This is a genomic window from Nonomuraea sp. NPDC049637 (assembly GCF_040675235.1).
Taxonomy (GTDB): Bacteria; Actinomycetota; Actinomycetes; order Streptosporangiales; family Streptosporangiaceae; genus Nonomuraea.
Genome location: NZ_JBFAOM010000029.1, coordinates 1 through 57,671 on the forward strand (window position 1 = coordinate 1; position 57,671 = coordinate 57,671).

Annotated in this window: 48 protein-coding genes; 18 read left to right on the top strand and 30 right to left on the bottom strand. The window is 69.9% G+C overall.

The window, feature by feature from the left end:
- Positions 1-285 precede the first annotated feature (285 nt).
- Together AB0J71_RS32490 and AB0J71_RS32495 are read left to right on the top strand one after the other, a co-directional pair.
- The gene (locus tag AB0J71_RS32490; RefSeq protein ID WP_364389386.1) at positions 286-840 is read left to right on the top strand and encodes a hypothetical protein; all 555 of its coding nucleotides are present in this window, start codon (positions 286-288) and stop codon (positions 838-840) included.
- A gap of 206 nt (positions 841-1,046) precedes the next feature.
- Complete coding sequence (locus AB0J71_RS32495; RefSeq protein WP_364417610.1) at positions 1,047-4,436, top strand: alpha-L-arabinofuranosidase C-terminal domain-containing protein; 3,390 nt, start codon at positions 1,047-1,049, stop codon at positions 4,434-4,436.
- 152 nt (positions 4,437-4,588) lie between these two features.
- On the opposite strand, the gene AB0J71_RS32500 is transcribed toward AB0J71_RS32495, so the two are convergent.
- A complete protein-coding gene (locus tag AB0J71_RS32500) occupies positions 4,589-5,491 on the bottom strand; it encodes a helix-turn-helix transcriptional regulator (RefSeq protein ID WP_364417612.1) in 903 nt (300 codons plus the stop codon).
- Positions 5,492-5,591: 100 nt separating this feature from the next.
- Here AB0J71_RS32500 and AB0J71_RS32505 point away from each other — a divergent pair, with 100 nt between their 5' ends.
- The 10 genes from AB0J71_RS32505 to AB0J71_RS32550 all read left to right on the top strand — a co-directional run bounded on the left by AB0J71_RS32505 (position 5,592) and on the right by AB0J71_RS32550 (position 17,123).
- Complete coding sequence (locus tag AB0J71_RS32505) at positions 5,592-6,854, top strand: multidrug effflux MFS transporter (RefSeq protein ID WP_364417615.1); 1,263 nt, start codon at positions 5,592-5,594, stop codon at positions 6,852-6,854.
- A 237-nt stretch (positions 6,855-7,091) separates the two neighbouring features.
- Entirely contained in the window at positions 7,092-8,114 is a 1,023-nt protein-coding gene (locus AB0J71_RS32510; RefSeq protein WP_352321215.1) for a zinc-dependent alcohol dehydrogenase family protein, read from the top strand.
- A gap of 49 nt (positions 8,115-8,163) precedes the next feature.
- Positions 8,164-8,571, top strand: a complete 408-nt coding sequence (locus AB0J71_RS32515; protein WP_352321216.1) for a cupin domain-containing protein — start codon at positions 8,164-8,166, stop codon at positions 8,569-8,571.
- Between the two features lie 11 nt (positions 8,572-8,582).
- A complete protein-coding gene (locus tag AB0J71_RS32520; protein WP_352321217.1) occupies positions 8,583-8,903 on the top strand; it encodes an aldo/keto reductase in 321 nt (106 codons plus the stop codon).
- A 307-nt stretch (positions 8,904-9,210) separates the two neighbouring features.
- Complete coding sequence (locus tag AB0J71_RS32525) at positions 9,211-10,239, top strand: LacI family DNA-binding transcriptional regulator (RefSeq protein ID WP_352321218.1); 1,029 nt, start codon at positions 9,211-9,213, stop codon at positions 10,237-10,239.
- 67 nt (positions 10,240-10,306) lie between these two features.
- Positions 10,307-11,566, top strand: a complete 1,260-nt coding sequence (locus tag AB0J71_RS32530) for an extracellular solute-binding protein (RefSeq protein ID WP_364417617.1) — start codon at positions 10,307-10,309, stop codon at positions 11,564-11,566.
- Between the two features lie 12 nt (positions 11,567-11,578).
- Positions 11,579-12,541: a sugar ABC transporter permease gene (locus tag AB0J71_RS32535; protein ID WP_364417619.1), complete on the top strand. Its 963-nt coding sequence runs from the start codon at positions 11,579-11,581 to the stop codon at positions 12,539-12,541.
- Positions 12,538-13,344, top strand: coding sequence for a carbohydrate ABC transporter permease (locus tag AB0J71_RS32540; protein WP_352321223.1), 807 nt, complete (start codon positions 12,538-12,540; stop codon positions 13,342-13,344). The genes AB0J71_RS32535 and AB0J71_RS32540 overlap by 4 nt, the downstream gene beginning before the upstream one ends.
- A 26-nt stretch (positions 13,345-13,370) precedes the next feature.
- A complete protein-coding gene (locus AB0J71_RS32545; RefSeq protein ID WP_364417621.1) occupies positions 13,371-15,320 on the top strand; it encodes a beta-L-arabinofuranosidase domain-containing protein in 1,950 nt (649 codons plus the stop codon).
- A 105-nt stretch (positions 15,321-15,425) separates the two neighbouring features.
- Complete coding sequence (locus AB0J71_RS32550) at positions 15,426-17,123, top strand: CBM35 domain-containing protein (RefSeq protein ID WP_364417623.1); 1,698 nt, start codon at positions 15,426-15,428, stop codon at positions 17,121-17,123.
- On the opposite strand, the gene AB0J71_RS32555 is transcribed toward AB0J71_RS32550, so the two are convergent.
- From AB0J71_RS32555 to AB0J71_RS32600, 10 genes are all read right to left on the bottom strand, one after another.
- The gene (locus tag AB0J71_RS32555) at positions 17,116-17,550 is read right to left on the bottom strand and encodes a hypothetical protein (RefSeq protein WP_364417626.1); all 435 of its coding nucleotides are present in this window, start codon (positions 17,548-17,550) and stop codon (positions 17,116-17,118) included. The genes AB0J71_RS32550 and AB0J71_RS32555 overlap by 8 nt on opposite strands.
- Positions 17,544-17,888, bottom strand: a complete 345-nt coding sequence (locus AB0J71_RS32560; protein ID WP_364417628.1) for a hypothetical protein — start codon at positions 17,886-17,888, stop codon at positions 17,544-17,546. Before AB0J71_RS32560 ends, AB0J71_RS32555 begins: the two co-directional genes overlap by 7 nt.
- 96 nt (positions 17,889-17,984) lie before the next feature.
- Positions 17,985-18,191, bottom strand: a complete 207-nt coding sequence (locus tag AB0J71_RS32565; RefSeq protein WP_352321229.1) for a hypothetical protein — start codon at positions 18,189-18,191, stop codon at positions 17,985-17,987.
- Between the two features lie 628 nt (positions 18,192-18,819).
- The gene (locus AB0J71_RS32570) at positions 18,820-20,385 is read right to left on the bottom strand and encodes a pectate lyase (protein WP_352321231.1); all 1,566 of its coding nucleotides are present in this window, start codon (positions 20,383-20,385) and stop codon (positions 18,820-18,822) included.
- 706 nt (positions 20,386-21,091) lie between these two features.
- Complete coding sequence (locus AB0J71_RS32575; RefSeq protein WP_364417630.1) at positions 21,092-22,552, bottom strand: cellulose binding domain-containing protein; 1,461 nt, start codon at positions 22,550-22,552, stop codon at positions 21,092-21,094.
- 561 nt (positions 22,553-23,113) lie between these two features.
- Positions 23,114-23,884, bottom strand: coding sequence for an ROK family protein (locus AB0J71_RS32580; protein WP_364417632.1), 771 nt, complete (start codon positions 23,882-23,884; stop codon positions 23,114-23,116).
- Positions 23,881-26,199, bottom strand: a complete 2,319-nt coding sequence (locus tag AB0J71_RS32585) for a glycoside hydrolase family 2 protein (protein ID WP_352321237.1) — start codon at positions 26,197-26,199, stop codon at positions 23,881-23,883. Before AB0J71_RS32585 ends, AB0J71_RS32580 begins: the two co-directional genes overlap by 4 nt.
- A 24-nt stretch (positions 26,200-26,223) precedes the next feature.
- Positions 26,224-27,132 carry a carbohydrate ABC transporter permease gene (locus tag AB0J71_RS32590; RefSeq protein WP_352321238.1) on the bottom strand — a complete coding sequence of 303 codons (909 nt, stop codon included), beginning with the start codon at positions 27,130-27,132 and terminating at the stop codon, positions 26,224-26,226.
- Positions 27,129-28,019: a sugar ABC transporter permease gene (locus AB0J71_RS32595; protein WP_364417634.1), complete on the bottom strand. Its 891-nt coding sequence runs from the start codon at positions 28,017-28,019 to the stop codon at positions 27,129-27,131. Before AB0J71_RS32595 ends, AB0J71_RS32590 begins: the two co-directional genes overlap by 4 nt.
- Before the next feature lie 63 nt (positions 28,020-28,082).
- The gene (locus AB0J71_RS32600; protein WP_352321240.1) at positions 28,083-29,342 is read right to left on the bottom strand and encodes an extracellular solute-binding protein; all 1,260 of its coding nucleotides are present in this window, start codon (positions 29,340-29,342) and stop codon (positions 28,083-28,085) included.
- Positions 29,343-29,494: 152 nt separating this feature from the next.
- Here AB0J71_RS32600 and AB0J71_RS32605 point away from each other — a divergent pair, with 152 nt between their 5' ends.
- The gene (locus AB0J71_RS32605) at positions 29,495-30,538 is read left to right on the top strand and encodes a LacI family DNA-binding transcriptional regulator (protein WP_352321242.1); all 1,044 of its coding nucleotides are present in this window, start codon (positions 29,495-29,497) and stop codon (positions 30,536-30,538) included.
- A 220-nt stretch (positions 30,539-30,758) separates the two neighbouring features.
- On the opposite strand, the gene AB0J71_RS32610 is transcribed toward AB0J71_RS32605, so the two are convergent.
- Genes AB0J71_RS32610 through AB0J71_RS32625 form a run of 4 tightly spaced genes read right to left on the bottom strand, consistent with a single transcriptional unit; the run spans position 30,759 to position 35,509 of the window.
- Positions 30,759-32,456: a hypothetical protein gene (locus tag AB0J71_RS32610; protein ID WP_364417636.1), complete on the bottom strand. Its 1,698-nt coding sequence runs from the start codon at positions 32,454-32,456 to the stop codon at positions 30,759-30,761.
- A 17-nt stretch (positions 32,457-32,473) separates the two neighbouring features.
- The gene (locus AB0J71_RS32615) at positions 32,474-33,280 is read right to left on the bottom strand and encodes a carbohydrate ABC transporter permease (protein ID WP_364417638.1); all 807 of its coding nucleotides are present in this window, start codon (positions 33,278-33,280) and stop codon (positions 32,474-32,476) included.
- Positions 33,277-34,212 carry a sugar ABC transporter permease gene (locus AB0J71_RS32620; RefSeq protein ID WP_364417641.1) on the bottom strand — a complete coding sequence of 312 codons (936 nt, stop codon included), beginning with the start codon at positions 34,210-34,212 and terminating at the stop codon, positions 33,277-33,279. Before AB0J71_RS32620 ends, AB0J71_RS32615 begins: the two co-directional genes overlap by 4 nt.
- Before the next feature lie 4 nt (positions 34,213-34,216).
- On the bottom strand, positions 34,217-35,509 hold the full coding sequence (locus AB0J71_RS32625; protein WP_364417643.1) for an extracellular solute-binding protein: 1,293 nt from the start codon (positions 35,507-35,509) through the stop codon (positions 34,217-34,219).
- A gap of 224 nt (positions 35,510-35,733) precedes the next feature.
- On the opposite strand from AB0J71_RS32625, the gene AB0J71_RS32630 reads away from it, so the two are divergent.
- Positions 35,734-36,771, top strand: a complete 1,038-nt coding sequence (locus AB0J71_RS32630; RefSeq protein ID WP_364417645.1) for a LacI family DNA-binding transcriptional regulator — start codon at positions 35,734-35,736, stop codon at positions 36,769-36,771.
- A 279-nt stretch (positions 36,772-37,050) separates the two neighbouring features.
- Here AB0J71_RS32630 and AB0J71_RS32635 read toward each other — a convergent pair whose 3' ends face one another.
- The 3 genes from AB0J71_RS32635 to AB0J71_RS32645 form a co-directional block, all read right to left on the bottom strand.
- Positions 37,051-37,215: a hypothetical protein gene (locus AB0J71_RS32635; protein ID WP_364417647.1), complete on the bottom strand. Its 165-nt coding sequence runs from the start codon at positions 37,213-37,215 to the stop codon at positions 37,051-37,053.
- Complete coding sequence (locus tag AB0J71_RS32640) at positions 37,205-37,447, bottom strand: hypothetical protein (protein ID WP_364417649.1); 243 nt, start codon at positions 37,445-37,447, stop codon at positions 37,205-37,207. The genes AB0J71_RS32635 and AB0J71_RS32640 overlap by 11 nt, the downstream gene beginning before the upstream one ends.
- Positions 37,448-37,779: 332 nt before the next feature.
- Positions 37,780-38,007, bottom strand: a complete 228-nt coding sequence (locus AB0J71_RS32645) for a hypothetical protein (RefSeq protein WP_364417651.1) — start codon at positions 38,005-38,007, stop codon at positions 37,780-37,782.
- A gap of 85 nt (positions 38,008-38,092) precedes the next feature.
- Here AB0J71_RS32645 and AB0J71_RS32650 point away from each other — a divergent pair, with 85 nt between their 5' ends.
- Positions 38,093-38,380, top strand: a complete 288-nt coding sequence (locus tag AB0J71_RS32650; RefSeq protein WP_364417787.1) for a tyrosine-type recombinase/integrase — start codon at positions 38,093-38,095, stop codon at positions 38,378-38,380.
- 608 nt (positions 38,381-38,988) lie between these two features.
- Here AB0J71_RS32650 and AB0J71_RS32655 read toward each other — a convergent pair.
- From AB0J71_RS32655 to AB0J71_RS32670, 4 genes are all read right to left on the bottom strand, one after another.
- Positions 38,989-42,474 carry a hypothetical protein gene (locus AB0J71_RS32655; RefSeq protein ID WP_364417653.1) on the bottom strand — a complete coding sequence of 1,162 codons (3,486 nt, stop codon included), beginning with the start codon at positions 42,472-42,474 and terminating at the stop codon, positions 38,989-38,991.
- A gap of 154 nt (positions 42,475-42,628) precedes the next feature.
- Complete coding sequence (locus AB0J71_RS32660; RefSeq protein WP_364417656.1) at positions 42,629-42,973, bottom strand: hypothetical protein; 345 nt, start codon at positions 42,971-42,973, stop codon at positions 42,629-42,631.
- Between the two features lie 486 nt (positions 42,974-43,459).
- Complete coding sequence (locus AB0J71_RS32665; protein WP_364417658.1) at positions 43,460-46,000, bottom strand: hypothetical protein; 2,541 nt, start codon at positions 45,998-46,000, stop codon at positions 43,460-43,462.
- A gap of 50 nt (positions 46,001-46,050) precedes the next feature.
- Positions 46,051-46,335, bottom strand: coding sequence for a hypothetical protein (locus AB0J71_RS32670; RefSeq protein WP_364417660.1), 285 nt, complete (start codon positions 46,333-46,335; stop codon positions 46,051-46,053).
- 119 nt (positions 46,336-46,454) lie between these two features.
- Here AB0J71_RS32670 and AB0J71_RS32675 point away from each other — a divergent pair, with 119 nt between their 5' ends.
- Both AB0J71_RS32675 and AB0J71_RS32680 read left to right on the top strand, forming a co-directional pair.
- Positions 46,455-47,003, top strand: coding sequence for a helix-turn-helix domain-containing protein (locus AB0J71_RS32675; protein WP_352321246.1), 549 nt, complete (start codon positions 46,455-46,457; stop codon positions 47,001-47,003).
- Positions 47,004-47,025: 22 nt separating this feature from the next.
- Positions 47,026-49,188, top strand: coding sequence for an MMPL family transporter (locus tag AB0J71_RS32680; protein WP_364417662.1), 2,163 nt, complete (start codon positions 47,026-47,028; stop codon positions 49,186-49,188).
- Between the two features lie 60 nt (positions 49,189-49,248).
- Here AB0J71_RS32680 and AB0J71_RS32685 read toward each other — a convergent pair whose 3' ends face one another.
- The 6 genes from AB0J71_RS32685 to AB0J71_RS32710 all read right to left on the bottom strand — a co-directional run bounded on the left by AB0J71_RS32685 (position 49,249) and on the right by AB0J71_RS32710 (position 55,658).
- On the bottom strand, positions 49,249-49,863 hold the full coding sequence (locus AB0J71_RS32685) for a TetR/AcrR family transcriptional regulator (protein ID WP_352321249.1): 615 nt from the start codon (positions 49,861-49,863) through the stop codon (positions 49,249-49,251).
- A 127-nt stretch (positions 49,864-49,990) separates the two neighbouring features.
- On the bottom strand, positions 49,991-51,310 hold the full coding sequence (locus AB0J71_RS32690) for an MFS transporter (protein WP_364417664.1): 1,320 nt from the start codon (positions 51,308-51,310) through the stop codon (positions 49,991-49,993).
- A gap of 10 nt (positions 51,311-51,320) precedes the next feature.
- Positions 51,321-52,154, bottom strand: a complete 834-nt coding sequence (locus tag AB0J71_RS32695; protein ID WP_364417666.1) for an SDR family NAD(P)-dependent oxidoreductase — start codon at positions 52,152-52,154, stop codon at positions 51,321-51,323.
- A gap of 279 nt (positions 52,155-52,433) precedes the next feature.
- A complete protein-coding gene (locus AB0J71_RS32700) occupies positions 52,434-52,643 on the bottom strand; it encodes a hypothetical protein (protein WP_364417668.1) in 210 nt (69 codons plus the stop codon).
- 779 nt (positions 52,644-53,422) lie between these two features.
- Positions 53,423-54,049 carry a DsbA family oxidoreductase gene (locus AB0J71_RS32705; protein ID WP_364417670.1) on the bottom strand — a complete coding sequence of 209 codons (627 nt, stop codon included), beginning with the start codon at positions 54,047-54,049 and terminating at the stop codon, positions 53,423-53,425.
- The gene (locus AB0J71_RS32710) at positions 54,042-55,658 is read right to left on the bottom strand and encodes an MDR family MFS transporter (RefSeq protein WP_352321257.1); all 1,617 of its coding nucleotides are present in this window, start codon (positions 55,656-55,658) and stop codon (positions 54,042-54,044) included. Before AB0J71_RS32710 ends, AB0J71_RS32705 begins: the two co-directional genes overlap by 8 nt.
- Before the next feature lie 94 nt (positions 55,659-55,752).
- Between AB0J71_RS32710 and AB0J71_RS32715 the strand changes: the two genes are divergently transcribed.
- Positions 55,753-56,193, top strand: a complete 441-nt coding sequence (locus AB0J71_RS32715; RefSeq protein ID WP_352321259.1) for a MarR family transcriptional regulator — start codon at positions 55,753-55,755, stop codon at positions 56,191-56,193.
- Here AB0J71_RS32715 and AB0J71_RS32720 read toward each other — a convergent pair.
- Positions 56,156-56,533 carry a hypothetical protein gene (locus AB0J71_RS32720; RefSeq protein WP_364417672.1) on the bottom strand — a complete coding sequence of 126 codons (378 nt, stop codon included), beginning with the start codon at positions 56,531-56,533 and terminating at the stop codon, positions 56,156-56,158. The genes AB0J71_RS32715 and AB0J71_RS32720 overlap by 38 nt on opposite strands.
- A gap of 509 nt (positions 56,534-57,042) precedes the next feature.
- Positions 57,043-57,567, bottom strand: coding sequence for a hypothetical protein (locus tag AB0J71_RS32725; protein ID WP_364417674.1), 525 nt, complete (start codon positions 57,565-57,567; stop codon positions 57,043-57,045).
- Positions 57,568-57,671: the final 104 nt, after the last annotated feature.

The window sequence follows — 57,671 nt, forward strand, 5'->3', positions numbered from 1 at the left end:
GCAGGTCCGGGCCGTCCTCCTCCGGGACGCCGACGCCCTGATCGTCCGGCACGGCGGCACGCCGGCCTGACGGCGAGCGAGACCGGCGTTCCGGACGCCGCCATAAAGCGCCGCTCCGGCACGTCGCCGACAGACGGTGAGCGCCCTCGCCAGGCGAGGGCACTCACCCCCTCCCGCTCCACGACGCGGTCTTCATCCCGGCCGGCCGGGACCGCCTTCATCGGACGCCGGCACGTGCTCGCGCCGGAATCGTCCGGCGACGACCCCCGAAGGGAACCACACCCCGTGAACAACGCACTGCGATACGCCGTGACCGTCCTGCTGGCCGGGCTCGCCCTCCTGCTCACCGCACCCGCGGCATCCGCCCATCGCGGACCGATAAAACTGGAGGTGACCGGGGACGGCGGCCACAACGTCAACGTGCTGGTCACCTGGAAGGAGGACGGGCATCCCGTCACTGACGTCGTCGAGGCGACACTGACGGCGACCTCCTCCGGCGGCCGCTCCTTCGGCCCCGTCCAGCTCCGGTCCTCCTCCGAGGGCCAGAACCTCTACACCTCCCCCGAGCCGCTGCCGAGCGGCACCTGGAAGGTCACGGTGACCGCGACCAAGCCGGCCAAGGCGCGCGCGACGACGAAGGTGAAGGCGGCGGACCTGGCCGCCACCCCCGTGGCGGCGACTTCGCCCGCGCCGCGCGCGACGGGCGCCGGGGCTCTGGCCGACCGCGAGGACGCGGACGGCACTCCGTTCACGATCGGAATCATCGCCGTCGCGGTGGTGATCGCTTCCGGGATCTGGATCGCCTTCGCCCGTCGCGGGCGGCTGTACAGCCGTCGCTGAAGGCACCTCGGCCGGTACGCCACGTGGGCGTCGCGGCGCTGGTGCGCGCACCTCTGGTTGTCGACGCCCCGGAGACCACGCTCTTCGTCGAAGGATGCATCCGGTTCCCGCACGGCCCTCGACCAGGAAGCTCCCCTTCCTACCGCACGACACAGCCATTCACGGATCCGGTTTGTTAGCGCTAACATTCCTTAGGAGCCTTCACCATGAAACGCATCGCGTTATCGGTCACGCTCGTCGCCACCCTCCTCGCGGCACCACCGCCCGCGTCCGCCTCAGCGGATCCCATCCCTCAAGGAGCAGCCGTCGACCAGTTCGACGGCGACAGACTGGGGCAGGAGTGGAGCGTCCTGTCTCCCGACGACTCCCGCTGGTCGCTGTCAGGGGGCGCGCTCCATCTGGACACCTCCCCCGGTGACACGTACGGGGGCGGCAACAGCGCCAAGAACGTCTTCCTCGTCGACGTTCCGGCCGGCGACTTCGAGGTGATCACCAAGCTCAGCGCGCCCGTCGCGCTGGACTACCAGAACGCGGGCCTGGTCGCCTGGCAGGACTGGGACAACTACGTACGAACCGGGCTGGCCCACGTCAGCTTCTCCGGCGGCACCGTGATCGAGACGGGGACGGAGGTCGGCGCGAGCTACACCGCCGGCTTCAAGCCCCGTCCGGGATCCACCGGCGAGATCCTCAGGCTGTCCAGGACCGGCGACGAGTTCGTCGCCTCCTACTGGGACGGCTCGGCGTGGATCGAAGCAAGCAGGTCCACCGCGAAGATGGACATCAAGCAGGTCGGCCTCTACGGCCTGTCCGCCCAGAACGGGACGCCCATCCGCGCGGACTTCGACTACTTCGCCGTCAAGGCCGCCGAGGGACGGCCGGTGAGCCCGCAGGGGCAGTTCACGCTGAAGGCGGTCGACGCGCCCTACCTGTCGGTCAGCAAGTCGGGCGTGGTGCGGGCCTCGGACAGGGCGCCGATGACCGGCCTTGTCATGACCGCCGAGCCGCGCGACGGCGGACTGGCGCTCAAGGACGTCGCGTCCGGGAAATACCTGGAGGCCGGCGACAAGGTGCGGCTGGGCGCGAACCCCTCGGTCTTCCAGCTCAAGGACGCCGGTGGCGGCAAGGTCAAGCTCTCCTCCAGCGGCAAGAGCGTCTCCGTCAGCGACGGCGCTCTCGTCACCGGCCCGGCGATCACGAAATTCACGATCGAGGGCTACACGTCCGGCGCGCTCACCGTGGACACCAAGGCCAAGGGCACCAAGGTCAGTCCCAACCTGTACGGGGTCTTCTACGAGGACATCAACCACGCCGCCGACGGGGGCCTGTACGCCGAGCTGGTCCAGAACCGCTCGTTCGAGTTCAACGACCAGGACAACGCCTCCTACACGGGCCTGACCGCGTGGAGCAAGGCGGAACGCGGCGCGAGCGCCACCCTCGCGGTCACCGGCGACCAGCCGCTGAACGCCAACAACCGCAACTACCTGCGTCTCGACGTCACGGGAGACGGCACGGCCGGGGTGAGCAACGCCGGGTTCAACCGCGGCCTGGCCTTGAAGAGGGGCGCCCGCTACGACCTGTCGTTCTGGGCCAGGCGCACCGAGGCGGGGACGCTGACGGTGACCGTCGAGGACGGCACCGCGGTCCTCGGCACGGCGGCCCTGCAGGTCAAGGCGGGTGGCTGGGCCAAGTACGAAGCGTGGTTCACCGCGGCGGCGACGACCGACGCCGGTCGCCTGATCGTCCAGGCGCCGAGCGGGCGCACCGATCTGGACATGGTCTCGCTGTTCCCGCATGACACCTTCAAGGGGCACGGCATGCGCGCCGACCTGGCCAAGGCCATCGCGGAGTTGAAGCCGGGCTTCCTGCGTTTCCCCGGCGGCTGCGTGACCAACGTCGGCACCTACGCCCCCTACTCCGACAAGCAGGACCGGCGGCGCATCTACCAGTGGAAGGAGACGATCGGCCCGGTCGAGGAGCGGCCGACGAACTTCAACTTCTGGGGCTACAACCAGTCGTACGGCATCGGCTACTACGAGTACTTCCAGTTCGCCGAGGACATCGGCGCCGAGCCGCTGCCCGTGCTGTCGGTGGGCGTCAACGGCTGCAACGTGAACCAGCCGCTGACCGACGAGGCCAAGCTGGCCCGGTGGGTCCAGGACACGCTCGACCTGATCGAGTTCGCCAACGGCCCGGTCACCTCCGAGTGGGGCGCCAAGCGGGCCGCGCTCGGGCACCCGAAGCCGTTCGGCCTGGACTACATCGGCCTCGGGAACGAGGAGATCTACTCCGAGTTCTTCACGAACTATCCCAAGTTCGCCGACGCGGTCAGGGCCAAGTACCCCGCCATTAAGATCATCAGCAACTCGGGGCAAGCCCCACAGGGCGCCTGGTTCGACAAAATGTGGCAATTCGCCCGCGACCAGAAGGCCGACCTGGTCGACGAGCACTACTACAGCAGCCCCGGCTGGTTCCTGACCAACAACCACCGCTACGACTCCTACGACCGCAACGGGCCGAAGGTGTTCGCCGGCGAGTACGCCTCGCAGGGCAACACGTTCGGCAACGCCCTGGCGGAGGCGTCGTACATGACCGGGTTGGAGCGCAACTCCGACGTGGTGGAGCTGGCGTCGTACGCGCCGCTGCTGGCCAACGTGGACTACGTGAACTGGTTCCCCGACCTCATCTGGTACGACAACGACCAGGTCTTCGGATCGGCGAACTACTACGTGCAGAAGTTGTTCTCCACGAACCTCGGCGACCGGATCCAGCCCAGCACGTTCGAGAGCGCGACCAGGCCCCCGGCCGACATCACGGGCGGCATCGGGCTCGGCTCGTGGAGCACCCAGGTCCGCTACGACGACGTCAAGGTCACCGCCGCCGACGGCACGACACTGTTCTCGGACGACTTCTCCGGCGAGGGCGAGAAGTGGACTCCAGGCCAGGGAGCATGGGCCGTGCAGGACGGCGCCTACGTCCAGACCGCCGACGTCACCGACGCCCGATCCACCGCCGGCTCACCTGACTGGTCGAACTACACGATGGAGGTCAAGGCCCGCAAGACCGGCGGCGCCGAGGGATTCCTGGTCATGTTCGGCGTGGGCGACACCTATTACTGGTGGAACCTCGGCGGCTGGAACAACACTCGGTCCGCCGTCGAGAAGGGCATCGGCGGCGGCAGGTCGGAGATCGCCTCCTCCCCGACCACCATCGAGACCGGCCGCGACTACCAGATCAAGATCCAGGTGAACGGACGCAGGATCACCACCTGGCTCGACGGCCAGAAGATCAACGCGTTCACCGACAATGCCGTCGTGGAGCCGCTCTACCAAGTCGTCTCGCGAGACGGCGACAACGTCACGCTCAAGGTCGTCAACGCTCAGGCGACCGGCGTGCGCAGCACCGTCACCCTGAAGGGTCCCCGCCTTCGCCCGTCCGCCACGGTGACCTCGATGGCCGGCGCTCCGGGCGATGCCAACTCCCTCACCGAACCGACCAAGATCAAACCGGTTGAACGCCACCTGAACGGCTTCTCCAACGCCTTCACCTACGACTTCCCCGCCAACTCCGTCACCTTCATCCGCCTCACCGAACGCTGACCCGCCGACCAGGGGCGGGCCGCCCGCCGGCTCGCCCCTGGTCGGCCTGCCACCCCGGCCCCATTCGAAGAACCGCCCAAGGAGGAGGGCGGCCGAACGTCAGGGCAGGGCGCACGGTGGAACATCGAGGAGATCGTCAGGCGGGCGGGGGTTCAGCGCGATCCCGGATGGGCGCCGGCGACGTCGTCGCCGGCGTTCGTCGGCTGCTCGGCGGCCAGGGATGCGAGCAGGCGCAGGCGTTCGGCGGAGGGGGAGCCGGGTTCGGCGGTGTAGATGATGAGCACGAGTCCGGGTTCGGCGGTGATGGCGAGTTCCTCGTAGGCGAGGACGAGTTCGCCCACCTCGGGGTGGTTGAACCGCTTCGTGCCCGTTCCGTGGGTGCGGACGTCGTGTGCGGCCCAGAGCGTGCGGAACGTGTCGCTGCGAGTGGAAAGCTCGCCGACCAGGTCCTGCAGGGCGCGGTCGTGCGGGTCGCGGCCGGCTTCCGCCCGCATGATCGCGACGCACATCTCGGCGAACAGGTCCCAGTCGGGGTAGAAGTCGCGGGAGGACGAGTCGAGGAACTGGAAGCGGGCCAGGTTGGGAGTGCGTCCGCCGTCGCCGATGACGGGCGCGTAGAAGCGGCGGCCGAGCGCGTTGGCGGCCAGCAGGTCCTGGCGGGGGTTGCGGACGAACGCGATGCCGTCGGTGATGGCCTCCAGCGCCCAGTGCAGGCTGGGGCGGGAGGCGCTCTGGCGGGTGGCGCGGCGGCGCGGGCGGCCGGAGGCGGGGATGCCGTCGGCGGCGCGGGCCAGGTCGAACAGGTGGGCGCGCTCGGTGTCGTCCAGGTGCAGCGCCCGGGCGATCGCCTCCAGGACGGACGCTGACGCGCCGGCGATCTGGCCGCGTTCGAGCTTGGCGTAATACTCGACGCTGACCCCGGCGAGAATGGCGACCTCGGTGCGGCGCAAGCCGGGCACCCGCCGGTTGGCGCCGCCCGGGATGCCGGCCTGCTCTGGCGTGACCTTGGCCCGGCGCGAGGTGAGAAACTCGCGGACTTCGCGGCGGTTATCCATAATCCCAGCGTAGAGGCGGTCTGGAAGGTCTGGGATGCCCTGTCGGTACACCCCTTGACAGAGACTCCCGCCCTGCCGCCGGGGCCCTTTGACTGGAGTAGTGCTCAATCAATCTCCATCCACGTCGCAGCCGGTCTCCCGGCTGTTGCCCACGCTGTTGCTCCTGTTGACCGTGTTCGGTCCCATCTCGATGGATCTGTACCTGCCGGTTCTGCCCGCGTTGACGGACGAGCTGAACGCGGCGACGTCGATGGCGCAACTGACCGTCACCGCTTGCCTCATCGGGCTGGCGTTGGGGCAGCTCGTCGCAGGGCCGCTGTCGGACCGGTTCGGCCGCGCCCGGCCTCTGTACGTCGGCGTGGCCGCCTACGTCGCGACCTCGCTGCTGTGCGCGCTCAGCCCGAGCATCGAGACGCTCGTCGCCGCCCGGCTGGTCCAGGGGCTCGCCGGGGGCGCGGGCATCGTGATCGCGCAGGCGGCGGGACGTGACCTCTACTCCGGAGGGAAGCTCATCCGCTACTACGGCCGCATGACCGTGCTCGGCGGCCTGGCCGCCATCGTGGGACCGCTGGTGGGCGGCCAGCTGGCCCGGGTCACCGACTGGCGCGGACTGTTCACGTTCCTGGCGGTGATCGGCGCGCTCATCCTGGTGCTCATCGCCTTCGGCTACCGCGAGACGCTGCCCCAGACGAGCCGTACGACGGGTGGGTTCGCCCGAACCGGCCGCGACTTCCGCACCCTGCTGGCCGACCGCGTCTTCACCGGCGCGGTGCTGCTGCAGGGGTTCGTCAACGCCGCCCTGTTCGCCTACCTGGCCGGGGCCACCTACGTCCTGCAGGGCGTCTACGGCCTGTCGCCGCAGCAGTACGCGCTCGCCTTCGGGCTGAACTCGGCCGGGTTCATGGTCTTCGGTTACCTGGCCGGGCGTAGCAGCGAGCGGTGGAGCGTGCGCGGCACCTTGGCCGTGGGCCTGGCCATGTGCGCGCTCGGCACGCTCGGCCTGCTGGCCGCCGGGCTGTGGACGCTGCCGCTGGCCGTGGTGATCGTCTCGCTGCTGATCATGGTCAGCGGCGTGGCCGCCACCACCCCGCCCGCCACCACGCTGGCCCTGGCCGGATACCCGCATATGGCGGGCACCGCCTCCTCGCTCCTTGGCATGGCCCGCTTCGCCTTCGGCGGTGTCGCCGCTCCCTTCGTCGGCCTGGCCGGGGCGGACGGCATGCTGCCGCTCGGGATCGTCACCGTCGTCTCGATCGCGCTCGCGCTGGCGGCCTGCGCCGCTCTCAGCCCCCGGCATCGCGCCCGGACGGCGCGGCCGTCCCCGGCCGCCGAACCCGAGCTCGCCGCCGCGCCGACGCGGTGAGCACGTCGTGCGGACGCCGGGCTAAATGCCGGGAAAGAGTTCCTCTCGCCTGTTCATGCCTCACCTATCGGGGGAAATGCCTCCTCTGCTGGGGAACCGTGCGGGACGCTGCCGGCGCCGGTTCGGCCGCGACATCTGGCCACCGGCCGGCGAAGCACCTTGGGCGTCGGGCCTTCGACGCTCGACGGAGTCCGCTGATCCGCCGCCGTCACCCAACACTCGAAGGAGACACCACTCATGCGTGGAGCAGTTCTGCACGGACCGCGCGACGTGCGCGTCGAGGACCGTCCCGACCCGCGGATCGTCCAGCCCACCGACGCGGTCATCCGCATCACCGCGACGTGCGTCTGCGGCTCTGACCTGTGGCCCTACCGGGGCGTGGACAAGTCAGACGAGCCGGTGCCGATGGGACACGAGTACGTCGGCGTCGTCGAGCAGACCGGCGACCAGGTCGAAACGATCAAGGTCGGGGACTTCGTGGTCGGGTCGTTCTTCGCCTCCGACAACACCTGCGAGATCTGCCGGGCCGGCTACCAGTCCCGCTGCGTGCACGCCGAACCGATCGGCGCGATCGGCACCCAGGCCCAGTACGCCCGCATCCCGCTGGCCGACGGCACCCTGGTCGCCACCCCCGCCATGCCGGACGCCGACCTCGTCCCGAGCCTGCTGGCCGCCTCCGACGTGCTGGGCACCGGCTGGTTCGCCGCGGTCGCCGCCGAGGCCGGCCCTGGCAAGACGGTCGCCGTCGTGGGCGACGGCGCGGTGGGGCTGCTCGGCGTCCTGGCCGCCGGGCGGCTCGGCGCCGAGCGCATCGTCGTCTTCAGCCGCCACGCCGACCGGCAGAAGCTCGCCGTCGAGTACGGCGCCACCGACATCGTCACCGAACGCGGCGACCAGGGCGTCACCCGGCTCAAGGAGCTGACCGGCGGGCTCGGCGCGCACTCGGTCATCGAGGCCGTCGGCACCCAGGAGTCGATGATGCAGGCCATCCGCTCCACCCGGCCCGGCGGCCACGTCGGCTACGTCGGCGTCTCCCACGACGTCGAGCTGCCAGGCGAGGAGCTGTTCTTCTCCGGCGTGCACCTGCACGGCGGCCCGGCCCCGGTACGCCGCTTCCTGCCCGAGCTCATCGGCCTGATCTGGAACCGCGCGATCGACCCCGGCAAGGTCTTCGACCTCGAACTCCCGCTGGAGGACGCCGCCGACGGCTACCGGGCGATGGATGAACGCCGCGCCGTCAAGACCCTGCTGCGCCCCTGACGGCCCCCATCCCTTCGCAAGAGATCACCGACCACGAGAAGGAACGACCATGGAACTGCTGAAGCAGCCACCGACCACCAAGGGACCAGCCGAATGGTTCACCGGGGACGTCTGGTTCGACGTCATCCACCGCGGTGAGGACCCGTCCCGATCCCGCGCGAACATGGTCAGGTTCGCGCCCGGCGCCCGAACCGCCTGGCACTCCCACGGCCTCGGCCAGACGCTGTTCATCGTCGAAGGCGTCGCGCTGATCCAGTCCCGCGGCGGCCGGCTGATCGAGGCCCATCCGGGCGACGTCATCTGGACCCCGCCGGGCGAGGAGCACTGGCACGGCGCCGCCCCCGGCCACTTCATGACCCACCTGGCCCTGTGGGAAGGCGACGACACCGCCTGGCTGGAGCACGTCACCGACGCCGACTACACCGCGACGCCGGCCGCCACCCGCCAAGCACCCTGAAGAGGATCGACATGGACTACGAGCACCTGGGCCGCAGCGGGCTGCGCGTCAGCCGGCTCGCCCTGGGCACGATGAACTTCGGCGACGCGACCGACGAACCCACCGCCTTCCAGATCATGGACGCCGCGGTGGAGGCGGGCATCAACTTCTTCGACACCGCCGACGTCTACGGCGGCCCCCAGAGGCCGGACATGGACCAGGGGTACGGCCTCTCCGAGGAGATCATCGGCCGCTGGCTCTCCCAGGGCGGCCGCCGGGACCGGATCGTCCTGGCGACCAAGGTCTACCAGCCGATGGGGCTCGGACGGAACGACAAATACCTGTCGGCCTAGCGGGCTGGTCCGCCTCACAGCCGATCGTGGTTACGATCCGGTATCGCCCGGATGGCGAGCACTTGACGGCGGGCGAGCGGTGAGCCAAAGTCGTGCCACATCGTTGAACCGGTTCGCCGAATGCGGCGGTACGAGCGGATTACCGCCACGGTCGCCTGCTTCTCCACCACCACTTTCACCTCGGTACGGACGGCGAGACAGCGAGACGAAGAGAGGGAGCCGCCACCTCATCGTCGAACCGGTTCGACAAGCGAGTGGTCGGCCCGACGAGACCGGAGCCGGTTCGGCAAAGGCGAGAGGACGCAGCATGGCGACGATCGGCGACGTGGCCCGGGAGGCCGGGGTGAGCCGCAGCACGGCGTCCTACGCCCTGTCCGGCAAGCGGCCCATCTCCGACGAGGTCCGGCAGCGCGTCCTCGCGGCGGCCGAGGCTCTCGCCTACACACCGAACGCCGGCGCCCGCGCCCTGGCCACCTCCCAGACCAAGGTGCTCGGCCTGCTCGCGCAGTTCCACGAGGACGAGTTCGCGCCGGCCATGATGCAGTACATCCTGGGCGTCACCGACACCGCCCGCGACCAGGGCTACGACACCCTCCTCGTCACCGAGGCCGACGGTGCGCGGGCGCTGCGCAGGATCACCGACTCGCGCATGGTCGACGGCGTCGTCCTGATGAACATCGCGCAGGAGGACGCGCGCCTGCCCATCCTGCGGGCCGCCCCCCAGCCGGGTGCGCTCGTCGGCCTGCCCGGCGACTGCTCCGGCCTCGACGTGTTCGACCTCGACTTCGAGGAGGCAGGCCGGGTCATGGTGGACCACCTCCACCGGCTCGGCCACCGCGAGCTCATCCTGGTATCGCAGCCGGAGCACGTGGTCGAGCGCGGAGGCGCGTACGTTTGGCGGCTGCGCGACGCAGCGCTCGAACGGGCCCGCCTGCTCGGCGTCACCCTGCACGCCGTCTATGGCGAGTCCCGGCAGCCGGCTGTCGGACGGCTGCTCAACAACCTGCTCGACGCCCACCCGGCGGCGACCGGCCTGCTGATCAACAACGAGGCGGTGGCAGCGGCGCTGCCGTCGGTCACCCACCAGCGCGGCCTGCGGGTGCCGGAGGACCTGTCCGTCATCGGGCGCTACTCCGCCGAGTTCGCCGCGACCTTCTCCCTGCCCTACTCCTTCATCGAGAGCGCGCCCGACCGCCTCGGCTCGATGGCGGTGCGCCAGCTCGTCCGCCGGGTGGAGTCCTCCGCGGCCCGGCGCGAGCCGTTCGTCGTGCGCTTCATCTCGCCCGAACTGGTCTCGCTCGCGAGCACCGCACCCCCGCGCCCGGCCGCTCCCTGAGGCCGTGCCCCAGCCCAGCACCCGTTCGACGCCGCTCGATGTGAGCGCTAACAATGGAGATCTCGGAATGACCCGTTCATCGCTTCCCACGCGGGCGGTGTTCCTCGGAACCGCCGTTCTGACCCTGTCCGCCCTCGCCGCCTGCGCCTCCACGCCGCCCGGCGGCGGCACGACCGCCGCCGGCGGCGCGTACACCTGGTGGGACCCCTACCCCCAGCACGACGCCGCCTCCGCCTGGGCTAAGCGCGTGGACGCCTGCGCCAAAGAGGCCGGCGTCATCGTCAAGCGCACCGCCTACGACACCACCGCTCTGACCAACCAGGCCCTGCTGGCCGGGCAGGAGGGCAACGCGCCCGACGTCATCCTGCTGGACAACCCCGCCGTCTCGACCCTCGCCGACGCCGGCATCCTGACCACGATGGCCGACTTCGGCCTCCATGTGAACCGGTTCGACAAGAACCTCATCGCCGCTGGCGAGCTCGACGGCAAGACGTACGGCGTCCCCATCGGCGCCAACACCCTCGCGCTCTACTACAACAAGGACATCCTGGACAAGGCTGGGGTCGACCCCGCCTCGATCAAGGACTGGGCCTCGCTGAACGCGGCACTGAAGAAGGTCAAGGCCGCAGGCAAGAAGCCGATCACGTTCGCCGCCATCGGCACCGAGGAGGGATCGTTCCAGTTCCTGCCCTGGTTCTGGGGCGCGGGCGGGCAGCTCACCCGGCTCGACTCGGCGCAGGCCGTGCAGGCGCTGGAGCTGTGGAACTCCTGGGTCAAGGACGGCATCGCGCCCAACTCGGTGCTCAGCAACTCCCAGAACACCACCTGGGAGGAGTTCCTGACCGGCGAGTTCGGCTTCGCCGAGAACGGCACCTGGCAGGTGAACAGCGCCGCGAAGGCGGGCTTCCCGACGGGCGTCGTGCAGATCCCGGCCAAGGACGGCGGCGCCGCCCCGACACCGACCGGCGGCGAGTTCATCACGGTCCCCGTCCAGAAGGACACCAAGCGGTACGCGGCCACCAAGAAGATCCTCGAATGCATGACCACCCCCGAGGGCCTGGTCGAAACGGGTACGACCTTCGCGTACTACATCCCCTCCACAGCCGAGGGCCAGCAGGCGATCCTGGCCAAGGAGCCGGCCCTGAAGCCGTGGGTCGAGGCCGTCCGGTCGGCCAAGGGACGCACCAGCGACAACCTCGGCACCGCGTACCCGAAGATCTCCGAGGCCATGTGGACCGGGGTGCAGAAGGCGCTGAGCGGCTCCGCCTCGCCCGCCGACGCGCTGAAGGAAGCGCAGGCCAAGGCCGAGCAGGCCGTCCGCGGCTGAACCGGACCGCTCATGAGCTCACCTCGTAACGGCGCGGTCGTCACGGCCCGCCGCCCGGTGGCGGCCCGCTCCGCCGCCGGGCGCCGGCGCTCCCGCCCGAGCCCGGCCCGGCGCTGGACGGCCCTCGCCTTCCTTACGCCCCTGCTCGTCTACCTGGCCCTCTTCTACGCCTACCCACTCTACCGCAACGTCGAGCTCAGCGTGCACGACTACACGCCGCGCGCGTTCGTGCGGGGCGACGCGGAGTTCACCGGGCTCAAGAACTACCTGGACATCGTCTCCGACGACGCCTTCCTGACGGCCCTCGGCTCCACCGCGCTGTTCACGCTGGTGTCCATCGCCTTCCAGTACGCGATCGGCCTCGCGCTCGCGGTCTTCTTCCACCGGAGCTTCCGGCTGAGCGCGGTGCTGCGGGCGATGTTCCTCGTGCCGTGGCTGCTGCCGCTGATCGTGTCGGCCTCCACCTGGTCGTGGATGCTGAACAGCGACAACGGCATCGTCAACGCCTTCCTCGGCGCGTTCGGGATCGGCCAGATCAACTGGCTGACCTCGCCCGACACCGCGCTGCTCGCGGTCACGGTCGCCAACATCTGGCTGGGCGTCCCGTTCAACCTGGTCATCCTGTATGCCGGCCTGCAGAACATCCCGCCCGAGCTGTACGAGGCCGCCGGCCTGGACGGCGCCAACGCCTGGCAGCGCTTCCGCCGCATCACGTTCCCGCTGCTGCGGCCGGTGTCGGCGATCACGCTGCTGCTCGGCCTGATCTACACGCTGAAGGTCGTCGACATCATCTGGATCATGACGAGGGGCGGGCCGGCCGACGCCTCCACGACGCTCGCCATCTGGTCCTACCGGGAGGCGTTCGGCACCGGGCAGCCCGACTTCTCCCCTGCGGCGGCGGTCGGCAACCTGCTCATCCTCATCGCGTTCGCCGCCGGGCTGCTGCACGTGCGCCTGCGGAAGGAGACCGCATGAGAGCGTGGAAGACCGTCGTCGGCGTCGTCCTGGCGGGCGTGATGCTCTTCCCGGTCTACTGGATGGTCAACGTCTCGCTCACCAGGACCGGCGACATGCGCGCCGACCCGCCCCACTGGTTCCCCTGGGACCCGACGTTCGAGGGGTACGCCGCTGCGTTCGGCCAGCAGCTGCCCGCGCTCGCGACCAGCCTGTTCATCGGCCTCGCAACCGTCGCGCTCACCCTGGTCGTGGCGTTGCCCGCCGGGTACGCGCTGGCCAAGCTGCGCCCGCTCGGCGCCCGCGCCATCGACTTCCTGCTGCTGGTCGCCCAGATGATCCCCGCGGTCGTGATGGCCATGGGCTTCTACGCGATCTACATCAGGCTCGGCCTGCTCAACACCGTCGCGGGGCTGGTCGTCGCGGACTCGACGCTGGCCGTGCCGTTCGCGGTGCTGCTGTTCCGCGCGTTCATGGCGGGCATTCCCAAGGAGCTCATGTCGGCGGCCGAGATCGACGGGGCCGGCACCTGGCGCACGTTCCGCTCCATCATCCTGCCGCTCAGCAGGAACTCCGTGATCACCGTGTCGCTCTTCTCGTTCCTGTGGGCGTGGTCGGACTTCATCTTCGCCTCCACCCTCAACCGCAACAGCGACACGATCCCGATCACGCTCGGCATCTTCCGCTACATCGGCAACAACACCACCCAATGGAACTCGATCATGGCGACCGCCGTGATCGCGTCCGTCCCCGCCGCGTTCCTCCTGGTCCTCGCGCAGCGCTACATCGCCGCCGGGGTCACCGCGGGCGCGGTGAAGGACTGAGCGTCATCTTGCGAAAGGCACACGACATGACACCTGGCCCGACGGCCGCCCACCCCGTGCCCGTGCTCCCGTCCCGGGGGCCGGTACGCCCCCTCGGGCTCGCGCAGGTCTCCGTCACGGGCGGGTTCTGGGGCGGACGCCAGGCCGTGAACGCCGCGGCGACCCTGGCCCACTGCGAGACCTGGATGGAACGCCTTGGCTGGCTGGCAAACTTCGACCGCGTCGCCGACGGCACGACCGCCCCCGACCGGCCCGGCTGGCCGTTCTCCGACTCCGAGGTCTACAAGCTCATGGAGGCCCTGGCCTGGGAGAGCTTCCGCACGGGCGACGAGGGGGCCGAGAGCGCGCTCAAGCGGCTCACCGCGCGCATCGGCCGCGCCCAGGACCCGGACGGCTACCTCAACACCTGCTTCGGCCACGGCGACCAGCCGCCGCGCTACAGCGACCTCGAACACGGCCACGAGCTCTACAACACCGGCCACCTGCTCCAGGCCGCCGTCGCCCGCCTGCGCACGCGCGGCGAGGACGAGCTCGTACGCCTGGCCCGCCGCGCCGCCGACCACGTCTGCCGCGCGTTCGGCCCCGGCGGCAGGGACGGCCTGTGCGGTCACCCGGAGATCGAGGTCGGCCTCGCCGAGTTCGGCCGCGCGCTCGGCGAGGAACGCTACGTCGAGCAGGCCCGCCTGTTCCTCGACCGGCGCGGTCACGGCAGGCTCGGCGACATCCCGCTCGGCCGCGCCTACTTCCAGGACGACGTCCCGATCCGGAAGGCCGACGTGTGGCGCGGCCACGCCGTACGGGTGCTCTACCTCAGCGCCGCGGCCGTGGACGTCGCGGTCGAGCACGGCGACGACGAGCTGCTGGACGCGGTGCGGCGGCAGTGGGACCGCTCGGTCGCGCGCCGCACGTACATCACCGGCGGTATGGGCTCGCGCCACCAGGACGAGGGCTTCGGCGAGGACTGGGAGCTGCCGCCGGACCGGGCCTACTGCGAGACCTGCGCCGGGGTCGCCTCGATCATGGTGTCCTGGCGGCTGCACCTTGCCACCGGCGACGTGCGGTACACGGACCTGATCGAGCGCACGCTCTACAACGTCGTCGCCGCGTCCCCGGCCGACGACGGCCGGGCGTTCTTCTACGCCAACCCCCTCCACCAGCGCACCCCCGGCCGCCCCGCCGACGACGGCGAGGTCAGCCCGCGCGCCGAGTCGGGCGTGCGCGCCGCCTGGTTCGACGTCTCCTGCTGCCCGACGAACGTCGCGCGGACCCTCGCCGCCCTGGACGGCTACCTCGCCACGACCGACGACGACGGACTCCAGATCCACCAGTACGCCCCCTGCGTCATCGCCGCGGACCTGCCGGACGGCAGGCGGGTGGCCGCCGAGGTCGAGACCCGGTACCCGGCCGACGGCACGATCCGCGTCCGTATCACCGAGGACGCCGCCGCGCCCTGGACGCTGTCGCTGCGTGTCCCCGCCTGGGCCGAGGGCGCCACGCTCACCGACGACGGCCGCGCCCGCCCGGCCGCCCCGGGCACGGCGAGCGTGCGGCGGGCGTTCCGCGCCGGGGACGTCGTCACGCTCGACCTGCCCATGCGTCCCCGGTTCACCTGGCCCGACCCGCGGGTCGACGCCGTACGCGGGTGCGTCGCGGTCGAGCGCGGTCCCGAGGTGCTGTGCGTCGAGTCCCACGACCTCCCCGACCCCGCCCTGCTCGACGCCCTGGTGATCGACACGCGCGGCGGCCCGCTGCCCGACCCGCGCGGCGGCCGCGTCACCGGCCGCTCCCCGGCGAGGCCCGACGCCGGCTGGCCCTACACCGCCACCCGCCCGCACGCCGCGTGGCTCATCCCCGACGCCGAAACCGGCCCGGACGGCTCGGGCGGCGAGGGGTTCGACGTGCCGCTGCGGCCGTACCACTCGTGGGCGCGGCGCGGCCCGTCCGGCATGCGCGTCTGGCTGCCCGCGTCCTCATGACTCGGCCGGCGTCCCGCCCCGGGACGCCGGGCACGGCAAGGGCCGAACGGCATCGGGGGCCGGTCCTGCCCACCTCTCGCATCACCAGCACAAGGAGGCAGAACGATGCACAGAACCAGGGCTGTCGCCCTCGCCGTCGCGGTGGCCGCCGCGACCCTGGCGGCCGTCTCACCCCCGGCCGCCGCGGCCGGCGCGACGCTCACCGTCGACGTCGGCCGCCCGTTCCGGCCGGTCACCCACGTCGCCGCCGGCGGCCTGTACGGGCTTGCCGAGAACTCCCGCCCGGCCGACTCCACCCTGTTACCGCTCAGGGTGAACTCGCTGACCCAGCCCGCCCCCGGCGTCGGCCAGAAGCCGAACGGCCAGCCGCCCGGCGGCGACGCGCTCCTGGTCGCCCCGCAGGCCACGCGCGCCGGAGCGGGCGAGTTCATCCGCATGCCCGACATCTACCCCGACTTCCCCTACAGGTGGGTGAGCTGGGACGACTGGCTGGCCAAGGTCACCACCATGGTCAACGCCCGCCTGTCGGCCACGACGGTCACCAACGTGATCGGCTGGGAGCTCTGGAACGAGCCTGACTGGACCTGGAACACCGCCGCCGCGGGCTCCTTCAACGACGGATGGACCCGAACGTACCGGGCGGTCCGGTCCCTCGACGCACAGACGCCGATCGTCGGCCCGAGCACCGCCGTCTACAGCCGCTCCTGGATGCAGTCGTTCCTGACCCACGCCAGGGACACCGGGACGCTGCCCGACATCATCTGCTGGCACGAGCTGAGCGGCCCTTCCAGGATCGCCGCCGACATCGCCGACTACCGCAACCTGGAGTCCTCGCTCGGCATCAGCCCGCGCCGCATCTCCGTCAACGAGTACGCCACCACCGGCGAGGTGGACGTACCGGGGTCGATCGCCAGCTACGTCGCCAAGCTCGAACGCGGCGGCGTCGAGTCCGCCCACCGCGCCTTCTGGTACGAGTACGGCACCATGAACGGCCTGGTCGTGAACAACACCCAGCCGACCGGCACCTGGTGGCTGTACAAGTGGTACGGCGACATGGCCGGGAACATGGTCACCACCACCTCCACCACGACCACCGGCCTGGACGGCTTCGCGGCCTACGACCCCACCCGCAAGATCGTCAACGTGGTCCTCGGCAACGAGGCCGGCACCAACACCGTCAACCTGACCGGCCTCGGCGCGCTCGGCTCCAGCGTCCGCGTCACGCTCCTGTCCACCCCCGCGAGCGGCCGCTTCACCGCCGTCGCCGCCCCCACCCCGCTGTCCACCACGACCCGCACGGTCAGCGGCGGCCAGCTCAGCGTCTCGGTGCCCGGCATGGTCGCCGGCAACGCGTACCAGCTCGTCGTCGAACCCGCCTCCGGCGTGCCCGCCTACCAGCAGCGCTACGAGGCCGAGAACGCCTCGGTGTTCCGCGCCCAGAGGCTGACCGCCCCCAGCGCGTCCGCCGGCGGCTACGTGGGCCGCATCGACAACTCCGGCACGCCCCGCACCGACAGCTACGTCGACTTCGTCGTCAACGTGCCGGCGGCGCGGGCGTACACGATGACGATCGGCTACGCCAACGGCACCGGCGCCACCGCCACCCAGGGCCTCGCCTACAACGGCGGCCCCTGGACCACGGTCAGCTACCCGCCGACCGCCGGCTGGGGCCAGTTCGGCGCCACCGTCAGCACCACGGTCACTCTCAAGGCCGGCTACAACGTGATCCGCCTGGCCAAGGGCTCCCCGTACTTCACCGGCGGCACCGGGTACGCCGAACTCGACTACATCCACCTCACCTGACCATGACCTGATCGGCCGGTGGAGCGCTCACCGCCGTGGCGTCCCAATGGGAGAACACGACCTCCACAGGCGTCACGGCGGTGAGCCGCTCCCGCACCGGCCGCCCCTCGCCGTCGATCCACAGCTCGTACGTCGCCCGCTCCCCGAACTCCTCGATCAGCCTGCCGCGCAGCCGCGCCTGCGCCGCCGGATCGCCGGCCCGTACCCGCTCGTACTCGTCCTCGATGTCCTGCATGGCCGGCAGCGGGTCGTACACGTCCAGGAACGCGGCGAGGTCCAGCCCGTCGAATGCCGCCCGCACGTCCACCGCGACCGTGTAGCGGCCGAGCCCGCCCTCGGAGACCGGGCCGCTCACCTGCCCCCGGGCGGCGAGCATCCCGTGCACCCGGTGGCTGTCGACCAGCTTCATGGCCTCGCCCGTCACCATGCCGAGGACGAACAGGTTGTACGGCTCGTGCTCCGCGGTGATCTTCTCCCAGGGCTTGCCGGGCGCGGGCTCTCTCCCGCCATCCGCATGTACGCGGCGTCGCCCGTACGGACGAGCCGCCCGCCCAGACCCTCGCCGAGGTCGGCGCGGATGTCCCGGTCCTGACCTTTGACGATCACCGTGGCGGTCCGGACGCCCTTCGTCGCCACCCGCTCGACGTCCGGGTGCTCCCGCAGGTACGCCCCGACGTACCCGGCGACCTCGGGAGCGGTCTTGGCCGCCGTGCCGCAACCCGCCACCAGCAGCGCCAACACGACGATCATCACGTATCTGGCCATGCGCGGGATGCTCGCACGGCCGTGTGCAGAACCCTCGGGGCCGAATGTGCAGATCGTGCTCCTGACACAGGGGCGTGCACCTGTGTGATCCGGGAGTCAGCATCCCGGGTCGCGGTAGCGGGAGAGGCGCAGTTCGAAGCCCGTTTCGCGACCGGCGTCCGTGAGGGCGACACCGCCGCTGGTCGCCGCGCGCCACAACCAGGGACGTACGTGCCTGAGCGGGGCCGGACCGTCGCAGATGGCCCGCCGCAGGGTCAGGCGCAGCCGGTGGAGCTCGTCGAGGTCGGCCGCCGGGTGGTCCACGGCTCTCCAGCGCCGCCAGCAGGGCGGCGAGCACGTGCCGTGCCTCGTCGTCCGCGCCGCCCCACGTCTCCTGGAGCAGCGGGAGGACCTGGGGCCAGGTGACGTGCGCGAACCGCGTGCCGTCCGAGGCGGGCGGCGCGGTGAGCGCGAGGGGCGCCGGCGCCAGGTACGTGAGGTCCACCGCGAGGTCCGGGTGGTGGTGGGCGGCGAGTGTGCGGTAACCGGAGAGCTGGTCCCGCCGGTGGCTCGAACGCTCCGTCTTCAGCTCGATCATCCAGAGCCGCTCGCTCCACAGCACCGCGTAGTCGGGCGCCCCGCCCTGCTCGTCATGGTGGCGCGGGGGTAACTCGAACTCGTCCACGAACAGCGGCGGCCCGTGCCGATCGCCGCCCCCGCCGAACGACAACACGTCGAGTGACCGCAGGAACCGGACGCCACGGGACGACGGCCTGTTCCGGCTGTTCCACGCCGGATAGGGGCCGTCGAGGATCAGCATGGTCATGAGGCGCTGGCAGTACTCCTCCCTGCCGAGCCGCAGGCGGCGCAGCAGACGGAGAGGGTCTTCCATCGTCACGCCTCATGATCGCACGCAGCGCCCGTGAGCGCAGGGGCCCACGGGCGGAGGGGGTCAGGCGGCGTACGTCTCGAACTCGGCGACCTTCGGGGCGCCGGTCGCGCTGGCGATCCTGAAGGTGATCTTGCTCAGCGAGACCGGGGAGAACGTGATCGCGCCCGCCCCGGTGCCGGATTTCAGCACCGCGCCGGTGCCGCCGTTGAGGACCTGCCAGGACCCGATGGTCCCCGACGAGCCGGACGCCTCGCGGATGACGATCGCGGACACCGTCCTGGCGGAGCTCCACTTGATCGAGATGTCGCCGGTCGTGCCGTTCGGCGACCAGAACGTGCTCAGGTCGCCGTCGCGGACGTTGGCGTAGCTGGTGCCGTCGGCCTTGCTGGAGCCGTCGGAGCCGGCGCCGATGCTGAGGTTGGTCCCGCCGGGGGTGGGGCCGGTCGTCGGCGTGCTCGTCGGCGTGCTCGTCGGCGTCGCGGTGGGGCCGGTGGGAGTGGCCGTCGGGGTCGTCGGCGTGCAGCTGCCGTCCGACACCTGCAGGCCCTTGCCCGCGCCCGCGGTCCGGCGGACGACGTCCGGCACGCAGTTCGCCGGGTCGAGGCTGTAGGAGTAGGGGATGGAGACGGTGATGGTGGAGCGCGGGTCGGGGCCTGCCGGGTGGTTCTCGGCGCCGGGCGCGGACCAGGTCACGTTGTCGAAGACATTGCCGGCGACCTGCCAGTAGCCCAGCTCGTCGGTGTAGAAGGTGCCGAGGACGTCCTTGGAGTCCTCGAAGTAGTTGTTCTCCACCTTGGCGCGCGCCCCGGCCCGGGAGTTGATGCCGGACTTGTTGAGGCTCGCGTAGTGGTTGTCGAACATGTGCGCGATGCCGCCGCGCAGCAGCGGCGCACGGGAGTCGATGTTCTCGTACAGGTTGTGATGGAAGGTGATGTAGCTGTTCGACAGGTCGCTCTCACTCGACCCGATCAGCCCGCCGCGCCCGGAGTTGCGCAGGACGCTGTACGACAGGGTGACGTACTGGGTGTTGTCCTTCATGTCGAACAGGCCGTCGAAGCCCTCGTCCTCGCCGCCCGAGGCCTCCAGGGTGACGTGGTCGACCCAGACGTTGCGCACGTCGCTCTCCATGGAGATGGCGTCGCCGCCGTTGGAGGTGGGGGAGCCCGCCTTCTTGACGTTCCTGACGGTCACGTTCTGGACGATGATGTTGCTGGATTCGCGGATGTGGATGCCGAGCTGGTCGAAGACGGCGCCGCTGCCGACCCCGACGATCGTGACGTTGCTGATCTGCTTGAGCTCGATCAGGCCGCTGTTGGTGTTGCAGCTCGGGCCCGACACCTTGGTCGTGTTGCCGTGGTTGATGGTGCCCTCGACCTGGATGACGATCGGGGTGGAGCTGCTGGCTCTGCTGCACAGGGCCTGGTGGATCGCGGTGCCCGTGGTGGCGCGTACCGTGGACCCTCCGGCGCCGCCGGTGGTGCCGCCGTTGCCGGTCGCGAAGCCGGTGGCGCCGCCCGCGGCGGCCGACGCCTGGAATGCCGGTAGCGCCACGCCGATCAGGCCCAGGCCCACGACGGCCGCTGTGGCCAGCGCCGTGTTGAGCCGCCATGCGGTCGCTCGTCTCATCGTCATCTCTCCTTCTGGTGCTCGCAGCGGTTAAAAGGTGGGCAAGCGCTTTCCGGAGAGTTGGGCAGAGTTAAGCACGCGCCGCCATGCCTGTAAAGAGGCGACCGCACGCGAGCCCGCAGCCGTGAAAGTTACATCGGACAAATCCGGCATCCGCGCAAGGGGCTGAAGCCCGGGAAACGTCCGGACCTGCGCCTCATGTCCGCGCGCCATGTAACACTGCATGCTCTTCTGCGAGATCGCTGCATGCGTTTGCAGCCTTCGAGGTCTCGCGCCTTTTCTCCCCGTCGAAGCGTGTGCTTGACTCGCGGCAAACGAGCGGAAAGCGCTTACCGGAGAATTCGCGCCAACCTCTCGAACGGAGTTCGACGTGCCTAACGACAACAACCGTCTCGGCCGCACGGCGGTCGTCTTGACCACGGGCCTGCTGACTGCCGGCGGCCTGGTGGCCGGGCTCAACACCCCGGCCGTGGTGGCCCCGTCCACGGGTGACGGCCGCCGGCCCTCCCACTCCGAGACAGGTCGCCGAATTGTCGCAGCGAAGGCGGCGCCAATGGTCGCCGATCAGATCATGCGCAGGTTGCCAGGAGCTCCGTCGTCATGATGGCTTGCCGCCGTTGGGCGACCCACCCCATCATGCGCCGCTCTCCCTGGGATCTTCGCGTTGACGGTGAAGACCCCAGGGAAGCGGCAGCATCCCCGACGTCTACCTCGCCACCGCACAGGGGATGGCGTTGAGGGTGAAGGTCGCGGGAACGCCGTTGGCGCCCTGGGCCGAGGAACCGTTGAGGCCGAAGCTCACCGTGCCGCCGGCCGGGATGGTCGCCGTCCAGGATTCGTTGGTCGCGGTGACCAACTGGCCCGACTGCGTGGCCTTGGCGTTCCAGACGCTGTTGATCGTCTGAGCGGCCGGGAAGGCGAACCGCAAAGTCCAGCCGTTGATCGCAACGGCGCTGTTGTTGCGGATCGTCACCTCGGCGTTGAAGCTCGACCCCCAGTCGGACAGCCCGTACGAGACCGTGCAAGCCGAGGTCGTGGGAGTGGGGCTCGACGTCGGGGTGACCGTCGGGGACGGGCTCCCGGTCGGGGTGACCGTCGGCGAAGGGCCGGGGCCGTTCCTGGCGGCCTGGCGGTCGGAATGGGCGCGGAAGGCGGCCAGTTCGGGAGCGCCCTGGGCGACGCCGAACTTGCCGTCGATCTGCCGGTCCTGATACCACCAGAATCCCGTCCCGTCACCGCCCTCCGCCTCGAAGGTCTGGAAGATTGCATTCCACCACAGCGTGCGGTCCACGTTGTGCACGTTGAACTCACCCAGGTAGAACGGCTTGCCGATGACGTCGTGCGACTCGCGGATCCAGGTGCGCACCAGCGCCTGGGTCTCCTCGATGCTCAGATCGGCCCAGTCCTCGGTCGGGTAGGGGTGCGCCGAGGTGAAGTCGATGTAGGGCGACTGGTGGATGTAGACGAAGGGGTTGCCCTCGTCGCCGCCGAAGCCGAACCGCGCCTCGTGCGCCTCCAGGCCGGTGCCGAGCAGGTGGTTGGCGTCAATGCCCTTGATGAAGGCGCCCATCTCGTCGACCCACTTGCGCAGGGTGTGGCCGGACTTGTTCTCCTCGGGGCTGACGTCCTGGTAGCGCGGCTCGTTCATCAGCTCCCAGGCGACGATGGCCGGCTCGTCCTTGTACTTCACGCCGCTGTAGTGGTTGGTCCGGTTGAGCACGTAGCTGACGTAGTTCTTGTAGGAGGTGAAGCAGCCGGCACAGCGCGTCTTGTCGAAGAAGGCCGCGCGGCCGGGGTGCCCACCGGACATGCCCTCCCACCGGAGCCGGGTGTCGATGCCGCCGTAGGCCTCCCAGTAGTTCTCGAAGACGGGCAGCAGCTTGACGCCGTGCCGCTTGGCCGACTCGATGACGTAGTCGAACAGGGCGAACTGCTGTTCGTTGTAGACGCCTTTCTCGGTTTCGAAGCCGTGCCAGCTCTCGTGGTTGAACAGCCAGGTGCGCAGCACGGTCACCTTGTCCGCCTGAAGGCGGGTGAAATGGGCGTCGATGCGGGCCTTGTCCATGTACTGCGTCTCGGTGTCGCCCGAGGCGCTGCCGTACGTGAAGAGGTCGTAGGTGTTGGCGCCGGCGAAGAAGAAGGTCTTGCCGTCGAGACAGAAGTGCACGCCGCAGCGGTAAGCGAACCCGGGCGGAGTGGTGGCGGCCGCGGAGGGCCGAATCGCGAGGAATCCGGCTCCCGCGACGACCAGAGCGATGACTGCGGCCCACACGATGGGGCCGCGTGCTATTGGGGGGTGGACGTTCATACCTCCAGTGAAATTCTTAACCAGTTAAGTTTCAAGAGGCCAGGCGGATGCAATGCGATATTCGTGCGGTTCTTCTGGAGCGATCCAAATTAGGCTCGAACCGAAACGCATCGCCATCGGCTCAGCCCGTGATGCACCCATCAAAGGAAGGGCGGCCCTGAAAGAAAACTGCGGCTTCTACCTGCACCGACTCCTGCACACACAAGATAATTCCGGGATATCGACCACTGAGCTCAGCCTCATCTCCGGCGCGAATCGCACCGAGCCTGAATTCGTCGACACAATAACCGCGCGGACGACATTGTCAGAACTTCCGATGACCTCCACGCAGTCTGGGGGTGCCGTCGGTGGCGTGTTCACTCGCGGGCGTGACGGTCCCGGCGTCGGTCTGCCAGTTCCCTGCCGTCGGGGCGGCGGGTTTCATGGTGTGCTCCTTGGCGGGTTCAGGACGAGAGCGGCGCCCCCGAGCAGTCCGGCGTCGCGGCCCAGGCGCGTGGGCTCCGCCCGCAGGCGGCGGAGGAAGCCGAATCCGGCGTTCTCCTTCACCGCCCGCCTGAGCGGGCCGAACAGCGTCGGCCCTGCGGCGGCCACGCCCCCTCCGATGACGACGTGGTCGAGGTCCAGCAGGACGGCTGAGCTGAGGATGCCGATGGCGAGCGCCCTCGCCGCGCGTTCGAAGGCCCGGGTGGCGATGACGTCCCCGGCCGCCGCGTCCGCCGCCAGGTGCTTGGCGTCAGGCCCGTCCCAGCCCTGGTCGCGGGCCCAGGCTGCCATGTTGGGACCGCTGGCGTAGAGCTCGACGCAGCCGGTCGCGCCACACGGGCAGGGTGGTCCCCCGGGGTCTGCGGCGAGGTGGCCGATGTGCCCGGCGTTGCCGGTCGGCCCGGTGTACGGCAGGCCGTCCAGGACGATGCCGCCGCCCACGCCCGTCGAGACCACCAGGCCGAGCATCGCGCGTGCGGTACCGGAACCGCCGCGCCACCACTCCCCCAGGGCCATGCACTGGGCGTCGCCGGCCAGGCGCACCGCCCGCTCGGGCAGCCTCTCCTCCACCGTCTTGACGAGCGGGAAGTCCCGCCAGCTCGGGATGTTGACCGGGCTGACGGTGCCCGCGGCCGGGTCGAGCGGCCCGGACGAGACGGCAGCCGCGGCGAACTTGGTGCCGTCGAGATCCAGCGCCGGCACGGTCACGGTCTCGCCTCGTTGACGCAGCGCAGGACCGGGTGGCCGACCAGGGCGGCCGGGTCCAGCTCGCGTTCGGTGGCCACGCGGAAGGTGATCGACTCGCCGGGCAGGAGCGTGACGAGCTGCTCGTCCACGGTGGCCGCCGGGTCGAGCCGGTCGGGGAAGAGCGCCAGTTCCCGCAGCAGGGTCCGGGCGGTGACGGTGACCGCCACCCCGTCCGGCTCCGCCGTCACGCGCGTCTCGTAGGCGGCGACCGGCAGGCCGGCCCGGGGGTCCTCGGCGAAGAAGTGCAGCCGACGCCGCTCACCCAGGGTGATCGCCACCAGGTCGGCGTCCGGGCCGCCGAGCAGCGGGACCATGGCCGTGGACCGCGCCGGCACCTCGACAGCGACACTGCCCTTGGCCAGCGTCCGGCCGTCGAAGGTCAGCCGGTGTTGCTCCAGCTCGCCGGACCAGACCTCGGCCGAGTCGTTGACCACGACGACTTCGCCCTCACGCACGGTGAGCAACCGGTCGGCGTATACGCGGCGCAACGCGTACCACAGCGGCTTGCGCCGCCCGCCGCCGTCCACCGCCGCCCACGACACGACCGGCCAGCAGTCGTTGAGCTGCCAAACGATCGTGCCCATGCAGACGGGCAGTTGCGCGCGGAAGTGCTCGATGCCGAAGGCGACCGCGCGCGCCTGGTTGACCTGGGTGAGGTAGTGCCAGTCGTCGAAGTCGCGCGGCTGGGGCAGGTGCTCGCCCAGGCCGCGCAGCAACTTCTGCTCGCCGTCGATCGCCTTCTGGTGCCCGGCCGGCGGCTCCTGCGTGCTCCCCTCGCGCAACGTCGCGTACGTGGGCGGCCCCTGGAAGCCGAACTCGGCGACGAAGCGCGGCCGGTAGGTGGCGTAGCGGGTGTAGTCCTCGCGGTTCCAGACGTCCCAGATGTGGATCGTGCCGCGCGCCGGGTCGTTCGGCGGCAGGTCCGGAGCGCCCGAGTAGGGACTGCCCGGCCAGTACGGGCGGGTCGGGTCGAGCTCGGCGACCACCTTGGGCAGCAGGTCGAAGTAGAACCCGGCGCCCCACGACAGCTCGCCCAGCTTCTCCCGCCAGCCCCAGTCCTCATGGCCTTCGATGTTCTCGTTGTTGCCGCACCACAGCACCAGGCTCGGCCGGGCGCTGAGCCGCGCCACCTGCTCGCGCGCCTCGGCCTCGACCTCGCTCGCGAACGGCTCCTCCTCCGGGTAGGCCGCGCAGGCGAACGGGAAGTCCTGCCACACCAGCAGGCCGAGCTCGTCGGTCAGATCGTAGAAGTCGTCGCTCTCGTAGCGGCCGCCGCCCCAGACCCGCACCAGGTTGACGTTGGCCTCGACGGCCTGGGTCAGCCGGGTGGCCAGCCGGTCGCGCGTCAGCCTGGAGGGGAAGCAGTCGTCGGGGATCCAGTTGACGCCGCGCACCGCGACCGGCGTGCCGTTGACCTGGAGGGCGAACGCGCCGCCGGTCTGGTCGAGGCGCACGTCGCGAAAGCCGATCCGCTTGTGCACGACCTGCTCGCCCAGGCGCACGGTCAGGTCGTAGCGGTGCGGCTCGCCGTACCCGCGGGGCCACCACAGCCGCGGCTCAGGCACCTGGAGCCGCAGCATGCCCTCCCCCGCGACCTCGGCGGAGACCCTGACCCCGGCCACCTCGGCGCAGACCGTGCCCGCGCCCGCCACGACGACGTGCACCTCGACCCGGCCGTCGCCGTGCACCAGCGGCCGGACCTGCGCCAGCCGCGCCCCGCTCCAGCTCTCCAGCCCGATCGGCTGCCAGATGCCCGAGGTGACCAGCGTGGGCCCCCAGTCCCAGCCGAAGTTGCAGGCCATCTTCCTGATGAACTGGTACGGCTCGGCATAGGCCCCCGGCCGCTCGCCCAGCTCGGCCCGTCTCGCCTCGGCGTAGCCGTACGGCGATGCGAACCGCACCTGGAGCGTGTTGACCCCCTCGACCAGCAGGTGCCGCACCGGGAAGCGGTAGGAGCGGTGCTGGTTGGCCGTACCGCCCACCTCGACGCCGTTGAGCGTGATCGTGGCCACGGTGTCAAGCCCCGCGCAGACCAGGTCGGTGTGCTCGTGCCCGTCGCCGGCCCAGGTGAACTCGGTCCGGTAAAGCCAGTCCGTGCGGCCGATCCACCCCAGCCGATCCTCGTTGTCGTCGAGGTAAGGGTCCTCGATCAAGCCCGCGGCCAGCAGGTCGGTGTGCACGCAGCCGGGTACGGCGGCAGGCACGCCGGTGATCCGGACGTCCTCCGAGACGGCCGAGAGGGTCCAGCCGTCGTGCAGCGGACGGTGAGTGCTCAACGTGGTTTCTCCTAGAGACGGGTGTCAGCCCTTGAGGCCGGACATCGCGATGCCACGGGTGAAGTGCTTCTGGAACAACAGGAAGAACACGACGGTCGGCAGCGAGGCCAGCAGCGAGGCCGTCATGATCACGCCCATGTGCTGGGCGCCGGTGAAGGCGGAGTTCAGCCTGGCCAGGGCCACGGGCAGGTTGGCCATCTGATCGCTCTCGACGATGATCAACGGCCAGAGGAAGTTGTTCCACTCGTTGAGCATCACGAAGATCGACATTGCGGCGAGCGCCGGCCGCAGCAGCGGCATGACCACCTGCCACCAGATGCGCCACTCCCCCGCGCCGTCGATCCTGGCGGCCTCGATGAGGTCGTTCGGGATCGACTGGAGGTACTGCACGAGGAAGAAGACGACGAACGCCTTGGGGATGGCCGGGACGACGTAACCGAGATAGCTGTCGATCCAGCCGAGGTTGCGCACGACCAGGTAGTTGGGGACGAGCGTGGCCTGCCAGGGGATCATCATCGAGCCGAGTATCATCAGGAAGATCACCCGGCGGCCGGGGACGCGGTGCTTGGTGATCACGTAGGCGGCCAGCGAGGCGGCCAGCAGCGCCAGCACGGTGATCACGGTGGCGATGAGCACGCTGTTGATCGCGAAGCGCCAGAAGCCGAGGTCCACCTCGGTGAAACGCTGGAACAGCCCGGCCACGTGGCCGGGGTTGTCGGCCGCCGGATTCCAGTCCGGGTCGCTGAAGCCGACGGTCGTCGGGTTCTGCGGCACGAACGAGGGCGGGTTGCGGGTGATCTCGAAGACCGGCTTGAACGCGGTGATCACCATCCAGTAGAACGGCACGATCATCGTGAACGCCAGCAGGTAGAGCGGCGCCTTGGCCCAGCGGATGCGCGTGCGAGGCTTGGCCGCCCGGTGCACGGCCGTCATCCCAGCTCCTTCGTGGTCCGGCCGAGGCGCAGTTGCACCAGGCTGATGGCGAAGATGATCAGAAAGAGCGTCCAGGCGATCGCCGAGGCGTAGCCGAGCTGGAACTTGGTGAAGCCCATGTCGTAGAGGTAGGGGACGATCATGAGGCCGGAATCCATGACGCCCCCGACGTTGCTGACTGAACGGAACACGATGTAGACCGCTTCGAACACCTGGAAGGCCGCGATCATCGTGGTGATCACGACGTAGGTGGTCACCGGGCGCAGCAGCGGCAGGGTGATGCCGGTGAACTGCTGCCAGGTCGTGGCGCCGTCGATCCGCGCGGCCTCGTAGTACTCCTCCGGGATGGTGTTGATCCCGGCGACGAAGATGACCATCGCGTAGCCCATGCCGGACCAGGCGGCCATCAACACCATGATCGGGATCGTCAGAGACGGCGTGGCCAGCCAGGCCACCGGTTCGCCGCCGAACCAGCCGGACACCGTGTTGGCCAGGCCGTAGTCCTCCGCGGCGAAGATCCAGCGCCACATCAGGAACAGCGCGATCGTCGAGGTCACGGAAGGCAGGAAGAAGACGGTGCGCATGATTCGGTCGCCCCAGCCCTGGCCGCGGAAGGCCAGCGCGAGCAGGAGCGCGAACGTCGTGGTGAGCGCCACCGCCGCCAGGACGTAGACCAGCGTGTTGGACAGTGCCCGCAGGAAGCGCTCGTCCTCCAGCAGGCGCGCGAAGTTGGCCAGGCCGACGAACTCCGGCGGCCTGACGCCGTTGAACTTGGTGAGGCTCAAGTACAGCGAATTGATCAGCGGCCAGATCAGGAAGCCCGCGAAGAGCGCCAGGAACGGCAGGAGCATCACGACGGAGGTGAGAGTGCCCCTCTTGGTGGCCATCGGATCGCCTTTCGATGGTGAGGACGGGCCGGTCGGGCCAGGTGACGACCGGCCGGGGGCGGATCAGCCGGCGTTCTGCTCCATGATCTTCGCGGCGGCGTCCAGGGCGGCCTTGGGCTCGGCCTTGCCGTAGATGACCTCCTGCAGCTTCTTGGTCACCTCGGCCTGGCTGGTCTCCCAGCCCGGGCAGTTCGGCGGGCCGTACCCGGAGGCGAAGGCGGCCTTGATGGCCTCCACCTGGTCCGGCGTCACGGGGAGGTTGGCGATGTTGTCGGTGAGCGGCGAGATCCACAGCACACCCCTGGTGGCGGCAGTGTCGGTGATCACCTTGACCGCCTCCGGAGTGTAGAGGGACTTCAGGAATTCGGCGGCCTGGGCGGCGTGCTTGCTGTAGGACATGACGCCGGCGATACGGCCGCCGATGAAGGCGCCGGCGCCGGCCGGGCCGACGGGCAGCGGGGCGGTGGCCCACTTGTCCTTGATCTTCGGCTGGGCGGTGTCGATGGCCTTGATCTGCCAGCTTCCACCGGACACCATGGCCACACCGTTGGCCAGTGCCGCCGGGGTCTCCGCCGTCTGGGTGGGCGCCTTGTGCTTCTTGTAGAGGTCGGCCCAATAGGTCAGCGCGGTGACGCCGGCGTCGTTGTTGAGCGCGGGCTTGCAGTCCGGTGTGTAGAGAGTGCCGCCGGCCTGACGCAGGAAGTTGAAGTACTGCAGCCAGTCGATGTTGCCCCAGTCCATCGAGTAGGGCACCTTGACGCCGTCGGCCTTGAGCTTGTCCAGGGCCGCGGTCAGTTCTTCCCACGTCTTCGGCGGCTTGAGGCCGGACTTCTCCAGCAGATCCGTGCGGTAGTAGGTGAGGTACACCGTCATGTCAAGCGGCGTGCCGTACACGGCGCCGTCGCGCGAGGTGATCGACTCCCAGACGCCCTGCTGAGTCTTGGCCTTGATCGCCTCCGGCAGCCCGTGGTCGCGCAGATCGATCATGCCGCCGAGGGCTCCGAACTCGATGCCCCACGACAGGCCACCGGAGACGATGTCCGGGCCGGTCTTGCTGGTGGCCGCGGCCAGGACCTTGGCGTGGCCGTCGTCCCAACTCAGCGCCGAGACCTTGATCTTCACGTCGGGATGGGTCCGGGTGTAGAGATCCGCGGCCTTCTGGACGGCCAAGGCCTCGTCCTCCGACCCGGTCATCCAGAACGTCAGGTTGGCCGGGCCCTCCGCCGGGGCCTGCCCCTGCTTGGGTGCAGTGCTGGTCGCACAGGCACCGGCCAGCAGGCCGAGCGCGACGACAGTCACCGTGGCCGTGCGGCGCCTCTTCACGGTGTCCTCCTGAGAGTGTGGGGGGTGCTAACTTAACCGTGTAAGTTGCGCCTAATGTAGGAGTGGCATGGCAACCTTGTCAACGCCGGATTTCCCAGGGATTACGACGTGCTAAATTCGGCTTGGTTTACTTAACTAATTAAGGAGCCTCGGTGAAGCGTCCAACCATCGCGGACATCGCGCAGCGCGCCGGAGTGTCGAAGGTGGCGGTCTCCTACGCCCTGAACGGCCAGCCGGGTGTGTCGGAGGCCACCCGTGCGCGCATCCTGGCCATCGCCACCGAGATCGGCTGGCGGCCCAACAGCGCGGCCCGCGCCCTGAACGGGGCCAAGGCCCGCACGATCGGCCTGGCCCTTCGCCGGCCCGCGCGCACCCTCGGCATGGAGCCCTTCTTCATGGAGCTCATCAGCGGCATCGAGGATGCGTTGTCGATGCACTCCTACGCCCTGATGTTGCAGGTTGCCAGGGACCACACCGAGGAGATCGAGTTGTACCGCCGCTGGTGGGGCGAGGGCCGCATCGACGGAGCGATCCTGGTGGACCTCTATGCCGAGGACCCGCGCATCCCCGTGGTCCAATCGCTGCACATGCCTGCCGTCACCATCGGCCACCCGTCCGTGTCGGGCTCCCTCCCCGCGGTGTGGTCCGACGACAGCGCCGCCATCCGAGAAACCGTGCAGTACCTGGCCGCCCTAGGACATCGCCACGTCGCACGGGTCGCCGGCCTGCCCAAGCTGGCCCACACCGCGATACGTGACCACGCCTTCGCTGCCGTCTGCCAGGCGGCCAGGGTCGAGGAGTGGACGATCGAGCACACCGACTACTCCGGGGAGCAGGGCGCACGCGCCACCCGCCGGCTCATCACCTCACCGCGCCGACCCACCGCCATCGTCTTCGACAACGACATCATGGCAGTGGCCGGCCTGTCCGTCGCGCAGGAGCTCGACATGAACGTTCCGGGCGAGCTGTCCATCGTGGCCTGGGACGACTCGCCGCTCTCCCAGGTGGTCCGGCCGGCGCTCACCGCACTGAGCCGGGACATTCCGGCTTACGGCATGAACGCCGCGCGCACCCTCATGGCAGTGATCGCCGGAGAGCGAACCGAGCATTTCGAGGATGTGGCGCCCCATCTGACTCCGCGGGCCAGCACCGGGCCGGCACCTACCCGGCACGACATTCCCGAAAGCGATTCGTGAGCCTGTGATCTCGCGCTCGGCAGCGGAGCAGCGGAGGCCCACACGCGTACGGGGGAGCAGCGTTGTGCGCCAAGGCGGCCCGCCGTCCTGAACAAGGCGGCAGCCAGGCGGCTTAGACGGTGCTCCGCGACACGCCCGCCCGCCTGGCGATCTCCGCGATGTTCACCCGGTCCCCCGCGCCGACGGGACGGCGAGCCTGGCTCGAATCGATGTCACGAGATCAGGAGGGTCCCAAGGCCGGGTCAGGCCGCTGCCCGCGCTGCTCGCGCTGCTCATGGGCGCCCGCGAGGATGAGGTAGGCGGCGGCCGTCCAGGTGTAGGCGCGGTCGCGCAGTCCTTCGCCGGTGCGCGCGTCGAAGTTCTCCGCGAACCCCGACTGCTCGCACAGCCTGCGGAAACGGGCGCTGATCTCGTCGGCCAGGGCGGTGTGGCCGGCCCGGCGCAGGCCGTCCTCGACGAGCACGGTCGACGGGGCCCAGATGGGCCCGCGCCAGTAGCCGTCGTCCTGGTAGTGCTCGGAGTCGGGGTGTTCGGTGGCCGGTCCGTACGCGGTGAGGTGGGACTCGATGCGGGCGGCCAGCGCCGCGTGCACCGGTTCGGGCAGCTCGTCGCCGAGCACGATGGGCATGAGGTCGAGCAGGCTGGAGGTGGACCAGGTGCGTCCGCTATGGGCGCCGCGGGCGACGAACCGCTCCCCCGTCCACAGCTCGGCCAGCAGCGCGTCCCGCATGCGGTCGGCGGCGCCGGACCAGTGCGCCCCCCTGCCGGGGTCGGGGGCCAGGCGGGCCAGTTCGCGCATCTGGAGCACGAGGAAGGCGGCCAGGTCGGCGGTCTCGACGACGCGCTCGGGGTCGAAGGTCGTGGCGTTGTCCCAGCCGCTGTCGTTGCCGTGCTGGTAGTGCGGCAGCTCGCGTCCGGGGGCGCGGCGGGCCGTCAGCCAGAACGTGGTCCAGCGTTCCAGCAGCGGGTAGACGTCGGGCGCCGGAGGCAGGCGGCGCAGGGCCCAGCCGTGCACGGGCGGCTTGACGAAGTTGTAGAGGATCTCCGAATGGGTGACGGAGTCGGGCAGCGCGCCGGCGTCGTCCTGGTGGTCGAAGGGCAGCCGGAACTGGTCCCAGGCCAGCTCGGGCAGGCCGCCCGCCAGGGCGATGGCGTTGAAGCAGTGGTCCCAGCTCCACACCTTGTCCATCCAGTGCTTCGACATCAGCACAGCGGGCCTGGTGACGAACCCGGCGGGCCGGACGGTGGCCGACCACAACACGTAGGCGGCCAGTTCGGCGGCGGGCGTGCCGTCGCCGCGCCAGGGCGCGACCGCGTCGGCGAAGGTGTCGAACTCGGCGCGGGCGGCCTTGGCCACCTGGTCGAAGGTGCCGCCGGCGCAGGAGTAGGGGGCGCGGGCGGTCTCGTACTCCTCGACGGCGATCTCCCACTCGCCGTCCAGGGCCAGGCCGCGTTCCGCGGTGCCGAGGGCCTGCGCGCCGAGCGGCTCGGCGTCCCCGGCCAGCACGGTGATCCGGTAGCGGCGGCCGGTCTGGTAGACGGTGAAGACGTACGAGCCGTCAACGGGATCCTGGTAGAAGTACGGCCCGCTGAACGGCGTCAGCACGGGATCGGCGGCCAGCACCCGCAGCCCGAGCCCGCGCCCCTGGACGCGTACGGTGTCGGCGCCCTCGTAGGCGAGGCGGATCAGCCCGTCGCCGGCGCTCCAGGTGAGCTGGTGCGGGGTGGCCGTGACGGCGGCGTCCACGGCGGGGACCAGCCGCAGGACGGGGTGCATGCCGGTCTGGTGGGAGACCAGGTGCACGTCCTGGGCGTAGGTCTTCTCGGCCACCACGGGCGAGAAGCAGAACCAGGATCCGCGGTGGCTGAACGGGATTTCCCGCAGGGAGAACACCGGGCCGGGAACGGCGACGGTCATGAAGTGAGGGTCCCTTCTCAATCTTTGACGGCGCCTGCGGTGACGCCCGCGGCGACGTAGCGCTGGGCGATGACGAGCAGGATGGTCGCCGGGACGGAGGCGAACACGGCGGTGGCCATGATCGCGTTCCATTCCTGGTTGTTGTTGCCGATGTAGTGGTAGATGCCGAGGGTGATCGGCTGGTGGTCGCCGCCCTGGTCGAGGGTGGAGGCGAAGATGAAGTCCGACCAGGCCCACAGGAACGCGAACAACGACACGGTGATGATCGAGTTGCGGGAGACCGGCAGCACGATCGAGACGAAGGCGCGGAGCACTCCGGCGCCGTCCACGCGGGCCGCCTGCAGCAGCTCCTCGGGGATGCCCGACATGAACGTGGTGAGGATCAGCACGGCGAACGGCACGGCGAGGGTGGAGTCGGCCACGATCAGCCCGGGGACGGTGTTGAGCACGCCGGTGGACAGGAAGATGGCGTAGAAGCCCATCGCCATGATGATCCCGGGGATCATCTGCGCGATCAGCAGCACGAAGCTCAGCGCCCCGCCGCCGCGCGGGCGCAGCTTGGCCAGCGAGTACGCGGCGGGCGCGGCCAGCAGCAGGGTCAGCGTCACCGTGCCCAGCCCGACGACCAGGCTGGTGCCGAGGTAGGGAAGCTGCTGGTCGAGCACGGCGCGGTAGCCGTCCAGGGTGCCGTGGAGCGGGAACAGGTCCGGCGGGCTCTTGCGCATCGCGGTGTCGCGGGTGAACGACACGTTGATCATCCAGTAGACCGGGAACAACATCACGGCCGTCAGCACCAGCCCGATCAGGGTCTTGACGTGCCTCATGCCAGGGCCTGCCGTCGCTGCACGCGGATGTAGACCAGGCCGAAGACGAGGGCCGTCACGATCAGCAGGTTCCCCACGGCGGCGCCGGGCCCGAAGGAGGGCACCAGGTTGCCGAAGCCCAGCCGGTAGGACCAGGTGGCGAACGTGGTGGACGCCCCGCTCGGGCCGCCCTTGGTCATGATCCAGATGATGTCGAACACCTTCAGCGTGTAGACCAGCCCGAGCAGGACGGTGATCGCCGACACCGGCCGCAGCAGCGGGAACGTCACGCTCCAGAACCGCTGCCAGGCGTTCGCCCCGTCCAGCGCGGCGGCCTCGTACACGGCCGCAGGGATCGCCTGCAGCCCGGAGTAGAGCACCACCAGGTTGAACGGGATGCCGATCCAGACGTTGGCGATGATCACCGACCACAGCGCCCAGTCCGGCGAGGTCAACCAGTTCACCGGCCCGATCCCGAACCAGCCCAGCGCGGCGTTGACCAGGCCCGAGTCGCTGTTGAGCAGCCACGACCAGGTCGAGGCGGACACGATCAGCGGCAACAGCCACGGCACCAGGAACAGCGCCCGTAGCGTGGCCGAGAGCCGGAAGCTCTTGCTGAAGAACAGCGCCAGCGCCAGCCCGGCGGTGAACTGGAAGACCAGCGACACCAGGGTGAAGACCACCGTGTGCCACAGCGCCGGCCCGAAGGTGGCGTCGGCGAACACCTTGGCGTAGTTGGCGAGCCCGGTGAAGGGCGCGTCGCCCTGCACGAAGGAGCGCACGGTGTAGTTCCGCAGGCTCAGCTCGACGTTGCGGTAGAGCGGGTAGGCGTAGAAGACCAGCAGGTAGAGGACGACGGGGGCGAGGAACGCCCACGCCGCCCACTGACCCGACCGGCCGCGCGCCGCGAGGTGGCCCCTCGGGGCCGCCGATGTCTGCGTCACGTGGCTCATGCGGCTACTGGATCGCGCTCGTGGCCGCGGACTGGGCCGCGGTCATCGCCTCCTGCGGCGACTTCGACCCGCTCAGCGCCGCCTGCACCGCGCCCCACATCGGCTCGGAGATCTTCGGGTACTTGGTGCCCAGGTCGTCGCTGGTGCGGCCCTTGGCGGCCTTGACCGCCTCCACCCACACCTTCAGCTGCGCATTCTGCTCGATCTGCCTGGCCTGCACCTGCTCGGTGGGGGCGATGTAGGACAGGGTGGTGGTCGTGGTGAGCGAGTTGTCGCCGCTGGTCAGGCAGGTGACCAGCTTCTGGGAGGTCGGGTAGCGGCCGGTGTCGGACTGCACCGGCACGCTGACGAACTCACCGCCGGTCGGGGCGGGCGCGGTGCCGCCGTCCTTGGCGGGCACCGGGATGATGCCGTACGCGAAGCCGGCCTTGTCGGCGTTGGCCAGCTGCCAGGTGCCGTTCTCGGCGAAGGCGTAGTCGCCGCCGACGAACTCCTGCCAGCTGGTGGTCTGGGTGTTGTTGATGACGGAGTTGGGGGCGTAGCCCTTCTTCAGCCAGTCGCTCCACAACGCCACGGCCGAGACGCCCTCGGGCGAGTCGAGCGTGGTGAGGTTCGCGCCGGACCCCCAGAACCAGGGCAGGAACTGGAAGCTGCCTTCTTCGGTGCCGATCGCCGAGAACGTGATGCCCTTCTTCCCGGCCGCCTTCACCTTCTCCAGGGCCGCCGTGAGCGACGTCCAGTCCTTCACCGCGGCGATGTCGACGCCCGCCTTCTTCAGGACGTCCTTGTTGTAGTACAGGGCGAGCGTGTTGGCCCCGATCGGGATGCCGTAGGTCTTGCCGCCGCTCTGCCCCGCGGCCAGCAGGTTCGGCGCGACGGAGGAGACGTCGAGCTTGTTCTCCTCGGTCGTGGTCAGCACGCCGGCCTCGGCCAGCGTCGAGACCACCGGGTTGTCGACGATCAGCACGTCGGGCGAGTTGCCCTGTTGCGCGGCCAGCAGCGCCTTGTTGGTCAGGTCGCTGGTGTCGTAGCCGGTGCGCTCGACCTTCACGCCCGCCTGGGTGCCGCAGGTCTCCAGCAGCTTCACCCACGGGGAACCGCCGTCGTACTGCGGGTAGGGGTCCCAGATCGTGTAGGTCCCGCCTCCCGCGGCCTGATTCGCGCTGCTCGTGCTGCCGCCGCCACCACCGCTGTCGCCGCCGCTGCCGGACGACGAGCAGGCCGCCATGTTGCCCGCGGCGGCCAGGACCACCAGGCCCACGCCGACGACACGCCGGCTCCCTGCCGCTGAACTCATTGATCTACCTCCGCTGAGGGGGTGCCGCGACCTTCCCCGTTGGGTCGAACCGATTCGGCGAATCGATTCGACTGAAGATAGGGCTGCCCTGTCCGGGGAGTCAATGGGCGTGCGGCGCTCTTGTCGGAGCTGTTTCCCGGATCGCCAGGCGACTACATACCGACGTTCGAATTTCGTCCGCCCGGCCCTCCCATGAACCCATTCGACCTACGATGGTCGTCATCATGGGGACCGAAGGAGCGCGGGTGAACATCGGGGAGATCGCCCAGAGAGCCGGTGTGTCGCGCAGCACCGTCTCCTACGCGCTCACCGGCAAGCGTCCGGTCTCGCCGGAGACCAAACGGCGCATCCAGGCGGTCATCGACGAGCTCGGCTACCGGCCCAACGCCGCAGCCCGCGCCCTGAAGGAGGGCCGGACCCGCACCATCGGGCTGGCCATCCCGCCCGCCAGCCGCCGCCTGACCGACATGCAGCTCGGCTTCGTGGCCAGCGTGGTCGACGCCGCCGCCCGCGCCGACCTCGACGTCCTGCTGTCGCCGTCCGGCGGCGAGCACGACCGCTCGTTCGAGCGCGTCGTCACCGGCCGGCGGGTGGACGGCGTCATCCTCATGGAGATCCGCCTTGAGGACGACCGGGTCACCCGCCTGCGCCACAGCAGCCTGCCCTTCGTCGGCATCGGCCGCACCGGCCATCCGGACGAGATGTCCTGGGTGGACATCGACTACGAGTCACTGATCGCCAAATGCGTCGACCACCTGGCCGACCTCGGCCATAGGAAGATCGCCCTGGTCAACCGCAACGCCGAGCTCGTCGCGGCCGGGTACGGCCCCGGCCATCGCGCCCAGGCCGGGTTCGCCCGCGCCGTGGCCGCGCGCGGTCTCGAAGGCGTGCAGGTCTGCTGCGCCGACGACGCCCAGGCCGGGCAGGGATGCGTCGAACGGCTTCTGGCGGCCCAGCCCGGCCTGACGGCCATCGCCACCATCAACGAGGCCGCCGTTCCCGGCATGTACCGGGCGCTGAACCAGCGGGGCCTGACGGTTCCGGGGCATTTCTCCATCGTCGGCGTCGCTGCCCCGCACTGGGCCGAGAGCCTGCACCCGCCGCTCACCGCCGCCGACGTCCCGGCCGACGAGATGGGCGCCCGCGCGATGGAACTGCTCATCCAGAGCATCGCCGATCCCACCGTCGCCCCCAGCCACGTGCTGGTCGCTCCGCCGATCTCGTTGCGGGGCAGCACCGGCCCTGCGCCGTCGCGCGCCTGACCGTCCCGCTCCCGCGGCGGCACGAACGTCACCGGCCGTCCGCGCGCACCCGGTGTACCTTGAGCCGGAGGCCGACGTGACGATCCGCTGTCGGCACGATGTCCGGGACGTTTCCGGCTCTTGACCCTCGCCGAGGCGGGCGCTTATCGTCCCCTTCGAATCGATTCGCCGAATCGATTCGACTCCTCGCCCATTGCTCGAAGGGGAAAGGCCCATGGCCATGCTGTACCGCTTCAAAACTCCTCACGTAGGGCCTGAGCTGGGTGTTCTCCGGGGCAGCTACGCGGCTCGGTGGTACTCGTTGATCAGTCCGCCGAGCACCCTCCGGCGTTCGATCCGGCCTTCCAGCGGGACGGCGGTCTGCTCGTCGTGATCCGGTGGCCGCTGCGCGCGGGACTGGTGCGGCCGATGCCCGTTGTAGTGATCGACGTACTCACCAAGCACCGAGCACCGAGTGCAGATGCCGTTCGCCGTAGATCAGCATGCGGTCGGTGCACTCGGCCCGTACGGTGCGTACCCACCGCTCGGCGTAGCAGTTCGCCCGCGGTGTGCGCGGCGGGATCTTCAGCACCGTCACGCCCGCGCCGGCGAAGACCGCGTCGAAGGCACCGGTGAACTTGGCGTCTCGGTCGCGAATGAGGAAGCGAAAGGATCTGACCCGGTCCGCGAGGTCCATGAGCAGGTTGCAGGCGCCTGCTGAACCGTCCAGGCTCCGGTCGGGTGGGCGGTCACACCCAGGATGTGCACGCGCCGGGTGGCGACTTCCATCACGAACAGCACGTACAGGCGCATCAAGGAGACCGTGTCGACATGGGAAGAAGTCGACGGCCAGAAAACCATGCGCCTGAGCCCGCAGAAAGGTCCTCCACGAGGTGCCGGTGCTTCGCGGAGCCGGGCCGACCCGCCGGCTGCGAAGGATCCGGCGTACGGTCGCTTCGCTGACCTGGTAGCCGAGCCGGATGAGTTCACCGTGCACTCGCCGATACCCCCAGGCCGGATTCTCCCGCGTCAGGCGCACCAGTGACCCCGCAGCCCGGGCGGCAGGAGGCGTGTCAGCGCGGATAGGAGCGCTCGATCGGCCCAGTCCCGCTTCGTCCGGGTGACTTGCCTTCGCAGTGTCGCCACCTCATGCCGCAGCACCATGATCTCGACGTCCTCGGCCGCCTCGCTCCGGCCCCGCAGCGCCAGCCAGCCGAACACCCGGATCATGATCAGATACAGGAGACGGACAGACATAAGAGCCAATCTTGCCCACACCGCCGCATCAGCCCGACCTGCCGGTCAAGCACCCTGCGACGACTTTTGAAGCGGTACAGGTCGCATCAGCACCGCGGTCCTCCGCGACGCGACGCACTGGGACGAGGTCGTCACCCAACTCGGCTACGAACATCTTCGCCGTCACGATCCCCGCCACACCGGACTGACGTGGATGGCCGACGCCGGGGTCCCCGTCCATGTCCTTCGCAAGATCGCCGGCTACGGCTCTCTGACGACTACACAGCGCTACCTCCATCCAGACCTCGGCGCCATCGCCGAGGCCGGGAATGCGCTCAGCGCGCACATGGCGGCGACGTGGTCCCCAAGTGCTCCCCAGCTGCGAGTTGCCTAGGAGATCACTCTCAAGATCGCGGAATGAGAAAAAGCCGATTGACCTGGTCTTATGCCCAAGTCGATCGGCCTTTCGCAACCGTCGGGACGACAGGATTTGAACCTGCGACCCCTTGACCCCCAGAACGTGGGAGTAGGCGTTTCCGCACGTCAAGCGCACCCCTGCACTGAGCTCGACATTCGCCGACCTGCATGTTGTCTCACGAACGGCATAGCGTGTGGTCCCAAACTGGTCCCAAGAAATCACGCCTCAGCCTGTCCCGTGCGGGCCCACGCCGAGCGCGAACAGGATGCAGCGATTGACGGACGGTCACTCTGAGCCCTTCCAGCCTTCCCTTCGCCTGTGGTCCCCGGCCGAAACGGGCACCCTTGGGCTTTCCTCTGGGCTCCGCACCCCACGGTCACCCGCGACGCACGCCAGAGCGGGGACAGGTCTCAGACACTGACCTGGATCACGGTCCCGACATCGCCGGACCTCCTTTCTCGTGATCACTCACAACGTGCGACCTCATGTCGCAACCGAACGTGTCCCCAGCCGCCATCTCGGCCCACAACCCTGCAGAACCTGGATTCTGGCTTGTCGGCGCTACTTGGCGGCTGGGAACACCTTCAGGAGGAGGACGCCAAGTAGGCGGAGGCGGCGGCGCTGAGCGCCGACGGATCGGCGACGGCCAGCGCCTCCAGGGGCGTGTCCCATGGGGCGAGGTGAAGGACGAAGGCGATGAGCCGCCGTACCACGTCCGGCCCCCCGGCTTCGGCGACCGACAGGATGGCACGCGCTCGCCGCTGCGGGTGGACGATCAGGGCCGCGTGCTCGGCGAGGGAGGCGAGCAGGTGCGTCAGATCTTCGGCGTGGGCGCTCGCACCGGCCCAGCCGACGTTCCCGGCGAACGCCCGCAGCCGTTCGTTGATTGCGCGTTCGCCGTGGTCGTGACCGTGGGCGTGGGCATGGGCGGCGCCGTGCCGGGTCTGGACGGGGCCGCCCGGCCGGCCGTCCCCGGCAGACGCCTCGGAGTGCGGTGCGTCCGTCCCCGAGCAGGCCGACGCCAGTTCGGCCAGGAGCCGGGAGCTCTCCGCGTCGTCGTGGGTACGGCGCGCCAGCGTCCGCGCCCGGTCCGCGAGGCGGCGGGCGCGGTCGGGCTGGCCCGCCGCGGACAGCGCCTTGACCAGCTCGATGAGCGCGCGGGCCTGCGCCGTCGCGACGATGATGGAGGGGGCGAGGATCTCGGCGCGGTCGAAGTGTCGGGCATTGGCCAGGGCGATGACCAGCGCGGTGAGCGTCCGGTCGCGCGGCGCGGGTTCGGGGATGGCAGTGAGGCTCTCCTCCGCGCGAGTGAACTGGCCAGAGGCGATGTACGCCTCGCTGATGCAGACCAGGGCGTGCCCGGCGCCGGAACCCGGGAGGGAGCGGGCCAGGGCCTCGGCGCGCACCGGCTCCCCAACCGTGGCCAGGACCCTGGCCAGCGTCATGACGGCCGGCGCGTTGATCGCCGCGCCCGCCTGCGCTCGGGACGCGGCCCTGACGGCGAGCTCGTGCGCGGTCTCGGCCTGGCCCGCGCCCAGCAGGGCCTCGGCCACCTCGATCACGTTCCCGATGTCCCCCCGGGGGTCGGCGGTGATGGCGGTCCCGACCTCGACGGCGAGGCCACGTGCCTGGTCGAGGTCGCCGGCCGCGACGAGATTCTCGATCAGGCGGACCATGCGTCGCGCCTGATGCCCCGGGTCGACGCCGGCGCGGACCATCAGCTCAGCCCGGGCCGCCAGGTCGCGGGCCTGCTTCAGCTCACCGGCAGCTGCCAGCCGCTTCGCCTGCTCGGCCGCCACCCATACCCGCCAGTGGGCGTCCTCGATCGAGGCGGTCAGCGCCTCGGCCCGTTCCGGCTCGTCCGAGCCAGTCGCGGCCACGGCCAGCGCGGCCAGCGCCTGCATGCGGGCCTGCGCCTGGGTGAAGGACCGGGCCAGGTCCCAGGCGTCGCCAAGGCCCCACAGCCGTTCCCACGCTGAGGCCAGCCGCGCCAGTGCGCGCGCACCCTGACCGGTTTCCGCGACGGCCTCGGCCACGTCCCGCGCGCGGACGGCCAGGTCGCGCGCCCGGTCGAGCTCACCAGCGGCCACCAGGACGTCGACGAGCTCGATCATGGCCCAGCCCCGCCAGCCCGGATCGCGGAGGGACAGGGCCATCGCCTCAGCCCGATCGAGGTCACCGCAGGCGGCGATGGCGCCCACGAGCTCCACCCGGGCCCACACCCGCCAGTAGGGGTTGGTGACGGATCCGGCCACGGCCTCGGCCCCCGCCAGATCGCCGACGGCCGCCCTGGCGCGAATCACCTCGATCGACGCCCGGGTCCGTTCCCCCGGGTCATCGATGGCCGCGGCCGCCGCCCCGGCCCGGTCGGCGACCCGGCGTGCCCGTTCGAGATCGCCGCCCGTCCAGGTCGCCACCGCCTGCTCGACCAGGGCCCATACCCTGCGGTAGGGATCTGCGAGCGAACCGGCCAGCGCATCGGCCCGGCCGGCGTCCCCGATGGCCACAGCCGCACGGATCAACGCGACCCGCGCCCGTGCCCACTCGTCGGACAGACTGATCGCTTCTTCCTCGGCCAGGTCGAGGAGCTTTCGTGCCTGACCGAGGTCCCCCGTCTCGGCCCGCGCGCCGGCCAGTTCCGCCAGGGCTTCCACCCGGCGGTGGCGGTCGGTGATGGACCGGGCCAGAGCCTCGGCGCGCACGGGATGGCCAAGCATCGCCCAGGCCGCGGGCAGGTTGGCGGAGACGTTTGTGTTGCGCTGGGTGAGGTGATCGCGCTGCGCGGCGAGGACGAGCATGGTCGCCAGGTCCGGGTCCCGCCACAGGCAGATCACGCCCTGCGCCGTCGCGATCTCGTTGAGCGCGGCGATGTCCCCGCCGGTGATGTCCAGGATCCGCTCGTGCCGGGCCTGATCCAGCGCGCACGCGATCAGGCGGTGGTCGTCACGGGTTTCCGCGAGGAGCTGGAAGTAGCCGTGCAGCAGGTACTCGGGAGTGTCCGCCGGCCAGCCTCGCCCGCGATAGCCGTCCGCCCAGACGTGCAGCCGCTCGCGGAACTCCGCCAGCCGCCCGTCGCCGAGGTAGCGCAGCGCGGCCGCGCGCAGGTCCTCATGCGCAAGCACGTAGACGACCACTCCCGCGTTCGGCTGCCACAACGGGCTGCGGCTGGCGAACGTCCGCCCGGCCACCGTGTGCAGCCGCTCCTCAACCTCCCACTGCGACAATCCGGTGAGGGCGGCCAGATCCGACCCGCTGAGCCCGCCGCCGGCCGCGGTGACCAGCCCCAGCAGGTCCCGCTCCACCGGGGCGCCGTGCAGCAGGCGTTTGAGCTCCCGTTCGGCGTCCATCCTGATCACCCGGGCGTGCGCGGAGGGCTCCAGGCAGCGCGCGACCCGCAGGTCGCGCAGCGGATGATCGTACGGGACGTCCCTCGGGACCGGCGGGTCAGGCCGCCCGGCGACGACGATCCGCGCGCCCGCCGGTGGCCTGGGCGGCAGCAGGGCGGCGATGCTGTAGGCATCGGGCCCGGACACGACCCCCTGGTCCTCGTCGATGCCGTCGACGACCAGGACGAGACGCTGCCCGTCGTCCCGGCAGCGCCGGGCCGCCATCTCCAGCAGGCCGAGAAAATGGGCCTCACGCGTGGCATCGGTCAGGAAGGCGGGCATCGGCTCGGCGGCGATCTCGGCGAGCTGCTCCATCACCACGTTGGTGAACGCGACCCGGTCGGCGTGGCCGGCGAAGCGGGCGGTGATGAAGAAGGACGCGATGCGCAGCCCGGCCGGCGGATGGAGCGCGAACCAGGACATCAACGCCGACTTGCCCGCCCACGCCGGCGCCTGCCACCACTGGTAGGCGGGGCCGTCCGCGGCGGTGCAGAAGGCGGTCAGCTGCGCCAGCTCCCGCTCGCGGCCGATCAGCTCCACGGGAGCGATGCGTGCGACCTGATGCCGGTAGGCCGACCGGGGCACCGGCGCCGGCGCCAGGTGGATGTCCCCGGTGTTGATGCCGCTGATGGCCACCCCGTGCGAGGCCAGGGCCTGGCCGGTCTGCCTGGCAGTGCCCCTCATCCCCGGCACCGGTTTCCCCTCGCCCTGCGAAACATTCATCGATCACCCGGTCTTCGGTGTGGTTCTCCGGCGGCTGCGCCATCCATGCTGTCTCACGCGCGGGGGCCTGGCGGCGCCGGCCCGCGCGGCTCCCCGGCTCCTGGGGGCGGTCGTGTCAGTCCAGGTGGAGACCGGTGTTGGCGTCGCCGCGGCCGGAGGCTCGCGCGTCGCCGGTATGGTCGACCTGCACCTCGCCGGCCACGGCCGTGGTCCCTGACACGCCGGTGTTGGCCGTGCCGCCGTTGGCCACCGCCCGGCCGGTACGCGAGACCCGGACGCGGGTGCGAGCGGAGCTGGGCAGCGCCGCGTATATCCCGACACCGACCGCGGCCAGCCCAGCCAGGGCGGACAGGGAGCTCGCCAGCTTGTTCGCGTCGTCCCAGCGCAGCACCGCCAGCACCACCGCCGCGATGACCACCAGGGCCGCCGTCACCAGGATCACCGTTCGTCGTGCGTTCACAGCGGCATCATCGTCCCTCGCCTGCCCGCGGGACAACGCCCGGTCGGATGGCCGACCGGACCGTCATGTGGGAGGCGGGCCGCAGGGCGCGGGTGTGTGCTGGTCTCCGTCGGGCCTGCGCGATCATTGTGGCCCGGTGGCCTCGAACAACTTCTCCGCCTCCATCAGCGCCTGGCCGAGGGCGCCGGGGCTACGGCCCCAGCCCGGCCACGAGGTCGCCCACGCCACACCGGCGGGGCCGCCTCGTGCAGCGCCTGCGGAATTCGGGGCGCGGCAGGTCACCGCGGAGCACCTGGTTGACGGCCGGCGTTCGCAGTATGCCGAGTCGGCGAGGCTCTCGTACCCACAAGATCGGCAGCGCATTGTTCCCCCAGGTCAAGGGTACCTCTCGCCTTTTGGGAGGGTCAGGTTCGGGGTCTCCGTAGCATCCGCCGAACATCCAACGCATTTGGCTGACCAGCAGAAACGGTGGCCCGGGCTGCGGGCTCATCGGCTGGTGACGCCGGGCCCGCTGCTGGCCTGGCATCGGCGTCTGATCCGACGCCGATGGACGTATCCGAGCCGCTCCGGCCGCCCAAGGACGAGCAAGGAGATCCGAGAGTTGGTGGTGCGCTGGGTCTTCCAGTAGCCGTGTGAACGCGGGTCACGCGTCGGCGTGACCTCGGTGACCGTGGTGCTCGCGGCGGCGGTGACCGGCGGGAAGGTGCAGCCCTTGGCGTTGCCGTACACCACGGAGGCCGTGTCGGTCAGCCGCGCGCCGGCCGTGTGCAGCAGGCTGGGCCTGGCCGTGAACTGCACGGCCAGCTCTGCGCCGCCGGCCAGGGTGTCGGTGAGCGTCACGCCGGTGGCGGTGCCGCTGCCGACGTTGGCGACCTTGAGGTCGATCGTCATCTCCTCGCCGGCGTTCACCGTGGCGGGCGCGGTCTTTGCCAGGGTGAGCCGGGGCGCGTGGACCCTGGTCGCGGCCTGAGCCGTGTTGTTGCCGGTGTTCGCCTCGGCTCCGCCTCCCGCGTCCGTCGCGGTCGCCGTCGCCTTGTTGGTCAGCACGGCCGCGTCGGCGGTCTCGCACGGGATCTCGTAGGTGAAGGTCTGCGTGGTGGTGCCTTCCTCCCCGAGGTAGGGCACCTGCCGCTTCTGGTCGGGGCCGGTGGGCGGGCTGTCGACGGCCTCGATCGAGGCCGCGGTTCCCGAGCCGACGTTGTTCAGTTTCACCTGGTAGGTGAGGGTGTCGCCGGGTTCGGCGTCCGTCTTGTCCACGCTCTTGGCGACCTCGACGTCGGGGTCGAAGCGGTTGAAGAAGCCCAGGTCCTGGTGGATCACCGCGTCGAAGTCGAGCTCTCCGTCCGCCGAGCCGCCCACTCCTGCGCAGGCGGGTGAACCGGCCGGGTAGTCGCTGCAGGCCCAGCCCTTGTCGTCCGGGGACCCGGGGCCCCTGAACCTGATCGCCGCCCAGTCGTCGTGATCGTTCGGGGGGCTGCGCGTGCCGCTGTTGTTGATGTCCTGGCCGATCTGCCCCGTCTCGAAGAGGGGGGCGTTGGTGCCCGGGGTGGTGCTGTCGTTCCAGTTGAGCGGGCCGTTGCCGCGCCCGGCTCTGAGGAGCCGCGGCCCGGTGGGGGCCCGGCGGTTGTCGGTCCACCAGAAGGTGAAGTCGGTGCCGTCGGAGATGCCGTCGTTCTCCAGCAGGCCGGTCTCGACCAGCGGAGGCAGCTTTCCGCTGGAGAAGCCCAGCCGTACGGCGCCCTTCTGCCACTCGCGGAAGTGGTCGACCAGCAGCGGTGGCGGGCTGTTGGGGATGTCGTCGCCCGAGTCGGTGGTCTGGAGCGTGGCGTCCCCCCGGTAGTCGAGACCGAAGTCCGCGACGCAGACGATCCGCCACGTGCCGAGGGTGACAATGAAGTCCTTGTTGTTGTCCCGGGTGGGCTCGCAACATTCGCCGGAGGTGCCGGGGTCGTTGAAGGTGCTCCCGTTCTCTGTGCGGACGAGGTCGTGAGCGAAGATTGTGTAGTGCGCGTAGGGCGCCAGCTCCCCCGGCAGGTTCGCGGCGCGGGCGTTGCGGAAGTCGGCGTTGTTCTCCAGCCCCATGAACCGCTGGTGAGGGATTCGCACGCCCGGCCGGTGGATGAAGCCGATGCCGTCCCGCCGGGTCCCACCGGGATAGGGGCAGGGGTTCGTCGCCTTGAACGGGGACGCGTCGAGCACGTCGCGGACCAGTTTCACCGCCCCCGGCTTGATCTCGTGGGAGTGCCTGGTGGCCGGGGTGAGGTCCTCCATGAAGTCCGTCTGAAGGATCAGGTTCTTCCGGCACGGATCGGCGCCCATGGCGGGAAGGTCCGCCACCATCGCGCCCGTGTGATCGCGGACGCCGTGGAGCTCGACGGTGTCCGGGATGCCGTCCGCGTCGACGTCGTTGAGGACGCTGATGCCGAGCCGGGTGATCCTGCCGTCGTTGTCCAGCGGATATCCGTGGTCGCCGTCGCCCTCCACGCAGCTCTGCCCCTTCGGCAGGCCGTTGGAGTGCGTGCAGGGCCTGCCGTACACGAAGGAGTCGTCGTCCCCGGTCAGGGCGCCCGTCGTGAAGTTGTAGACGAGGTTCAGTTCGAGATCGTCGTTCTTGGGGTTGATGTCCATCCGGTCGTCCTCGGTGTTCAGCCCTGAGTCCCAGTCCCACATCGACACCGTGATGTCCACGGTGTCCTTGGTGGCGGGCAGGTTCGCGTTGGTGAACACCCAGCCGTTCGGCGCCTCGGGCAGGCCCAGAGGCTCGAACTCGTCGTCCTCGATCCTCGGTCCCGTCTCCACGGGGCCGTCGCCGATCTGCACTCTGGGGAAGTAGTCCCCGTCACCCTCGCCGCCGCCGTCGGGGTCCTCGACCTGGAAGAGGTAGTCGATGGAGAAGGTCAACGAACGGTTCAGGGCCGCCGCCGCGGCGGACGGCATGACCAGCGGCGGGGTGACGGATGACAGCAGCCCTCCGAGCGTGCCGATCATCCACCCCCTGCGCGCTCCACGTTCCATAAAGGTCGCCATGAAACGCATGCTCCTCCGGACGGGAACGAGACTGCCTGAGTACGCACTACTCAATCCCGTTCAGAACCTACGATCCCGCGCGGAAGGAGTCGCCAGGTCCCGATCTCCTCCACCGTCAGCCTGCGGGCGATGATCGCGGCGTGGTCCACCGCGCCGGGCAACCGCTGGCCGCCGATCTGGTCGGCGCCGAAGCGCAGTGACCTGGCGGCGCCCGGTGATGCCGTCGGAGGTGGCCTTGCGCACGCCGTCCATATAGACGGTGATCGCGCCGTCTCATGGCGCCCCTGGAGCCATGCGCGCACCCGGTCCGTCGCATCGAAGCCGAGCACCACCACACTCGCAGCTACTTTGCATCTGATGACCACGGACCCGAGCGGAGGGCCGTGAGGAAGGCCACAGTCGAATCCTGTCCGATCGGTCAGATCTGACCGATCGGACAGTTATGGTTGAGGGCATGGCACGTCCCGCTTCCGCCCTGCGCGGCCACATCCTGGACTCGGCGTTGAGTCTGTTCGCCACGCGTGGATACAAGGGCACCTCACTGCACGACATCGCTCAGGTGGTCGGCTGTTCGAAGGCGTCCTTGCTCTACTACTTCGTCAGCAAAGAGGCGATCCTCGCCGAGCTGCTGACCCCCGCCGGTGAAGGGCTGGGAGAGCTGGACGCCCGGCTTTCCGGGCTTGAGGGAGACCAGGCGGTGGACGCGGCCGTCACGGGCTTCGTCGATCTGGCCATGAGGTTCCGGCGCGAGGTAAAAGTCCTGTTCCAGGACATTCCCGCGCTGGCCGGTCATCCGGCTCTGGGTGCCGTGCCCGCCGTCGTGGGGCGGCTGATGACCGCGATGGTGGACGGCTCGACCGAGTCCCGGGGCCTGGTCACCGCCTACATGGTCATCGGCGCGGTATCGGTGACCTGCGCCAGTGACATACCGGTGCCGGACGAGGACCTGCGTGCCGAGCTGATCGACGGCGCCCTGCGCACGCTCGGCCGCGACCCCCGCTGAACTTCGAGGAAAGACATCCTTCATGGCTTCTGTGCTGTATCGGCTCGGCCGGTTCTCCTTCCGCCGCCGAGGGCGTGTGCTGGCCGTCTGGCTGCTCCTGCTCACCTTGCTGAGCGGGGCGGCCGCCGCCTTCATGGGTCCCACCACTGACAACTTCTCGATCCCCGGCACGGAGTCCCAGCGGGCGCTCGACTCCCTGCGGGTGCAGTTCCCGCAGGCCGGTGGCGTGACCGGAACCATCGTCCTCGCCGCGCCCGAAGGACGGGAACTGGACAAGGCCGCGGTCGCGGCCGTCGTGCGGGAGGCCGGTGGAGTCCCCGGTGTGATCGCCGCCATCGATCCCTTCACGGCCGGTTCGGTCACTCCCGACGGCCGCTACGCGTTGGTCCAGGTCCAGTTCGACACCCCGGCCGACGAGGTCAGCGCGGCGCAGCGTACGGCGTACGAGCAGGTCGGCGCCTCCGCGCGCGGGCTCCGGGCGGAGCACGGCGGCGAGATCATGAAGGCGGGAGGGGAGATCGGCTCCACTGAGGCGCTCGGTGTCCTGGTCGCCGCGGTGGTCCTCCTCATCACCTTCGGTTCTCTGGTGGCCGCCGGCATGACGCTGCTGAATGCGCTGATCGGCGTCGCGGCCGGGATGGCCGGGCTGTTCGCCCTCAGCGGGGTGCTGGAACTGACCGGCACCGCGCCCATCCTGGCGTTGATGCTGGGGCTGGCCGTGGGCATCGACTACTCGCTGTTCATCACCTTCCGCTACCGGCAGTACCTCACCGAGGGTGAGGTTGCGGAGGAAGCCGCCGGGCGTGCGATCGGCACCGCGGGTTCCGCTGTGGTCTTCGCCGGCGCCACCGTCGTCATCGCCCTGGCCGGCCTCTCCGTGGTCGGCATTCCCTTCCTGAGCGTCATGGGGCTGGCCGCGGCCGGCACCATCACCCTGGCGGTGCTGGTCGCCCTCACCCTGCTCCCCGCGATGCTCGGCTTCGCCGACGCCCGCGTCCTGCCGCGTAGGCAGCGTGGCGGGCGGATGCCCGCCCCCGGGCCCGAGGGCTTCGGGTACGCCTGGGGCCGGCTCGTCACCCGGCTGCGGATCCCGATCCTGCTGGTCGGCGTCGCCGGGCTGGGCGCGCTGGCCCTGCCCGCCCAGGACATGCGCCTGGCCCTGCCCGACGCCGGCACCGCGGCTTCCGGTTCGGCGGCCCGCGAGGCCTACGACCTGATCAGCGAGGGATTCGGGCCCGGCTTCAACGGGAGGCTGATCGCCGTCGTCTCCGGCGACGACGCCCAGGCCACCAGCATGGCCGCCGAGCAGGCCGCGCGGCTGATCGAGTCCACGGACGGTGTGCTCCACGTCTCCCCGCCGCAGCCCAACCAGCAGGGCACCACCGTACTGATGACCATCACCCCCAAGGCCGGCCCGACCGACGCGGCCACAGAGCGGACCGTGCACTCCATCCGGGAGCGCGTGGCCGCCGTCCAGGGCGCCACCATCGCCCTGACCGGCGCCACCGCCATCGGCATCGACGTGTCGGCGAAACTCGCCGAGGCGATGCCCGTCTACCTGCTGCTCGTCGCCGGGCTGTCGATCCTGCTGCTGATGCTGGTCTTCCGCTCGGTGCTGGTGCCGCTCAAAGCGGCGCTGGGCTTCCTGCTCACCGTCGGCGCCACGTTCGGCATCACCGTGGCCATCTTCCAGCAGGGGCACTTGGCCGACCTGCTCGGCATCGACGTCCCCGGGCCGCTGGTGAGCTTCCTGCCGATCCTGCTCATCGGGATCCTGTTCGGCCTGGCCATGGACTACGAGGTCTTCCTCGTCTCCCGGATGCGCGAGGACTTCGTGCACGGCGACAGCCCACGGCAGGCCACCGTCAACGGCCTGGGTCACAACGCCCGCGTCGTCACCGCCGCCGCGCTGATCATGGCGGCCGTGTTCGGCGGTTTCGTGTTCATGGACGATCCGATCATCAAGTCCATCGGATTCGCGCTGGCCGTCGGCGTGCTCGTCGACGCGTTCGTCGTCCGCCTGACCCTGGTGCCGGCCGCGATGTCGCTGCTCGGCCGCGCGGCCTGGTGGCTGCCCCGGCCCCTCGACCGGGTCCTGCCGAATCTCGACATCGAAGGCGAGAGCCTGCGCGGGAACGAGGCCGACCGGCAGCATGCCGACTCCACGAACGCCGTCAAGGCCTGACAACCGATCAAGTGGGCGAGGCCCGCACGGGCTTCGCCCACGGTTCCGGCCAGGGCGGCGCTAGCCCTCGATGATCAGGTCGCGGCGCAGGATCCGGATGAAGGCGCCCATCGCCGCGACCATGTCGAAGGACTCGTCGAGCAGCCACTGCTCCTCAAGGCCGGTGATAGTGCCGATGATGAGCGACGCCACCGCAGTGGGGTCGGCATCCGCGCGTACGTGCCCGGTAGCGACGCCTTCCTGGACCACGGCGGCCAGATGGGCGCGGAACGTGCGGACACGCTCCCGCGCCCATTCCAGCGCGATCTCCGGGAGGTCGTTCGAGCCGAAGGCGCCGAGATGCCCCATGCGGGTGAGCTCGCGGTTCTGCCGGCTCCGCCTGACCATGTCGTCCACGATCTCCAGGGCGCGGACCATGGCCGGCCCCTCGTACTCGCGGCCGACCTCGACCGCGTCGAATGTCTGCCGGTCGCGTTCGGCAAGCACCTCGGCCAGCAGAGCTTCCTTGGTGGGGAAGTGATGCAGCAGGCCGGACTGGGTGATCCCGGCCTGCCTGGCGACGGCCGCGAGGGAGGTCCCCCGGTAGCCCTGTACCGCGAACAGCCTGAGGGCGGAGCTCACGATCTTGGCGCGCCGGGCGGCACCGGCTCGCTCGGCGTCATGCGTCTTCGCCATCCGTCGTTCCTGTCGTCCGGGTGCCTCGCTCGACGCAGGCGGACATGGTTGCGCAAGGCCCAATTTCTTCCGCGACAGCCTACCGTTCACCCGCGTGGCCGGCCGCTCGGGAGGGCGCCTTGCCCCGTCAGCGCACTCTCTTGATCGGAAGAACCGCCAGAGCGCCCGCGCCCGCGACGATCGCCACCACGGGATACAACGCCGCGTACCCTCCGAAGATCGTGACGATGCCGCCGGCGGCGACGGGCGCGATCGTGTTCGGCAGGGTAGCGGCGATGTTGATCACGCCCAGATCCTTGGCGTGGTCGTCCTCACTGGGCAGGACCTCCGAGACGAGGGCCTGGTCCACCGAGATGAAGACACCGAAGCCGATGGTCAGGACGACCGTCGAGATCATCAGACCGGCCACACTCGGCAAGATCAGCGGGAACAGCGCCGATGCGGCGATGATGAGCCCGCCGACCAGGACGATCGGCTTGCGCCGGCCCACACGGTCCGACAGGAGCCCGGACACCGCGATGGCGATGATGAACCCGGGCAGGCCCATCAGTCCGATCAGGGGAACCAGCCGCGCGGCCTCGGTGAGGCTCAGGCCGATGTACTCCTGGGCGATGTAGATGTTGAAGGTCTGCACCATGTAGTAGCCGCCGAAGATGAGCACGCGGCCCAGGAACGCCCAGAAGAAATCGGGATGGCGCAGGGGATTGACCCAGAACGCCTTGAGGAAGGCCCGGATGGAGAACGCCGGCCGTGCCACACCGCGGTTGTCGGTGTCGGGATTGACCACGACGAACACCACGATGATCAGCAGGATGACGCCCGCGAAGCCGGCGTAGCCGACGGGGATGCGGGTGGCGAAGGCGGAAGCGAGGACCGGGCCCGCGATCGCCGCGGCGATCGCGCCGAGCCCGGTGAGCGTCGAGTACCGTCCGCGCAGCCGGGAGGGCACGCGGTCGGGCAGGATCGCCGCGAGCGGGCCCTGGAGGGCATTGAAGCCGAGTTGTACGGCCATCATGACCACGACCAACTGAGTCACGGTCGTCGACAGTCCCGCGGTGATCAGCCCGACGGCGCCGAAGAGGGCTCCGGCCAGCATCCATGGCGCACGTGCGCCGAAGCGCGTACGGGTGCGATCGGACAGGACGCCGACGAGCGGCTGGATGATCATCGCGGCGAGCGCGCTCATGGTGTTGACGATGGTCAGGTTCTCGACCTTGGCCGTGGTGTCGATGGCCTGCACCTGAAGCGCCAGGAAGTAGGCCGAGACGGCGTAGCCCAGCGGTGCGGCGGCGCTGACGAACGGCACGGTGACGAACAGCCGCCGCAGACCGCGCTCCTCCCCGTGCCGGTCGCCGGGTCCGGACAACTCAGGAGGCGCGGGCGCGGTCGAAGAGACGCCGGCCGCGTGAGTCTGCGGCGGGGACTGGGGCGGGAGCCGCTCGTCCATCGAGATGTCCCTACGGCTCGACGCTGTCGTTCAGGGCGTCGCCCGCGAGCCGCCACAGCTCCTCGAACTGGGCCCGGAACCGGTCGTGGTCGTGCGCGGGAAGCGAGAAGACGAAGGGGGCGCCGCGCAGCATGCCTTCGACGGCGTCGCGCGCGACCACGCCGGGTTCGATGGCCATCGGGACGGTGCCTGTTCCGAACAACTCGGCCGCCGGGGGGCCGAACACGTCGGGCCGGTTGCGCTGGGAGTCCAGGATGCGGGTCGCCACCTGCCCTGGGCACAGAATCGTGACACCGATGCCGTCGGGCGCGAGTTCGGCCCGCAGCCCGAGTGAGAGGCCGACGATGGCGTGTTTTGTGGCGCTGTAGAGGGACGTGCCCTGCGGGTCAGGCAGGAAGGCATGGGTCGACGCGGTGTTCATCACGTGTCGCCACCCGGTCCGCTCGCGCATCCTCGGCAGGAAGGCACGCAGGCAGTTGAGCATGCCCTCGATGTTCACCGACGAGAGCCAGCGCCAGTCACCGAGCGACGATTCGGCGACCGTGCCGAAGGCGAGCACGCCCGCGTTGTTGCAGAGCACCTCGACGGAGCCGAACTCGGCGTAACTGGCCTGCACGAGGGCGTCGACCGACTCGGGGTCGGAGACGTCGACGCGAATGCCGAGCGCGGGAATCCCGCTCTCGCCCAGTTCGCGGGCGAGGCGCCGGGCGTCGGCGCCGTCTATGTCGGCCACGACGACCGACATCCCGCGCGCGCCGAGTTCGGCTGAGAGCGCGGCCCCGATGCCGCTGGCCCCACCGGTGATGACCGCCGTACGGCCGGCGAGTTGATCAGGTCCAGGCATCGCGGTGTCCCTTGCTCGAAGCCGCTGTGGATTTCGTCGGCGAGCCTACTGACTGATCAGTCGGTTTGCTAGCTCCGAGAATGCCGCGTGATCGCCTCGATACTCGTCCGTGATGGACGCCGCTTTCAAGCTGCCCGGCCGCGGGTCTACAACGACTCCATCGAACCCAGGGCACACCAAAGCCTCCATCAAACCCGGGGCGGTTCAGATCTTCTTCAGACGGTCGAGTCACCTTGAACAGGCCGAGCAACGCCTTCAGGCGGGCGAGTTCGAGGCGGGTCAGCCATTCCTCCAGGCGCGGCCTTCTTCATGCCCGGCGCGGACCCATCGCCATAGTGTTCGCTCGCTGATCCCCATGCAGGTGCTCAGCAGGCGGACGTGCGCGGTGGTGAGCTCCTGACGCTCATCGAGTGCCAGAAGGCGGCGCGTGGCGGGACCGCGGAGGTGATGGAGACTGCGCTCATTGGAGGTGTCGACGCGTTTGCGCATAGCCGCTCCCTCGCACCGGCGGTGAGCACGCGTGCGTGCAGACGCGTTGCTGCACTTGGGCAGTTCGGTCACATGCGCGGCCAACACCCCGAATGGTAACTCTAGCAATCCAAATGATTCCACAGTGTAACGATCAAAGCCGGGAAACTGTGACGTTTACGGAAATGCCCACCTACCTACCCACAGTCGTTCGCCTCGCGCTTGGCCGTCCGTTCCTCCCTCCCGATGCCAGAATCGACTCCCATGAAGCCCCATCTGTTCTTACTGACAACCTGATGAGAATCAGTACTGACAGAAAATGAGGACTCTCAGCACCACCCCGGACCGGCCCGCGGGCACCAGGTCCGCGAGCGCCGGCCGCTCCCCTACGATCCCCGGCGCAGCGTCAGCAGCTCGCCCGTCACCGGCTGCACGACGTCGCCCGGCACCGGCCGCAGTGGAGCGGCTCCCCCGGCCGCCACACCACCACCGGCACCAGGGGTTCGGCAGGCGGTTCCCCCTCGCCGCCCTCGGCCGGCCAGCGGTCCACCGCGTCCGCGTGCGCCTCCCGCTCTCGCAGGAAGGCGGCCCACGTCGCGCGGGGCCTCCCTGTGGTTCGGACCCTGGCACACCTTCGACATCCCAGCCCTTCGCTGCGCGCCGCTTCCAACGCGGACACCTGCACACGCAGGCACAAACCGAACGCCTCCGTGCTCGACGCGAAGACAGCCCCGCCGCCGCTGGGGCCGCGCGAGCCCTGGACTCCGATCATGGGGGACATGGAGGTCGGCTGCGGCGTGTCATCGCGATGTCTTGCTCGTCAGGAGGGTGCGGAGTTCGGTGACATCAGGGGCTCCGGCGATGGCGGGTGCGCCGTTGATGACGAAGGTGGGTACCTGACGGACGCCGAGCTGGATCGCGCGTTCCTCATCGGCTCGGACGTCAGCGGCGTAGGCGTCAGTGTCCAGGACGGAACGGACTGCCGCGTCGGGCAGGCCGGCGCGTGCGGCGAGGGGCCGAAGAATTGCGGGGTCGGCGACGTTGATGTTGTCGGCGAGATGGGCCTGGAACAGCCGCTCGACCACGCTGTCTGCCAGGTCATGGTCGGCGGCCAGGTGGATGAGGCGGTGCGCGTCGAAGGAGTTGACCGGGCGGGCAGTGGCGGGATTGAGATCCAGCCCCTCGACCGTTCCCAGCTGCCGGATGCGTTGGAAGACGGCCGCGAGGTCGGGACCGTGCAGGTCGAAGCGCTGCGCCATCATTTCGGCCAGGGTGGCGCCGGGGATGGCCGGCTGGCTGGGACGGAGCTCGAAGCTGCGCCAGGTGACGCGGATGTCGTCGCAGCCGGCGAGGGCCCGCTCCAGGCGCTTCTTGCCGATGTAGCACCACGGGCACATGATGTCCGACCAGATCTCCACCTCAGTCACGGGTCTTCTCCCTCAGGAACAGTGCGAGGACCAGACCGACGGCCATGACGCAGCCGACCACCACGAACACGGTGTCCATCGCGCTGGCCATGCCGTCCAGGACGGGCGCGGCCAGGCGGGCGTCGAGATGGTCGAGGTAGGAGGTGTCGTTGAGGTCGATGCCGGCTCTGCCGTCCAGACCGGCCAGCAGGCGTTGCGCTCCGGGATCCTTGGTCACCGCAGGGGTGTGCAGCGCGGCCTGGAAGGCCGTGGTGTTCTCCGCCCGATGAAGGACGGCGGCGATGCGTTCCTCGGCCAGCGAGAAGAGGATCGACAGGTAGACGGCGGTTCCGGCGGCGCCGCCGAGCTGCCGGAAGAAGGTGTAGGAGGCGCTGGCGGCACCCATGGTACCTGCGGGTGCGGACGCCTGGATGGCGATCAGCATGACCTGGAAGCACAGGCCGATGCCCAGGCCCATGACGGTCGTGATGAGAGCGGTGAACCACAGCGGCGTGCCGGGCGACAATCGGGTGAAGGCGAAGGCGCACGCGGTCATGACGGCCAGGCCGAGCAGCAGCAGGCCCTTGTAGCGGCCCGTACGGGTGACGAAGGGGCCGCACAGCCGGCCCGCCGCGACGATTCCCAGGGTCTGCGGCAGCAGCATCAACCCCGCCGCCGTCGGGGACAGGCCCTTGACGATCTGCAGGTAGAGCGGCAGGACGCTGAGCCCGCCGAACACGCCCATGCCGACCACGACGTTGACGGCGTTGCTCATCGTGAACAGCGGGCTGGCGAACAGCCGCGGCGGCAGCAGGGCCTCATCGCCCATCCGCCGTTCGACCAGCACGAACCCGACCAGCCCGGCGACGCCCACGGTGGCCAGGACGAGCGTGCGCGACGAGGCCCAGCCCCAGTGGCCTCCTTGCTCGGCCACGACCAGCAGTGGCACCAGTCCGAGCAGCAGCGTCACCGCGCCGCCGTAGTCGATGCGGTGGTCGGTGCGGGTGTGCGGCAGCCGGTAGAGCTTGACCACCAGGACGAGGGCGACGAGCCCTACCGGCACGTTCACCAGGAAGGCCCAGCGCCAACCCGCCACGCCGAGGAAGCTGTCCATCCCGGCGAACAGCCCGCCGAGCACCGGTCCGGCCACGCTGGAGATCCCGAACACCGCCCCGAACCAGGCCTGGTACCGGCTACGGCGCTCCGGCGGCAGCATGTCGGCCAGGATCGCGAACGCCAGCGCCATCAGCCCGCCGGCGCCGAGCCCCTGCACGGCGCGGAACGCGGCCAACTCGTACATCGACTGCGCCGCCGAGCACAGCAGCGAGCCAACCAGGAACAGCGAGATCGAGGCCAGGTAGAGCGGTTTGCGGCCGTAGATGTCCGACAGCCGCCCGTACAGCGGCGTGGAGACCACTCCGGTGATCAGGTAGGCGGTGGTCGCCCAGGCCTGCAGGGTCAGGCCGTTCAGCTGGTCGGCGACGGTCCGCATCACCGCGGCGACGATCATCTGGTCAAGCGCGCCCAGCAGCAGGCCGAGCATCAGCGCCGCCATCACCGCCGCCACGACGCCGCGCCCGAGCTGGGGCGCGGCGCCCGAGGGGGCGGCAGGGGCAAGAGATTCAGTCACGTGGGGACCTCACTTCATTAGTTAGGCTCCATACAATATGGCTCCATAGAATATATGTCCACATCATCAGGGTCCAGACTGTTAGGATCCGCAGATGGGTGCGGAGAAGGACCAGGTCGAACAGGTGGAGCAGGCGGTCGCGGAGCTGTTCGCGGCGTTTCGGCGCAAGCGCGGCCGTGAGCAGGCCGCCGGTGGTGAACTGTCGGGAACCCAGCTGCGCGCGCTGGACGGCCTGGCTGAGGCGGGGCAGGCCACCGCGCGGCAACTGGCCGACTACGCCGACGTCACCCCGGCGACCATGACCGGCATGCTGGACGCCCTCGAAGCCAAGGGTGTGATCCGACGTGAACGCAGCCTCACAGACCGGCGCGCCATCCAGATTGTCCTCACCGACCACGGGCGCGCCCTCGTGACCGAGGCCCGCGACCGATGGCAGCAGCGATGGCAGCAAGCGCTGGCGGACGTCCCGCCCAAGGACCTGCAGGCCGCGATCCGAGTCATCGGCAAGGCGGCAGACCTCTTCGACCACATCTGAAACCGGCATCGGAGGATCCACCGATCACGTCCGCAGCGCGCGCGGGCTCGCCGCCCGGCCCCCGCACAACGGTGCCCGCTCCTGCCGGGGTGAACTTCAGCCACACCATGAACAGGCCCAGCTCCGCGGCCGCCGTCCGCCAGTCGCGGCCGGTGCGTACGCACCACCGCAGGAACAACGCGATCGCCCGCGCGTACGCCTCCGTCGTCGACTCGGCGCGGTCGCGCCCGAACCGGGTCTCCCGCAGGAACTGATCCGCCACCGGCACGACCGCCAGGTCCTCGCCAAGCACCGTCCAGTACCGCGCGCCAGAGGGCATCGTCACCGGGAAGGCTCGCACCCGCCCACCTCGCTCTCGAGACAGAGGTATGACAACTACGAGCCACAAGAGCCACAGGGCAGGAGAACTGTTGCGAAACCCTCTCCCGTCACCACAGTTGCAACATCACACCACAGGCTGAGCTCCCCCGGAGAACGCCGACCTGCTCGCCGGCCGCTCCTGGCCGGACGTGGCCACCCTCGCCCTGCTGGAGACCGCGCTCGGGGTCCGGCTGTGGCCGCAGGGAACTCCGGCGTCCCGATGACGACGCCGAGCCCGGAGCAGAACGCCGTGATGACCTCGACGGCATGGTCGAGCCTTCTCTCCGCCGCCCCGACAACCCGGACATCCGGGCAGAAGCGGCCGTCATGTGGCTCGACAGCCTCCAAGCGATCACCTATCGCGTTACGCTCGGAAAGCGCGAGCCTTCAAAGAGTTAGGACCTGTTGGGCGCTCACGCAACCCGGTGCCATCGAGCTGTAACTCTTCGGCACCACTTTTCGATCCGGCACCAGACCGGCAAGCCGTACTCAGCTCGTGGCGGCGCTCCCTTCACCGGCGAACCCGTTCCCTCCGGCCCCGATCGTGAACAAGCCCTGCTCCCGCTCGGCCAGCCAGCCATCGTCCACCAGTCGCTTGAGCCGCGCGCGCATCCCCTCCACCTGACCGCGGACATCCTGCTGACCCAGCGCCCGCACCACTTCCCGCGCCCGCAACGGCTTGTCGGAACTGGCCAGCAACACCACCGCGTCCTTGCCCAACCCCCGCAGAACCGGACGCTCCTGGGGAACCTCCGCGCGCCCGGAAGCCCTCGGCGTGGTGTCGCCCGCACCATGAGGACGGATGCCAGCGACCTTCCCGGCCTCCACCACAGCCGGCCCGTCGGCCGCCTCCAGCGCGGTCAGTTCCTCGCGCGCGATGGACAGCCGTTCCAGGCGACGCTCCGCCACGGCCAGCCGCTCCTGCAGCTCCTCCATCTGCCCGGACAGCTCAGCCCATTGCTGCCGTGCAGACTCCTCGGCCCGCTCCAGCTTTGCCAGCAGTGACGTCACCATCGCCTCCCTCGCGGCGATCCCAGACCATCACCGTCACTCAACGCATGGCTGCAACTCCAAACTGTAGGCGGCAATGGCATCGCTGACCCCCAAGACTGCAAGAT

Coding starts and splice junctions, on each gene's coding strand:
- AB0J71_RS32630 (WP_364417645.1), top strand. CDS start 35,734: ATGGGGACCGAAGGAGCGCGGGTGAACATCGGGGAGATCGCCCAGAGA.
- AB0J71_RS32590 (WP_352321238.1), bottom strand. CDS start 27,132: ATGACGGCCGTGCACCGGGCGGCCAAGCCTCGCACGCGCATCCGCTGG.
- AB0J71_RS32645 (WP_364417651.1), bottom strand. CDS start 38,007: ATGTCTGTCCGTCTCCTGTATCTGATCATGATCCGGGTGTTCGGCTGG.
- AB0J71_RS32685 (WP_352321249.1), bottom strand. CDS start 49,863: ATGGCGAAGACGCATGACGCCGAGCGAGCCGGTGCCGCCCGGCGCGCC.
- AB0J71_RS32695 (WP_364417666.1), bottom strand. CDS start 52,154: ATGCCTGGACCTGATCAACTCGCCGGCCGTACGGCGGTCATCACCGGT.
- AB0J71_RS32515 (WP_352321216.1), top strand. CDS start 8,164: ATGGAACTGCTGAAGCAGCCACCGACCACCAAGGGACCAGCCGAATGG.
- AB0J71_RS32655 (WP_364417653.1), bottom strand. CDS start 42,474: ATGAGGGGCACTGCCAGGCAGACCGGCCAGGCCCTGGCCTCGCACGGG.
- AB0J71_RS32530 (WP_364417617.1), top strand. CDS start 10,307: ATGACCCGTTCATCGCTTCCCACGCGGGCGGTGTTCCTCGGAACCGCC.
- AB0J71_RS32535 (WP_364417619.1), top strand. CDS start 11,579: ATGAGCTCACCTCGTAACGGCGCGGTCGTCACGGCCCGCCGCCCGGTG.
- AB0J71_RS32510 (WP_352321215.1), top strand. CDS start 7,092: ATGCGTGGAGCAGTTCTGCACGGACCGCGCGACGTGCGCGTCGAGGAC.
- AB0J71_RS32570 (WP_352321231.1), bottom strand. CDS start 20,385: ATGAGACGAGCGACCGCATGGCGGCTCAACACGGCGCTGGCCACAGCG.
- AB0J71_RS32620 (WP_364417641.1), bottom strand. CDS start 34,212: ATGAGCCACGTGACGCAGACATCGGCGGCCCCGAGGGGCCACCTCGCG.
- AB0J71_RS32675 (WP_352321246.1), top strand. CDS start 46,455: ATGGCACGTCCCGCTTCCGCCCTGCGCGGCCACATCCTGGACTCGGCG.
- AB0J71_RS32540 (WP_352321223.1), top strand. CDS start 12,538: ATGAGAGCGTGGAAGACCGTCGTCGGCGTCGTCCTGGCGGGCGTGATG.
- AB0J71_RS32615 (WP_364417638.1), bottom strand. CDS start 33,280: ATGAGGCACGTCAAGACCCTGATCGGGCTGGTGCTGACGGCCGTGATG.
- AB0J71_RS32595 (WP_364417634.1), bottom strand. CDS start 28,019: ATGGCCACCAAGAGGGGCACTCTCACCTCCGTCGTGATGCTCCTGCCG.
- AB0J71_RS32500 (WP_364417612.1), bottom strand. CDS start 5,491: ATGGATAACCGCCGCGAAGTCCGCGAGTTTCTCACCTCGCGCCGGGCC.
- AB0J71_RS32545 (WP_364417621.1), top strand. CDS start 13,371: ATGACACCTGGCCCGACGGCCGCCCACCCCGTGCCCGTGCTCCCGTCC.
- AB0J71_RS32690 (WP_364417664.1), bottom strand. CDS start 51,310: ATGGACGAGCGGCTCCCGCCCCAGTCCCCGCCGCAGACTCACGCGGCC.
- AB0J71_RS32680 (WP_364417662.1), top strand. CDS start 47,026: ATGGCTTCTGTGCTGTATCGGCTCGGCCGGTTCTCCTTCCGCCGCCGA.
- AB0J71_RS32525 (WP_352321218.1), top strand. CDS start 9,211: ATGGCGACGATCGGCGACGTGGCCCGGGAGGCCGGGGTGAGCCGCAGC.
- AB0J71_RS32550 (WP_364417623.1), top strand. CDS start 15,426: ATGCACAGAACCAGGGCTGTCGCCCTCGCCGTCGCGGTGGCCGCCGCG.
- AB0J71_RS32665 (WP_364417658.1), bottom strand. CDS start 46,000: ATGGCGACCTTTATGGAACGTGGAGCGCGCAGGGGGTGGATGATCGGC.
- AB0J71_RS32555 (WP_364417626.1), bottom strand. CDS start 17,550: ATGGTGACGGGCGAGGCCATGAAGCTGGTCGACAGCCACCGGGTGCAC.
- AB0J71_RS32560 (WP_364417628.1), bottom strand. CDS start 17,888: ATGGCCAGATACGTGATGATCGTCGTGTTGGCGCTGCTGGTGGCGGGT.
- AB0J71_RS32520 (WP_352321217.1), top strand. CDS start 8,583: ATGGACTACGAGCACCTGGGCCGCAGCGGGCTGCGCGTCAGCCGGCTC.
- AB0J71_RS32640 (WP_364417649.1), bottom strand. CDS start 37,447: ATGGACCTCGCGGACCGGGTCAGATCCTTTCGCTTCCTCATTCGCGAC.
- AB0J71_RS32610 (WP_364417636.1), bottom strand. CDS start 32,456: ATGACCGTCGCCGTTCCCGGCCCGGTGTTCTCCCTGCGGGAAATCCCG.
- AB0J71_RS32625 (WP_364417643.1), bottom strand. CDS start 35,509: ATGAGTTCAGCGGCAGGGAGCCGGCGTGTCGTCGGCGTGGGCCTGGTG.
- AB0J71_RS32715 (WP_352321259.1), top strand. CDS start 55,753: ATGGGTGCGGAGAAGGACCAGGTCGAACAGGTGGAGCAGGCGGTCGCG.
- AB0J71_RS32495 (WP_364417610.1), top strand. CDS start 1,047: ATGAAACGCATCGCGTTATCGGTCACGCTCGTCGCCACCCTCCTCGCG.
- AB0J71_RS32725 (WP_364417674.1), bottom strand. CDS start 57,567: ATGGTGACGTCACTGCTGGCAAAGCTGGAGCGGGCCGAGGAGTCTGCA.
- AB0J71_RS32700 (WP_364417668.1), bottom strand. CDS start 52,643: ATGCGCAAACGCGTCGACACCTCCAATGAGCGCAGTCTCCATCACCTC.